The sequence below is a fragment of the Flavobacterium sp. U410 genome, from assembly GCF_053570605.1.
Window position 1 is genome coordinate 115,344 of sequence record NZ_JBSEFI010000002.1, and the last position, 56,847, is coordinate 172,190.

Here is a 56,847-nt window from a genome sequence, read left to right on the forward strand (position 1 = left end):
GTCTTTAGACGTAATAGATTCAACTGAACCAGTTGCATCTTCTTTTTTAACGGTACCATAACCAATAACTACAATGTCTTGTAATTGTTGAAGATCTTCTGTCATGGATAAACTTACGTTGCTTTGACCTGTATAGGTAAAAGTGGTCTGCTTAAAACCAATGTAAGTAAGGACTAATACATCATTTTTCTTTAGATTGTTTAGGATAAAGTTTCCGTCAAAGTCTGTAGTTGTACCATTTGACGTTCCTTTTACTAAAATGTTTACACCGGGTAAAGGTTGTTGAGAACCACTATCCAAAACCACTCCTTTTAAAGTGTTTTGCGCAAACATACTTATAGGTAAAATAAGTAGTAAAAGTAGTAACTTTTTTTGCAATGTTTTCATACAAAAATATTAGGTTAAACGATTGTTTTTATTCGCTTATAATTCACTTCTAATGTTAAAATTATGTAAAAAAAACGTTTTCCAAAATGAAATTCGATTAACTACCTACCGAAAACGTTTTCGTGTTGAAAACTTTAATGAAATGCGTTATTTTTTGATGTAAAATTGTGATAGTGAAAAATATAGACTACATTTATTCAAAATTTATTATTTTTTGTTAAAATCATGAGACGAAAGGTAACCCTCAAACAAATTGCCAAAGAACTAGATGTTTCAGTTTCAACTGTTTCTAAATCACTTCGAAATAGCCCTGAAATAAGTGAAGATACACGATTAAAAGTGCAAGCTTTTGCTAAATTGTATAATTACAAACCTAATAATATTGCACTTAGTTTAAAGAATAAAAAAACGAAAACAATAGGTGTAGTAATTCCTGAAATTGTACATCATTTTTTTGCAACCGTAATTACAGGTATAGAGCAGGTGGCTAATGAGCAAGGATATAATGTAATTATCTGTATGTCAAATGAATCTTTTGATAAGGAAGTCATCAACTTAGAAATGTTGGCTAACGGAAGTACCGATGGTTTTATCATGTCGCTTTCTAAAGAAACGCAGCAAAAAGCAGATTATCATCACATCATAGAAGTAATGAATCAAGGGATGCCGGTTGTTATGTTTGACCGAGTTGCCAACGAAATTTTTACGGATAAAGTTATCATTGATGATTTTTCGGCAGCTTTTGATGCGGTTTCCTTTTTGATTGAAGGAGGTGCTAAAAAAGTGGCTTTGATTACCACAGTAGATTATGTAAGTGTCGGGAAATTAAGAACAGACGGATATGTGAAAGCTTTACAAACTCATGGAATTGAGGTGGAAGATAAATATATTGTAAAGATTGAAGATATTGATAATTGTGATGCTAAGATTCATTATTTATTAAATACAGAAAAAGTTGATGCTATTTTTGCCGTGAACGAATTGTTTGCAGTAGTAGCTATAAAGATTGCAAATAGTTTAGGAATTAAAATTCCTGAAGATTTAGAAGTAATTGCTTTTACAGATGGTATTATTTCTAAGTATTCTACACCAACAATCACAACTGTGAGCCAGAATGGAATAAAAATGGGAAGAAAAGCAGCTCAAATGCTTATCGAACGATTGGAAAATGAAGAAGATTATGATGAAAATGAAGAAACGGTAGAACAATATAAAACAGAACTAATTGAAACCAATTTGATTTTACGCGATTCTACGAAAACGAGATAGTTTTGTTTAATTTATTGATAATTAGATGTTTGTAATTAAAATAATGAGTTTCTAAAAAAAAAAAATCATTGCGAATTAAATAAAAAAATAAACAAAAAAATAAATTTGTGATATCAAAGCTTATACTTCACTTCTACAATTAAGTTTTGATAAGCATAATACGCTTATCGTATTAAACCAAAATAATTAAGCATTACGATAATGGAAAAGCGTAAGTTAAGTTTCTTGGAAATCTGGAACATGAGTTTTGGCTTCCTTGGAATTCAAATGGGTTTTGCGTTGCAAAATGCAAATGCCAGCAGAATACTTCAACTTTTTGGTGCCGATGTTCATGAATTGTCATGGTTTTGGATCATTGCTCCTTTAATGGGATTAATTGTTCAGCCTATTATTGGGCATTACAGCGATAATACGTGGAGTAAAAAACTGGGAAGACGAAAACCTTTCTTTTTTGTGGGAGCTATTCTAGCTTCAGTCGGATTAATATTAATGCCGCAAGCCGACATTTTTATTGCATTCCTTCCGGCGCTTTGGGTGGGAGCGGGAATGTTAATGATTATGGATGCGTCCTTTAATATTGCCATGGAGCCACTAAGAGCTTTGGTTGGGGATAATCTTAGATCAGACCAACACACTTTAGGTTTTAGTGTACAAACTGCATTGATTGGAATTGGTGCCGTAATCGGTTCTTGGTTGCCTTATGTGTTAACACATTGGTTTGGTGTTTCAAACGAAACGGTAGATGGTTCAGTTCCCTTAAACTTGATTTTATCATTTGTTATTGGAGCAGCAGTTCTTATCGGATCAATTTTGATTACCGTTCTTTCAACTAAAGAATATTCGCCGGAAGAAGTCGCTGCCTTTGAAAACGAAAGTTTTGATGAAGTCCAAATTGAAGAAAAAAAAGCAAGTTTGTTGGATATTTTCGAAGATTTTAGAAAAATGCCACAAACCATGCGTCAATTAAGTTGGGTGCAATTCTTCTCTTGGTTTGGTTTATTCGGAATGTGGGTTTTTTCAACACCGGCAATTGCACATCATATTTATCAATTGCCACTAGGCGACAGTTCTAGCAAAGCGTATCAAGATGCAGGCGATTGGGTTGGGATCCTTTTTGGAATTTACAATTTGGTTTCTGCCATTTTTGCTTTTGTATTGCCACAAATTGCTGCAACAGTAGGTCGTAAAAAAACACATACGATTTCATTAATCATCGGAGGTTTAGGATTGCTGTCAATCTATATCGCTTCCGAACCTAATCAGTTAATTTTTTCTATGATTGCCATCGGAATTGCTTGGGCAAGTATTTTGGCGATGCCTTACGCGATACTTGCAGGTGCTATTCCACCAAAAAAGATGGGTGTTTATATTGGGATTTTTAACTTCTTTATTGTAATTCCTCAAATTGTAAATGCTTTAATTGGCGGACCATTGGTAAAATATCTTTATCATGATAACGCCATTTATGCTTTGGTGACTAGCGGAGTGAGTTTCTTGATCGCCGCAGTTCTTATGATAAGAGTAAAAGATACAAATGATGCTAAATAAAGGGATGAAAAAAACATTCATTTTTGATTTAGATGGTGTTATAGTAGACACTGCTAAATATCACTTTGTGGCTTGGCAAAATTTAGCTAAAAGTATTGGAATCCAATTCACTCATGAAGATAACGAACAATTAAAAGGCGTTAGTCGTGTGCGTTCTTTAGAGTTGATTTTGGAATGGGGAAAGGTTCAGGCTACTCAAGAACAAAAAGAACTTTGGTTGATCCGAAAAAATGACGAATATCTTTCGTTTATTGAAAAAATGGATGCCACAGAAGTTCTGCCGGGGGTGGAAAAAGTATTGGAGTTTTTAAAACAAAATCAGCAAAATATTGTATTAGGATCAGCGAGTAAAAATGCTAAACCCATTTTAGAAAAAACCAACCTACTACACTATTTTGATGCTATTGTAGACGGAAACGATGTAACCAATGCTAAACCAGATCCGGAAGTGTTTTTGCAAGGTGCTAAAAAAGTTAATGCGGTTGCAACAAATTGTATCGTGTTTGAAGATTCAGTTGCCGGAATTCAAGCCGCAAATGTTGCGCAAATGACCAGCATAGGAATTGGAGAGGTAAATGTTTTGAAGGAAGCTCAATTCTGTTTTCAAGACTTTACACAGATAAGTGAAGATTTTTTACAAGAATTAATTAAAAAATAATGCTTTCGTTCTGAAAGTATCAATAATATGAATCAAGATTATATAGTGCCAAATAATTGGTCAATTATAGAAGAAGGATTTGAGCCGGCTCAGGTGCGTTCCTCTGAAAGTTTATTCAGTTTAGGGAACGGAGCCATGGGACAACGTGCTAATTTTGAAGAAGATTATTCAGGCAGTACTTTTCAAGGAAGTTATATTGCCGGAATATATTATCCTGATAAAACCAAAGTGGGTTGGTGGAAAAACGGTTATCCCGAATATTTTGCCAAAGTTTTAAACGCACCCAATTGGATTGGAATTCAAATTGAAATTGACGGTGTTAATTTTGATTTGAAAACCTGTAAATCAGTTGCCAATTTCCGTCGCGAATTGAATATGAAAGAAGGTTGGTACAAACGTTCTTTTCAAGCAGTTTTGCCAAATGACGTAGAAATTCAAGTGAATGTGTTGCGTTTCTTGTCTTTAGAATGGAATGAAGTGGGAGCAATTCGTTACCAAATTACACCATTGAACAAGTCGATAAATGTTACTTGGAAACCGTATGTTGATTCAGGAATCGAAAATAAAGACACTAACTGGGAAGAGAAATTCTGGAAAGTAGATGACATAAAACAACACGAAAACGCAGGATTTATCCAGTCACATACTTTAAAAACGAATTTTGAAATAGTGACTTTTATGGATAACCAAGTTTTCTTGGATGGTGAAAATCTGAATTTGAAACCGGCTACTGTAACTCAGGAAGAAGCGAAAGTACAATTGAGTTATAACGTTTCGGTGGCACAAAATCAAACAGTGGCTCTACAGAAATTCGGAGGGTATGTTACGTCAATGAATCATGCGGTTGAAAATTTATTCGCTGCGGCTCAAAATGCTATTGATAAAGCCAACGAATTAGGTTTTGAAACACTTTTGTCAACTCAAATTCAAGATTGGGATAAAATTTGGCAAATGAGCGATATCACCATTGAAGGTGATGTGAAAGCCCAACAAGGAATTCGTTTCAATATTTTTCATTTGAACCAAACCTATTCAGGTAAAGATTCGCGTTTGAATATTGGTCCAAAAGGATTTACCGGCGAAAAATACGGCGGTTCTACCTATTGGGATACGGAAGCCTATTGTATTCCGTTTTACATGGCAACCAAAGATCAAAACGTAGCCAGAAATTTATTGGCGTATCGTTACAACCAATTGGATAAAGCGATTGAAAATGCAGAGAAATTAGGTTTTTCAAACGGAGCAGCTTTGTATCCGATGGTAACTATGAACGGTGAAGAATGTCATAACGAATGGGAAATTACATTCGAAGAAATTCATAGAAACGGAGCCATAGCTTTTGCTATTTTCAATTACACGCGATATACCGAAGACGAATCGTATATTCCTGAAAAAGGTCTAGAAGTTTTAATCGGAATTGCACGTTTTTGGCATCAAAGAGCAACGTATTCTACCCATAAAAATAAGTATGTGATTTTGGGCGTAACCGGTCCAAATGAATACGAGAATAATGTGAACAATAACTGGTATACCAATTATATTGCGAAATGGTGTATTGATTACGCTGTGGAACAAATTGAAAATGTTGCTGATAAATTCGGAACCGATTATACCCGAATTATGAATAAGGCAAAATTGTCGCAAACTGAAATTTCAGAATGGAAACAAGTGGCCGACAATATGTATTTTCCTTATTCCAAAGAACACGGTGTGTTTTTACAACAAGATGGTTTCTTAGATAAAGAATTGGTCACTGTTGCTAATTTAGACAAAGTGCAACGGCCAATTAACCAAAAATGGTCTTGGGACAGGATTTTGCGTTCGCCTTACATCAAACAAGCCGATACGTTACAAGGTTTTTATTTCTTTGAAGATCATTTTACCAAAGATGAATTGAAAAAGCATTTCGATTTTTACGAACCATTTACTGTTCATGAAAGTTCACTTTCGCCTTGTGTGCACTCTATTCAGGCTGCTGTTTTGGACAGAATGGAACAAGCGTATACATTCTATTTACGAACGTCTCGTTTGGATTTAGATGATTACAACAAAGAAGTGCATGAAGGTTTACACATTACATCAATGGCGGGAACGTGGATGAGTATTGTAGAAGGTTTCGGAGGAATGCGTGTGAAAAACGGAACGCTCTCTTTTGAACCGAAAATTCCTTCGGAATGGCAATCGTATTCTTTTAAAGTTAACTTCAGAAATCGTATCTTTAAAGTTCAAGTGACGCAATCGGGAACCGAAATTTTTGTGGATGGAGACCAAAATGTTGCTATTCAATTAAACGGAAAATCTTTTGAGGCTAAATCTCTTTTAAATACTTAAAAAATGAAAAAAACAATTATTCTGTTATTCCTTTCTGTGGTTTCATTGGCTGTGAATGCACAAGAATTACAATCACCAAACGGAGCATTTAAAATGAATTTTTCACTTTCTAAAAGTGGAGAACCAACGTATGCTTTGTATTTGAAAGGAAAAGAAGTAATCAAGCCAAGTAAATTGGGTTTCTTTATAAAAGACGATAAAAAATCTTTAATAGATGATTTTGAATTAGTCAATGAAGCTAGAGGTGCACATAATGAAATATGGAATCCGGTTTGGGGTGAAGAATCAGTAATCAAAAATCATTACAATGAATTAGCGGTAACACTTAAACAAAAAGAAACCAATAGAAAATTAATCGTTCGTTTCCGTTTGTTCGATGAAGGTTTAGGCTTCCGTTATGAGTTTCCTGAGCAAAAAGAGTTGATCTATTTTATCATTAAAGAAGAACGTACAGAATTTGCAATGACTGGCGATCATACCGCTTTGTGGATTCCAGGCGATTATGATACACAAGAATACGATTATACCGAATCGAAATTATCAGAAATCAGATCGTTATTTAAATCGGCTTTGACGTCAAATGCTTCGCAAACGCAATTTTCTGAAACAGGCGTGCAAACATCATTAATGATGAAATCGGCTGACGGATTGTACATCAACTTACACGAAGCAGCGTTAATCAATTATTCGTTAATGAATTTGGATTTAGACGATAAAAACATGGTGTTCAAATCGCACTTAACTCCTGATGCTCGTGGCGATAAAGGTCACATGCAAGCTCCGTTTACTTCACCTTGGAGAACTATTATTGCAAGTTATGATGCGCGTGATATTTTAGCTTCTCGTATGACGTTGAACTTAAATGATCCTTGTAAACTTGAAGATACGTCTTGGATTAAACCGGTAAAATATGTTGGTGTTTGGTGGGAAATGATTACCGGAAAAAGCTCTTGGGCTTATACCGATGATGTTCCTTCTGTACAATTAGGAATTACGGATTATGCTAAAACGAAACCAAACGGAAAACACGGAGCCACAACTAAACATGTAAAAGAGTTAATCGATTTTGCAGCGCTTCACGGTTTTGATGGCGTTTTAGTAGAAGGTTGGAACCAAGGTTGGGAAGATTGGTTTGGTCACGAAAAAGATTATGTTTTCGATTTCGTAACGCCTTATCCTGATTTTAATGTCGTGGAAATTGAAAATTACGCCAAATCAAAAGGTGTAAAAATGATTATGCATCACGAAACTTCGGGTTCAACCAGAAATTATGAGCGTCATTTAGATAAAGCATTTCAATTCATGAATGACCATGGTTACGAGGCTGTTAAATCGGGTTATGTGGGTAATATTTTACCATTAGGAGAGCATCATTATTCGCAATCAATTATCAATCACTATCAATATGTAATTGAAAAAGCGGCTGAGTATAAAATTATGATTAATGCACACGAAGCGGTTCGTCCAACAGGTATTTACAGAACGTATCCAAACATGATTGGAAACGAATCGGCTCGTGGAACAGAGTTCCAAGCGTTTGGTGGTTCAAAAGCAAATCATACTACGATTTTACCTTTCACAAGATTAATTGGTGGACCAATGGATTACACTCCGGGAGTTTTCGAAATGGATATTGCTAAGATAAATCCGGATAATAATTCTCATGTAAATGCTACAATTGCGAATCAATTAGGATTGTATGTTACTATGTATAGTCCGTTGCAAATGGCTGCCGATTTACCGGAAAATTATAATCGTTTCTTAGATGCGTTCCAATTCATTAAAGATGTTCCGGTTGATTGGTCAACAACAAAATATTTAGAAGCAGAACCAGGTTACTATTTAACCATTGCTAGAAAAGATAAAAATTCAAACAATTGGTTTGTGGGTAACACTAACGGATATAATAAAAGAAGCGCAACAATTAGCTTAGATTTCTTGGAAAAAGGAAAAAAATATGAAGCAACAATTTATGCTGATGCAAATGATGCTGATTATAAAACAAATCCTCAAGCTTATGTAATTTCGAAACAAAAAGTTACCAATAAAACAAAACTAAAAATGACTTCAGCTGCTGGCGGTGGTTATGCAGTTAGCATTGTAGAGGTAAAATAATTATGAATTTCTCCTTTTGTCATGCTGAACTTGTTTCAGTATCTAATAAATATGCCACAAAGAAATTATCATAATTATTGGTGTTACAAGAGGTGTTGATGATAGGATGGAAAGGCATACGAGTGGAGACGGAATTGTTTTTACTTCTAAATATAAACTTTTCAAATTGGTTTATTTTGAAGAGTTTCAATACATTGATGATGCAATTAAAAGAGAAAAACAATTGAAAAATTGGCATCGTCAATGGAAAATTAATTTGATTGAAGAAAACAATCCAAATTGGGAAGATTTATGGAAAAATAGAAGCTGAAACAAGTTCAGCTTGACAAAATAAAGTCAAAATGAAAAAACTACTATACATACTTACAACACTATTTACAATTTCAATTTCTGCCCAAATCGATAAAATGGAACCGCCATTTTGGTTTGAAGGAATGAATAAAAGCGAAATTCAAATTCTGTTTTACGGAAAAAATATAGCGCAAAATTCAGTTTCAGTTTCTAATAATGTTGTGATTACGAATGTCACTAAAACTGAAAATCCTAATTATCTTTTTGTAACGATTGATACTAAAAATGTTGCCGCTCAAACCTTGAAATTTCAATTTAAAAACGGTAAAAAATCTTTTTCAAAAGATTTCGAAATCCAAAAGAGAAAAGAAAATTCAGCTAATAGAAAAAGCTTTGATACTTCCGATGTAATCTATTTGTTAATGCCAGATCGTTTTGCAAATGGTAACGAAAGCAACGATTCTTCTCCAAAATTACAAGAAAAAGGAAACAGAAGTTTATCAGGCGGAAGACACGGTGGCGACATTCAAGGAATCATCGATCATTTAGATTATATCCAAGAATTAGGTGCAACGGCAATTTGGTCAACACCACTTTGCGAAGACAACGATAAAGGCTATTCGTATCACACGTACGGACAATCGGATGTATATCAAATCGATGCTCGTTACGGAACCAATGAAGATTACAAACGTTTAGCTGCTGAAATGCACAAACGCGACCTGAAATTGATTAAAGATTATGTTACCAATCATTGGGGCGCTGAACATTGGATGTTTAAAGATATGCCAACATACGATTGGTTTCATCAATTTCCGGGTTATGCCCAAAGTAATTATCGCATGACAACACAATTCGACCCAAATGCTTCAGTGCGCGATGCGAAATATTGCATGGACGGATGGTTTGTGCCAAGTATGCCCGATTTGAATCAGTCAAATCCATTAGTGTTGAATTACTTAATTCAAAATGCCATTTGGTGGATTGAATATGCCGATTTAGATGGTTATAGAGTAGATACGTATTCGTATAACGATAAAGACGGAATTGCAAAATGGACAAAAGCGATTACTGACGAATATCCCTATTTTAATATCGTTGGTGAAGTTTGGATGCACGACCAAGCGCAAATGTCGTATTGGCAAAAAGATAGCCCAATTGCTAAAATCCAAAGTTATAATTCGTATTTACCAAGTGTAATGGATTTTACGTTGCACGATGCTTTTGGGAATGTTTTTAATGAAGATAAAGCAGGTTGGAATGATGGTGTAATCAAATTCTACGACAATTTCACTAATGATTTCTTATACGCAAATCCAAATAACTTATTGATATTTTTAGAGAATCACGATACGGGTCGTTTCAATCAAAACTATCAAAACGACATTAAGAAATACCAATTAGGAATTACGTTGTTGGCAACAACTCGCGGAATTCCGCAATTATATTACGGTTCCGAAATAGGAATGGCTGGTGATAAAGGAAAAGGGGATGCTGATATTCGTCAAGATTTTCCTGGCGGTTGGAAAGGTGATTCAAATAATGCGTTTACCAATTCTGGACGAACTGAAATGCAAAAGCAATTTTTTGATTTCACCAAAAAACTATTGAATTGGAGAAAAAATAAAGAAGTCATTCATTCGGGGAAATTAACGCATTACATTCCGGAAAATAATGTGTATGTGTATTTCCGTCACAACGATACAGAAAGCGTGATGGTAGTTTTGAATAATTCGTTAGACAATCAAAAAATAAAATTGAATCGATTTCAAGAAAATTTAAAAGGATTTACGTCTGGAAATGATATTCTTTCAGGAAAAACTATCGGTTTAAAAGAGGAATTATCAATTGAAGGAAAATCAAGTTTAATTTTAGAATTAAAATAATGATACATTGTCATTTCGAGTGTTAGCAAGAAACGCAAGTTCAGCGTAGCTAAATCTCATAAAGCATATTTTTTAAAATAACTAAAGCACAATGAAGAAAATAATTGTATCAGTTTTAACCATTCTGATTTTGTTTAGCTGTAAAAAAGAACAGACAACAGAAATTCAACCCGAAGAACCGAAATTAGAAGCCATAAACGAAACAACAGCAGATAACGCTGTGATATATGAAGCTAATATTCGTCAATATTCACCAGAAGGAACGTTTAATGCGTTTACCAAAGACATTCCGCAGTTAAAAGAATTGGGCGTGAAAATTATTTGGGTAATGCCTATTTTTCCAATTTCTCAAACGAAAAGAAAAGCGACCGGTGGCGATGATAGCAAATTTGCGTCTGAAATGCCGGAAGCCGAACAACACAAATATTTAGGAAGTTATTATGCCGTTACTGATTTCGAAAAAGTAAACCCGGAGTTTGGAACTATTGAAGATTTTAGAAATTTAGTCAAAACAGCTCATGAAAACGGGATGTATGTAATTTTGGATTGGGTACCAAATCACACCGGTTGGGATCATGTTTGGATAAAAGAACATCCGGAATTTTATACGCAAAATGAAAAAGGCGAAATCATAGATCCTATTAATCCGGAAACAGGAAAATCTTGGGGCTGGACAGATGTTGCTGATTTGAATTATGACAATAAAGAATTGCGAAAAGAAATGACTTCCGATATGCTGCATTGGATTAAAAACGAAAATATTGATGGTTTCCGTTGCGATGTGGCAAGTAATGTTCCAACCGATTTTTGGCAAGAAGCCATTCCGCAATTGAGAAAAGAGAAAAACATCTTCATGTTAGCGGAAGCTTGGCAGCCAGAGTTATTGAAAAAGGACTTGTTCGATATGTGTTATGTTTGGGATGGTCATCATTTAATGAATGATATTGCAAAAGGGAAAAAGGCGGTTGCAGATTGGGATAACTACATGGAAAAGGTTTCCAAAGATTATGAAGCCAATGACATATTAATGAACTTTGTAGATAATCATGATGAAAATTCGTGGAATGGAACCATAAACTCAAGATTAGGTGAAGCTAGAGAAGCAATGGTAGTGCTGTCTTATGTGACTCCGGGAATGCCTTTAATTTATAGTGGAGATGAATATGGATTGGATCATAGTTTGAAATTTTTTGAAAAAGATTCCATTCCAAAAACTAAAGGAAAAGAATGGGATTTGTTAGTGAAATTAGGAGAATTAAAAAATAATAATTCGGCTTTAGCAGGAGGGAAACAAAAAGCTTCGTACAAAAAGATTCCAACTTCCGATGATAATTCGGTTTTGGTTTTTGAAAGAGAAAAAGAAGGAAAAAAAGTTGTTTTTGTGGCCAATTTGACAAAAGATGAACAAAACGTGACTTTTGAATTAGATCAAAAATATACCGATTACAATACCGGAAAACCATTTGAATTCCAAAAAGAAGAAGGATTGAAATTGCAACCTTGGCAATATTATATTTTGGTCAATTAATGGTTAAAAAGAATATTTTTTTAAGGCAATCAAAACATGATTGTCTTTATTTTTTTGTAATCATCTTGAAAATTAAAGATTTAAGATTTGGATTATAAAAAATAATTTTTACCTTTGCATCCCCTAAAATAGGGTAGTTAAATCAAGTATTAATTTATTAGTAATTATGCCAACAATTCAACAATTAGTAAGAACTGGAAGAGCCAAAATAACTAAGAAGAGTAAATCGGCTGCTTTAGATTCTTGTCCTCAAAGAAGAGGGGTTTGTACGCGTGTTTACACTACAACGCCAAAAAAACCAAACTCAGCAATGCGTAAAGTTGCGCGTGTGCGTTTGACAAATGGTAATGAAGTGAATGCTTACATCCCAGGTGAAGGACATAATCTACAAGAGCACTCGATAGTATTAGTTAGAGGTGGAAGGGTAAAAGATTTACCAGGAGTTAGATACCACATCGTACGTGGTGCTTTGGATACAGCCGGAGTTAACGGTCGTTTACAAAGAAGATCTAAATATGGTGCTAAACGCCCTAAAGACAAAAAGTAATTTTAAAAACTTTTAAAGAAAAGACATGAGAAAAAGACAGGCCAAAAAAAGACCTCTTTTACCGGATCCGAAGTTTAACGATCAATTAGTGACTCGTTTTGTAAACAACTTAATGTGGGATGGTAAGAAATCAGTTGCTTTTAAAGTGTTTTATGATGCTTTAGACATCGTTGAAACTAAAAAGCAAGACGCAGAGAAAACGTCATTAGAGATTTGGAAAGACGCTTTAACAAATGTTATGCCTCACGTAGAAGTTCGTTCTCGTCGTGTAGGTGGAGCATCATTCCAGATTCCGATGCAAATTCGTCCGGATAGAAAAATTTCTATGGCGATGAAATGGATGATTCTTTATGCAAGAAGAAGAAATGAGAAATCAATGGCTGCACGTTTAGCTTCTGAAATTTTAGCTGCTGCTAAAGAAGAAGGTGCTGCAGTTAAGAAAAGAATGGATACTCACAAAATGGCTGAGGCTAACAAAGCATTCTCTCACTTTAGATTTTAATTCATAAAGAACACAACAAAATGGCAAGAGATTTAAAATATACAAGAAATATCGGTATTGCTGCTCATATTGATGCTGGTAAAACAACAACAACTGAGCGTATTTTATTCTATACCGGTAAATCACACAAGATTGGTGAGGTTCACGAAGGTGCTGCAACCATGGACTGGATGGAGCAAGAAGCGGAAAGAGGTATTACTATTACTTCTGCTGCTACTACTTGTGAGTGGAACTTCCCAACTGAGCAAGGTAAAGCTGTTGCAGATACTCATGGGTACCACTTTAATATTATCGATACTCCGGGTCACGTTGACTTTACAGTAGAGGTAAACCGTTCATTACGTGTATTAGACGGATTGGTGTTCTTGTTTTCTGCTGTTGACGGTGTTGAGCCTCAGTCAGAAACTAACTGGAGATTAGCTGATAACTACAAAGTGCCTCGTATGGGGTTTGTTAACAAGATGGACCGTCAAGGGTCTAACTTCTTAGCAGTTTGTCAGCAAGTTAAAGATATGTTGAAATCTAACGCTGTGCCTTTAGTTTTGCCTATCGGTGAAGAGATGGATTTCAAAGGAGTGGTTGACTTAATTAAAAACCAAGCAATTGTTTGGCATGATGATACTCAAGGAGCTACTTTTGATGTTATTCCGGTTCCTGAAGACTTAGTAGAAGACACTAAAAAATACAGACAACAATTAATCGAAGAGGTTGCTGCATATGATGAAAACTTATTAGAGAAATTCATGGAAGATGAAGATTCTTTAACTGAGGAAGAAATCAACAATGCATTAAGAAGAGCTACTATCGATATGGCTATTATTCCAATGTTATGTGGATCTTCATTCAAAAACAAAGGAGTTCAGTTCATGTTAGATGCAGTTTGTAAATTCTTACCTTCTCCATTAGATAAAGAAGCTATTGAAGGAACTGATCCTGATACTGAAGAGCCGGTTTCTAGAAAGCCTTCAGTTACTGAGCCATTTTCTGCTTTAGCGTTCAAAATTGCTACTGACCCTTATGTAGGTCGTTTGGCTTTCTTCCGTGCTTATTCAGGAAGATTAGATGCAGGATCTTATGTTTTCAATTCTCGTTCAGGGAATAAAGAGCGTATTTCTCGTATCTACCAAATGCATGCTAACAAACAAAATCCAATCGAATATATTGAGGCTGGAGATATTGGAGCTGCTGTAGGATTTAAAGATATCAAAACTGGAGATACATTATGTGATGAAAAACATCCGATTGTATTAGAGTCTATGGTATTCCCTGATCCGGTAATTGGTATTGCAGTTGAGCCTAAAACAAAAGCTGACGTTGATAAGATGGGTATGGCTTTAGCTAAATTAGCTGAAGAGGATCCTACTTTCACAGTAAGAACTGACCATGCTTCAGGGCAAACTATCATCTCTGGTATGGGTGAGCTTCACTTAGATATCATTGTTGACCGTATGAGACGTGAGTTTAAAGTTGAGGTTAATCAAGGTGAACCACAAGTAGAGTATAAAGAAGCTTTCACTAGACAAGCTGATCACAGAGAGGTTTATAAAAAACAATCTGGAGGTCGTGGTAAATTTGGTGATATCGTCTTCAAAATTGGACCTGCTGATGAAGTTGATGGAAAAGTTCCAATGGGATTACAATTTGTTAACGAGGTTAAAGGTGGTAACATTCCGAAAGAATATATTCCAGCTGTAGAAAAAGGTTTCAAAGAGGCTATGAAGTCAGGTCCTTTAGCAGGATATGAGGTAGATAGTTTAAAAGTTACTTTATTAGACGGTTCTTTCCACCCTGTTGACTCGGATGCGCTTTCATTCGAATTGGCTGCTAAATTAGGTTATAAAGAATCTGCTAAAGCTGCAGGTGCTGTTATCCTTGAGCCAATCATGAAGTTAGAGGTGTTAACTCCGGAAGAAAACATGGGGGATATTGTAGGTGACTTAAATAGAAGAAGAGGTCAAGTAAATAACATGGATGATAGAGCAGGTTCAAAAGTAATTAAAGCTTCTGTACCTTTATCAGAGATGTTTGGTTATGTAACTACTTTAAGAACTTTATCTTCTGGTAGAGCTACATCAACAATGGAATTCTCTCACTATGCTGAAACACCTTCTAATATTTCAGAAGAAGTTATTAAGAAAGCAAAAGGTAACGCTTAATTTTTAAGAAAATGAGTCAAAAAATCAGAATAAAATTAAAATCATACGATCATAACTTAGTAGATAAATCTGCTGAGAAAATCGTTAAGACTGTAAAAAGTACAGGTGCGGTGGTAACTGGTCCTATTCCATTACCTACCAATAAAAAGATTTTTACTGTATTACGTTCTCCACACGTAAACAAAAAATCTAGAGAGCAATTTGAGTTAAGCTCTTACAAAAGATTGTTAGATATCTATTCTTCTTCATCAAAAACTATTGATGCTTTAATGAAATTAGAGTTGCCAAGTGGTGTTGAAGTTGAAATCAAAGTGTGATAGAATAACTTTGTAAAATTCACATAAAGAACCGTCTGGACTACGTTCAGCGGTTTTTTTTATGTTTTGATTTATGTGTTATTAGTAAGTTTTTTCGTCATTAAAAATACTTAACTAATTAAATTTGCGTGAATTAAAATAAAATTATATATTTGCACCCTCAAAAAGAAGGAGTATGTCTTTTTGTGAACGAAATTTAAAGAATTGTAAATTAATAAATTGTTAAATATGTCTGGGTTAATCGGAAGAAAAATTGGCATGACTAGCATTTTTGATGAAAATGGAAAAAACATTCCATGTACAGTAATCGAAGCTGGTCCATGTGTAGTTACCCAAGTCAGAACCAATGAGGTTGACGGGTATGAGGCTCTTCAACTTGGTTTCGATGACAAGACTGAAAAACACGCTATTCAAGCGGAAGTAGGTCACTTCAAAAAAGCAGGAACTGCTGCTAAGAAGAAAGTTGTTGAATTCAAGTATTTTGAAGAAAAACACAATCTAGGAGATGTGTTGACTGTTGATTTGTTCAACGAAGGAGAATTTGTAGACGTACAAGGTGTGTCTAAAGGTAAAGGTTTCCAAGGGGTTGTTAAACGTCATGGTTTCGGTGGTGTAGGTCAAGCTACTCATGGTCAGCATAACCGTTTAAGAGCGCCGGGTTCTGTGGGTGCATCGTCTTATCCTTCAAGAGTATTCAAAGGAATGCGTATGGCGGGTAGGACAGGAGGAGAAAATGTAACAGTTCAAAACCTTAGAGTTTTAAAAGTTGTAGCTGAGAAAAACCTTTTAGTAATTAAAGGTTGTGTTCCTGGTCACAAAAACTCTTACGTAATCATTCAGAAGTAATGGAAGTAAAAGTATTAGATATCAACGGAAAAGATACAGGTCGTAAAGTACAACTTGCTGACTCTGTATTCGCAATTGAGCCTAATAAGAATGCTGTTTACCTTGATGTTAAGCAATATTTAGCTAATCAAAGACAAGGTACGCATAAATCTAAAGAGAGAGCGGAAATTGCTGGAAGTACTCGCAAAATTAAAAAGCAAAAGGGTACAGGTACTGCACGTGCAGGTAGTGTTAAATCTCCTGTATTTGTTGGTGGTGGTAGAATATTCGGACCAAAACCAAGAAACTATTCTTTCAAATTGAATAAAAACTTAAAAAGATTAGCTCGTAAATCAGCTTTATCTTTAAAAGCACAAGAGTCAAATTTGGTAGTAGTTGAAGATTTCGGATTTGAAGCGCCAAGCACTAAAAATTTCATTAACGTATTGAAAGCTTTAGGGTTAGATAATAAAAAATCATTATTTGTGTTGGGTGATGCTAATAAAAATGTATATTTGTCGTCACGCAATTTACAATCAACTTCTGTTATAACTTCTTCAGAATTAAATACTTATGTTGTTTTAAAAGCAAAAAGTTTAGTATTGACTGAAGGTTCAGTTAGCGGAATTGAAGCTAATTTAAGTAAATAATTAAGGTTATGAGTATCATTATTAAGCCAATTATTACTGAAAAAATAACCAAAGAAGGTGAAACTTTTAACCGTTTTGGTTTTGTAGTTGAAAAAACTGCTAACAAAATTCAAATCAAAAATGCTGTTGAGGCTGCTTATGGAGTGAATGTTGTAGCTGTTAATACAATGAACTATAGAGCTGATAGAAGTGTTAAGTATACCAAAAATGGTTTGATCAGTGGAAAAACAAATGCTTACAAAAAAGCAGTTGTTCAAGTACAAGAAGGAGAAACAATAGATTTTTATACTAATATCTAATAGAAAATGTCAGTTAGAAAATTAAAGCCTATTACCCCGGGTCAGCGTTTTAGAGTTGTAAATAGCTTTGACACTATTACAACTGATAAGCCGGTTAAGTCATTATTGGCGCCGAAAAAAAACTCTGGAGGTAGAAATAGTCAAGGAAAAATGACCATGCGCTATACAGGTGGTGGTCATAAACAAAAATATCGTATCGTAGATTTTAAAAGAACTAAAGCTGGAGTTCCTGCTGTAGTTAAAACTATCGAGTACGATCCAAACCGTTCAGCTTTCATTTCTTTGATCGCTTATGCTGATGGAGCTAAAACTTACATCATTGCTCAAAACGGTTTACAAGTTGGACAAACTGTAGTGTCTGGTGAAAATGCAGCTCCGGAAATTGGAAATGCAATGCCTTTAAGTAAAATTCCTCTAGGTACAGTTATTTCTTGTATCGAGTTAAGACCGGGACAAGGTGCTGTGATTGCTCGTTCTGCAGGAACTTTTGCTCAATTGATGGCAAGAGATGGTAAATATGCTACAATTAAAATGCCTTCTGGTGAAACAAGATTAATCTTGTTAACATGTATGGCTACAATTGGAGCTGTATCTAACTCTGACCACCAATTAGTAGTATCAGGTAAAGCCGGTAGATCAAGATGGTTAGGTAGAAGACCAAGAACTAGACCAGTAGCAATGAACCCAGTTGATCACCCAATGGGTGGTGGTGAAGGACGTTCTTCGGGAGGTCACCCACGTTCAAGAAAAGGTTTACCTGCTAAAGGTTATAGAACTCGTTCTAAGGTTAACCCGAGTAATAAGTATATTGTAGAACGTAGAAAGAAATAATTAGATAGACATGGCACGTTCATTAAAAAAAGGACCTTACGTACATTATAAATTAGAGAAGAAAGTTTTAGAAAACGTTGAGAAAGGTAATAAAGCAGTGATCAAAACTTGGTCAAGAGCTTCTATGATTACGCCTGACTTCGTTGGACAAACTATCGCAGTACATAATGGTCGTCAATTTGTTCCGGTTTATGTAACTGAGAACATGGTAGGTCATAAATTAGGAGAATTTTCGCCAACTAGATCATTCCGTGGTCATGCTGGTGCAAAAAATAAAGGTAAAAAATAATAAGAAGCTATGGGAGTTCGTAAAAAAGAAAGAGCAGAGCAGATTAAAGAAGCTAAAGCACAAGTTGCTTTTGCTAAATTAAACAACTGCCCTACTTCGCCAAGAAAAATGCGTTTAGTAGCTGATTTGGTTAGAGGTAAGAAAGTTGAATTAGCTCTTAACATATTGAGATTTAGTCAAAAAGAAGCTTCTAGAAAATTAGAGAAACTTTTGTTATCGGCAATTGCTAACTGGCAGGCTAAAAATGCTGAAGGAAGTTTAGAAGAAGCTGGCTTATTCGTAAAAGAGATCCGTGTTGATGGTGGTATGATGTTGAAAAGACTTCGTCCAGCTCCACAAGGTCGTGCACACAGAATTAGAAAACGTTCTAACCACGTAACTATCGTGTTAGGAGAGAATAATAACACACAAAGTAATTAATAAACAGTATGGGACAAAAGACAAATCCAATCGGAAATAGACTTGGTATCATCAGAGGATGGGACTCAAACTGGTACGGTGGAAATGATTATGGAGATAAAATCGCTGAAGATTATAAAATCCGTAAATATATCCATGCTCGTTTAGCAAAAGCTAGTGTTTCTAAGATAATTATCGAAAGAACTTTGAAACTTGTAACCGTTACTATCACTACGGCTCGTCCAGGTATCATCATTGGTAAAGGCGGTCAAGAGGTAGACAAGTTAAAAGAAGAACTTAAGAAAATTACTGACAAAGAAGTTCAAATCAACATCTTTGAAATTAAAAGACCTGAGTTAGACGCTTATTTAGTAGCTAACAGCATTGCTCGTCAAATTGAAAGCAGAATCTCTTACAGAAGAGCTATCAAAATGGCTATTGCGGCTGCAATGAGAATGAATGCTGAAGGTATTAAAGTTCAAATTTCTGGTCGTTTGAATGGTGCTGAAATGGCACGTTCTGAAAACTTCAAAGAAGGTAGAATTCCATTGTCAACTTTCAGAGCTGACATTGACTATGCTTTAGGTGAAGCTCATACTACTTACGGTAGAATGGGAATCAAAGTATGGATTATGAAAGGTGAGGTTTACGGAAAAAGAGATCTTTCTCCGTTAGTAGGTATGGATAAACAGAAATCTAAATCTACAGGATCTGCTTCTACAGGAAAAGGTAAACCAAACGGACGCAAAAGAAAGTAATTATTTTAAATTAAAGAAAAATGTTACAGCCTAAAAGAACAAAATACCGTAAGGTACAGAAGGGTAGAATGAAAGGTGTGTCTCAAAGAGGGCACGAGCTTTCAAATGGTATGTTTGGAATTAAATCTGTTCATGAAACAGGGATGTTCATTACATCACGTCAAATTGAGGCAGCTCGTATCGCAGCTACTCGTTTCATGAAAAGAGAGGGTCAGTTGTGGATCAAAATTTTCCCAGATAAACCTATTACTAAGAAGCCTCTTGAAGTACGTATGGGTAAAGGTAAAGGTGCAGTTGAATATTGGGCTGCAGTTGTGAAACCAGGAAAAATCATGTTTGAAGTAGGTGGTGTGCCACTTGCTGTAGCAAAAGAGGCTTTACGTCTTGCTGCTCAAAAACTTCCTGTAAAAACTAAGTTTGTTGTTGCTAGAGATTTCGAAGCATAATTAAAAGATCATTATGAAACAATCAGAAATAAAAAATCTATCTGCAGCTGAGTTACAAGAGAAACTTAGTGAATTGAAAAGAACTTATGCCGACCTAAAAACGGCTCACACAATTTCTCCAGTCGAAAACCCATTACAACTAAGAAATGTAAGAAGAGCGGTAGCGAGAGTTGAGACTGAGTTAACTAAAAGAGAGTTACAATAATTGTATTCTGCTGAAAGATGGAAAAAAGAAATTTAAGAAAAGAAAGAGTTGGTGTTGTTACTAGCAACAAAATGGAGAAATCTATTGTTGTTTCTGAAACAAGAAGAGTAAAACACCCTTTATATGGTAAGTTCGTGTTGAAAACTAAAAAATATGTTGCTCACGACGAAACAAACGATTGTAACATTGGAGATACTGTAAGAATTATGGAGACTCGTCCATTAAGTAAATCTAAATGTTGGAGATTAGTTGAAATCATTGAAAGAGCGAAATAATTATGGTACAACAAGAATCAAGATTAAAAGTAGCAGATAACACGGGAGCTAAAGAAGTTTTAACTATCCGTGTTTTAGGAGGAACGAAACGTCGTTATGCCTCTGTTGGTGATAAAATTGTAGTTTCTATTAAAGATGCTACTCCTAACGGTAACGTAAAAAAAGGAGCTGTATCAACTGCAGTTGTTGTACGTACTAAAAAAGAAGTGAGAAGAGCTGATGGATCTTACATCCGTTTTGACGATAACGCATGTGTATTGTTAAACGCTGCAGGTGAAATGAGAGGTACTCGTGTTTTTGGTCCGGTAGCCAGAGAACTTCGTGAAAAACAATTCATGAAAATTGTATCATTAGCACCTGAGGTGCTTTAATTCTTAAAATGATGGCAAAGCTAAAAATTAAATCTGGAGACGTAGTAAAGGTTATCGCTGGTGACCACAAAGGTGCTGAAGGTACAGTTTTACGCGTTATCCGTGAAGCAAATAAAGCGGTAGTTGAAGGTGTAAACATGGTTTCAAAACATACAAAACCAAGTGCTAAAAACCCTCAAGGTGGTATCGTTAAGAAGGAAGCTCCTATTCATATTTCTAACCTATCTTTAATTGACCCAAAATCAAAGTCAGTTACTAAAGTAGGTTTTAAAGTTGAAGGAGACAAGAAAGTGAGATTTTCAAAAAAATCTAATCAAGTATTATAGTTATGTCTTATATACCTAGATTAAAAGAAGAATATAAGAGCAGAGTAATTGCTGCTCTTACAGAGGAATTCGGTTACAAAAATATCATGCAAGTTCCTAAACTTGAGAAAATTGTTGTAAGCCGTGGAGTTGGTGCAGCTGTATCTGATAAAAAATTAGTAGATTACGCTGTTGAAGAAATTACTAAAATTACTGGTCAAAAAGCAGTATCTACAATCTCTAAGAAAGACGTTGCGTCTTTCAAATTGAGAAAAGGTATGCCAATTGGTGCTAAAGTGACTTTACGTGGAGATAGAATGTATGAATTTTTAGACAGATTGATTACTTCTTCTTTGCCACGTGTAAGAGACTTTGGTGGAATCAAATCGACTGGTTTTGATGGTAGAGGTAACTATAACTTAGGGGTTTTAGAACAAATTATCTTCCCTGAGATTGATATCGATAAAGTAAACAAAATCGCTGGTTTTGACATTACATTTGTTACTTCTGCGGAAACTGACAAAGAGGCAAAATCATTATTAGCAGAATTAGGATTACCTTTTAAAAAGAATTAAGACATGGCTAAAGAATCTATGAAAGCCCGTGAGGCTAAAAGAGAAGCATTAGTAGCTAAATATGCTGAAAAAAGAAAAGCTTTGAAAGAGGCTGGTGATTATGAAGCTTTGCAAAAATTACCAAAAAATGCATCTCCTGTACGTGTACACAACCGTTGTAAATTAACAGGAAGACCAAGAGGCTACATGCGTCAATTCGGAATTTCACGTGTAACATTCCGTGAAATGGCAAACCAAGGATTAATTCCAGGTGTTAAAAAATCTAGCTGGTAATTAAAATTTGTTTAAAAAATAAAAAAGTGTATATTTGCACACTTTTTATTGAAAAAAAAAGATTTTTATAAGTCGCAAAAGTACAACTTAGTGTGTGCTGTTGCGGCTTATAGGAGTTAATTAGAATTTTGAATTTAATTGGTTTTAGGTTCAAGGAGTGGGTTGCCTCTTGAAAACCGAAACCGCAAATTTTTTTATATGTATACAGATCCAATTGCAGATTTCCTTACAAGAGTTAGAAACGCTGTGAGAGCTAACCACAAAGTGGTTGAGATTCCTGCCTCTAATTTGAAAAAAGAAATCACAAAAATTTTGTTTGACCAAGGATATATCTTGAGTTACAAATTTGAAAATAATACCGTTCAAGGTACTATTAAAATCGCTCTTAAGTATGATAAAGAAACTAAAGAGTCTGTGATTAGAGATATTCAAAGAATTAGTAAACCAGGTTTACGTAAATATGCTAGCTCTGCAGATTTGCCTAGAATTTTAAACGGTTTAGGTGTAGCTATCGTTTCTACATCTAAAGGTGTTATGACAGGTAAACAAGCTAAACAGTTAAATGTTGGTGGAGAGGTAATTTGTTACGTATATTAATTAAAAGACGAAAGCATGTCAAGAATAGGTAAAAGTCCGATTGCAATTCCAGCGGGAGTAACTGTAGAAGTGAAAGATGCTGTAGTTACAGTAAAAGGAAAATTAGGCGAGCTTTCTCAAGAGTTCTCTGATGTAACTGTAAAAGTTGAAGACAACACTGTAGTTGTTGAGCGTTCATCAGATAACAAAAATGAGAGAGCGAAACATGGATTATATCGTGCTCTAATCAATAATATGATTTTAGGAGTTTCAGAAGGTTTTACTAAACAATTAGAATTAGTAGGTGTTGGTTACCGTGCTTCAAATCAAGGTCAAAAACTTGATTTAGCTTTAGGTTATTCACACAACATCGTTTTAGAAGTAGTTCCTGAAGTTACAGTTGAAACAATCTCTGAAAAAGGTAAAAATCCAATAGTGAAATTATCATCATTTGACAAACAATTATTAGGCCAAGTATCTGCTAAAATCAGATCTTTCCGTAAACCTGAGCCTTACAAAGGAAAAGGTATTAAGTTTGTAGGTGAAGTATTAAGAAGAAAAGCAGGTAAATCAGCTTAAAAATTAAGGCTATGTCATTAACAAAAACTGAAAGAAGACAAAGAATTAAATTCAGAATTAGAAAGATTGTTAGCGGTACTGCTGCACAACCTAGACTTTCTGTATTTAGATCTAATAAAGAAATCTATGCACAAATCATAGATGACGTGAATGGTACTACATTAGTTTCTGCATCTTCTCGTGATAAAGAAGTTGCAAATGGTACAAAAACTGAAATTGCAAATGCAGTAGGTAAATTAGTAGCTGAAAGAGCTCTTAATGCAGGTATTTCTACTATCTCTTTTGATAGAGGTGGTTATTTATACCATGGACGTGTTAAATCATTGGCTGAAGGAGCTAGAGAAGCTGGACTAAAATTCTAAGAAGTTATGTATCAAAATTATAAAAATGTAGAACTGGTAAAACCAAGTGGTCTTGAGTTAAAAGATCGTTTGGTTAGTGTAAATCGTGTTACCAAAGTAACTAAAGGAGGTAGAGCATTCGGTTTCTCTGCAATCGTAGTTGTTGGTGATGAAAACGGTGTTGTAGGACACGGATTAGGGAAATCTAAAGATGTTTCTGAAGCAATTGCTAAAGCAGTAGAAGATGCTAAGAAAAATTTAGTAAGAGTTCCTTTAAGCGGTGTTACTGTTCCTCATGAGCAGAAAGGTAAGTTTGGTGGAGCTAGAGTATTCTTAATGCCTGCTTCTCACGGTACTGGAGTTATTGCTGGTGGTGCTGTGCGTGCGGTATTAGAGTCGGTTGGGATTCATGATGTATTGTCAAAATCTCAAGGTTCTTCTAATCCTCATAACGTTGTTAAAGCTACTTTTGATGCTTTATTACAAATGAGAAGTGCTGCAACTGTTGCTAAACAAAGAGGCGTATCTCTTGATAAAGTATTTAAAGGATAAAAATTCAAGGAAAATGGGAAAAATTTTAGTAAAACAAGTTAAAAGTAGAATCAACTGTCCTGAGACTCAAAAAAGAACTTTAGATTCTTTAGGGTTAAGAAAATTAGGTCAAGTTGTTGAGCATGACGCAAGTCCTGCTATCCTTGGAATGGTAAATAAAGTTAAACACTTGGTTTCTGTTGAAGAAACTAAATAATAGTTTTCGTTATGAATTTAAGTAACTTACAGCCTGCTGAAGGTTCAGTTCACAACCAAAATAAGAGAGTAGGTAGAGGACAAGGTTCTGGTAAAGGTGGTACTTCAACAAGAGGTCACAAAGGAGCTAAGTCACGTTCTGGTTATTCTAAGAAAATTGGTTTCGAAGGAGGTCAAATGCCACTTCAAAGACGTGTACCTAAGTTTGGATTTAAAAATATTAACAGAGTTGAATATCAAGGTGTAAACTTAGATACAATTCAATCTTTAGTAGATAATGGTGTTATCACTGATACAATTGATTTTGATGTATTAGTAGAAAATCGTTTAGCTACAAAAAATAGCTTGGTAAAGATTTTAGGAAGAGGTGAGCTAAAAGCTAAACTTAAAGTAAGTGCTCACAAATTTACTGCGTCTGCAAAAGCGGCTATCGAGGCTGCTGGTGGAGAAGCTGTAACTTTATAATCCTTTTAGTAACATGAAGAAATTTATAGATTCTTTTATCAATGTTTGGAAAATTGAAGAGTTAAAAAATAGAATTTTATTAACTCTAGGTTTGTTGTTGGTGTATCGTTTTGGTGCGCAAGTAACACTTCCAGGTATTGATGCTACTAAATTAGGAAATCTTACTAACCAAACAAACGAAGGTATTGGTTGGTTAATCAATGTATTTACAGGAGGTGCGTTTTCGCAAGCTTCTGTATTTGCATTAGGTATTATGCCATACATCTCGGCTTCAATTGTAGTCCAATTAATGGGAATTGCTATTCCTTATTTGCAGAAATTACAAAGTGATGGAGAAAGTGGTCGTAAAACGATTAACCAAATCACAAGATGGCTAACAATAATTATCACTTTGGTACAAGGTCCAGGTTATATCTATAATCTTTACAGAACTTTACCTGCTGATGCATTTTTGTTAGGGGTGAGTTCATTCTCATTCTTGTTCTCTTCTGTGTTAATTATGGTAACAGGAACTATTTTCGCTATGTGGTTAGGTGAGAAGATCACTGATAAAGGTATTGGAAACGGTATTTCTTTATTAATTATGGTTGGTATCATAGCTAGAATGCCACAAGCATTTATTCAAGAATTTATGTCACGAACTTCTCAAGAGTCAAGCGGTAGTGTTATGATGATTGTGATAGAAGTGATTTTATGGTTCTTGGTGATCATTGCTAGTATCTTATTAGTAATGGCAGTTAGAAAAATTCCTGTGCAGTATGCTAGAAGAACAGTTGCGGGAGAGTTTGAAGAAGATATGATGGGGTCAAGACAATTTATTCCTTTGAAGTTAAATGCTTCTGGAGTAATGCCTATTATCTTTGCTCAGGCAATTATGTTTATTCCAGCTGCAATTTCCGGATTAGCAAAAGAATCTGATACGGCACAATCAGTAGCTACTATGTTTAAAGATCCTTTCGGATTAGTGTATAATTTAGTATTTGCTTTGTTAATTATAATTTTTACGTATTTTTACACCGCAATTACTGTACCTACAAACAAAATGGCTGATGATTTAAAGAGAAGTGGTGGTTTCATACCGGGTATTAGACCAGGTGTTGAAACTAGTGATTATCTTGATAAGATTATGTCGTTGATAACTTTTCCAGGTTCAATTTTCTTAGCATTGATTGCAATTTTACCAGCTATTGTGGTAAGCTTGTTACATGTTCAAGGAGCTTGGGGTTATTTTTATGGAGGTACGTCTTTGCTAATTATGGTGGGTGTTGCGATTGATACCATTCAACAAATCAATACGTATTTGTTGAACAGACACTATGATGGATTGATGAAAAGTGGTAAAAATAGAAAAGCAGTAGCTTAATATATTTATGGCAAAACAATCAGCAATAGAACAAGACGGAACAATTGTAGAGGCGTTGTCAAATGCAATGTTTCGAGTTGAATTAGAAAACGGACACGTTGTAATCGCTCATATTTCAGGAAAAATGCGTATGCATTACATTAAATTGTTACCTGGTGACAAAGTAAAACTTGAAATGAGCCCTTACGACTTAACAAAAGCAAGAATTACATATAGATACTAAAGGCTATTAAAATGAAAGTAAGAGCATCAGTAAAAAAGAGAAGTGCCGAGTGCATTATTGTGCGTAGAAAAGGAAGATTATACGTGATTAATAAAAAGAATCCTAGATTTAAACAAAGACAAGGATAATTATGGCAAGAATTGCAGGGGTAGATGTACCTAAACAAAAAAGAGGAATTATTGCTTTAACATACATCTTCGGTGTTGGTAAAAGCAGAGCTAAAGATATCTTAGCAAAAGCTCAAGTGAGCGAAGACAAGAAAGTTCAAGATTGGAATGATGATGAAATCAGCGCTATTCGTGAGGCTGTTTCTTATTACAAAATTGAAGGAGAATTGCGTTCTGAAATTCAATTAAACATCAAACGTTTAATGGATATTGGATGTCAAAGAGGTATTCGTCATAGAGCTGGACTTCCATTAAGAGGTCAAAGAACTAAGAATAATTCTAGAACTAGAAAAGGTAAGAGAAAAACTGTTGCTAACAAGAAAAAAGCAACTAAATAATAAGTAAGTAATATGGCTAAGACAACAGCAAAAAAACGTAAAGTTATCGTTGAATCTTCTGGAGAAGCACATATTAATGCTACTTTTAATAACATCATCATTTCGTTAACAAACAAAAAAGGTGAAGTTATCTCTTGGTCTTCAGCTGGTAAAATGGGCTTCAGAGGTTCTAAAAAGAACACTCCATATGCAGCTCAAATGGCAGCAGAAGATTGTGCAAAAGTAGCACTAGAGGCTGGATTGAAAAAAGTAAAAGTTTACGTTAAAGGTCCAGGTAACGGTAGAGAATCAGCTATTCGTTCTATCCACAATGGTGGTATCGAAGTAACTGAAATTATCGACGTTACTCCAATTCCTCACAATGGATGTCGTCCTCCTAAGAGAAGAAGAGTTTAATTAACTATTAGTATAACCAAGGTAGGTTTACGATTATCGAAGGATAAATTTAGACCTGAATTCATAATCCCTACCTTAATTTATTTTTTAAAATGGCAAGATATACTGGTCCTAAAACAAAAATCGCTCGTAAGTTTGGCGAGGCTATCTTCGGAGATGATAAAGCCTTCGAAAAAAGAAATTACCCTCCAGGGCAACACGGTTTAGCTCGTAAAAGAGGTAAAAAATCTGAATATGCTGTTCAGTTAATGGAAAAGCAAAAAGCTAAATATACTTATGGTATTTTAGAAAAACAATTCAGAAACTTATATGAAAAAGCATCTGCTGCATCTGGGGTAACAGGTGAAATCTTATTACAATTATGTGAGGCACGTTTAGATAACGTTGTTTATCGTATGGGTATTGCTCCATCTCGTAGAGCAGCTCGTCAGATTGTATCTCACCGTCATATTACTGTAAATGGAGAGGTTGTTAACATTCCTTCTTACCATTTAAAACCTGGTGATAAAGTAGCTATCCGTGAGAAATCTAAATCTCTTGAAGCTATTGATCGTTCTTTATCTAATTCTGCTCACGTTTACGAGTGGATTACTTGGAACAACGATACTAAAGAAGGTACTTTTGTAGCTGTTCCACAAAGATTACAAATCCCAGAAAATATCAAAGAACAACTAATCGTTGAGTTGTATAACAAATAATAATTGACTTTAGTCGAGATATGGCATTATTTAATTTTCAAAAGCCCGATAAAGTTATCATGATCGATTCAACCGATTTTGAAGGTAAATTTGAATTTAGACCTTTAGAACCTGGATATGGATTGACTGTTGGTAATGCATTAAGAAGAGTTTTACTTTCTTCACTAGAAGGTTACGCAATTACATCTGTTAGAATTGAAGGAGTTGAGCATGAGTTCTCAACAATTTCTGGTGTAGTTGAAGACGTTACAGAAATTATCTTAAGCTTAAAACAAGTTCGCTTCAAAAGACAAATTGAAGATGTAGATAATGAATCTGTTTCGATTTCACTTTCTGGTAAAGAGCAAATTACTGCCGGTGATTTTCAAAAATTCATCTCTGGTTTTCAAGTATTGAATCCGGATTTAGTAATCTGTACTTTAGATAGTAAAACAACTATCAACATGGAGCTTACTATCGAAAAGGGTAGAGGTTATGTTCCTGCTGAAGAAAACAAAAAAGCAAACGCGCCTATTGGAACTATTTTTACAGACTCAATTTACACTCCTGTAAAGAATGTAAAATATTCAATTGAAAACTATCGTGTTGAACAAAAAACTGATTATGAAAAATTAGTTTTTGAAATCAAAACTGATGGTTCAATACACCCAAAAGACGCTTTAACTGAAGCAGCTAAAACGTTGATTCACCACTTTATGTTGTTTTCTGATGAGAGAATTACATTGGAGGCTGATGAAATTGCTCAAACTGAATCTTATGATGAAGAATCTTTACACATGCGTCAGCTGTTAAAGACTAAACTAGTAGATATGGATTTATCTGTTAGAGCATTAAATTGTTTAAAAGCGGCTGAAGTAGATACATTAGGAGACTTAGTTTCTTTTAATAAAAACGACTTAATGAAGTTCCGTAACTTTGGTAAAAAATCTTTAACTGAGCTAGATGAATTAGTAGCTTCTAAAGGTTTAAACTTCGGTATGGATTTAAGTAAATATAAATTAGATAAAGAATAAATTACTTCATATTTTGCGCTCCACAAAGGATCGATGCAAGATGAAGGTTAAATTAGTAAGGTCATGAGACACGGAAAAAAAGTAAATCACTTAAGTAGACAAACAGGTCATAGAAAAGCAATGTTAGCTAATATGGCATGTTCGTTAATTGAGCACAAAAGAATTAACACTACAGTTGCTAAAGCTAAAGCTTTAAAACAATTCGTAGAGCCGTTAGTTACTAAATCTAAAGAAGATACTACACATAACAGACGTATTGTTTTCTCTTATTTAAGAAATAAATATGCTGTAACTGAATTATTCAGAGAAGTAGCTGCTAAAGTTGGAGATCGTCCGGGAGGTTATACTCGTATCATTAAGTTAGGAAACCGTTTAGGAGATAACGCTGATATGGCAATGATCGAATTAGTAGATTTCAACGAAATCTATAACGGAGGTAAAAAAGAAGTTAAAAAATCTACACGTCGTGGTAGATCTAAAAAAGCTGAGGCTGCTGCACCTGAAGCACCTGCTGCTGAGACTTCTGAAAATACTGAAGCAACTGAATAATCATGAAAGAATGATTTATAAAAAAAGGATAAGCTATTTTAGTTTATCCTTTTTTTTATGTTTTAATTTTAAAATAGGTCGAATAGATTTAACTTTGCAAAAAAAACAACACAATAAAGAATGAAATATACAAATCGAAAACAAGCTGTACTCTTATTAAAAGATGGAACTGTTTTTTACGGAAAATCAATTGGAATTGAAGGAAAAACTTTTGGAGAAGTTGCTTTTAATACAGGAACAACAGGTTATCAAGAAATTTTTACCGATCCATCCTACTTTGGACAAATTATGGTTACAGCTAATGCCCATATTGGAAATTATGGAGTGAGTGAAGAAGATGTTGAATCAAATGGAGTAAAAATTGCTGGTTTAGTTTGTAAAAACTTCAGTTTTAATTATTCAAGACCAGGCGCTAGTGAAAGTTTGTTTGATTATTTTGAAAAGCAAAATTTAGTTGTGATTTCTGATGTCGATACTAGGGCTTTAGTTAGTTATATTAGAGATAATGGGGCAATGAACGCTGTAATTTGTACAGATGGTACTCCAATTGAGGAATTGAAAACTTTATTAGCGGATGTTCCGGATATGAACGGATTAGAATTAGCGTCTGTGGTTTCTACAAAAGAACCTTATTTCTTTGGAGATGAAAATGCTGCCTATAAAATATCTGCATTAGATTTGGGAATAAAAACTAACATTTTAAGAAACCTAGCAACAAGAGATTGTTATATTAAAGTGTTTCCTTATGATGCAACGTATACTGATTTAAAATCCTTTAATCCTGACGGTTATTTCCTTTCAAACGGTCCTGGAGATCCAGAACCTTTAGTATCTGCACAACAAGTGGCTCGCGATATTTTAAATGAAAACCAACCTTTGTTCGGAATTTGTTTAGGACATCAAGTAATTGCTTTAGCAAACGGAATTTCGACTTATAAAATGTTTAATGGACATAGAGGGATTAATCATCCGGTAAAGAATTTAATCACTGGTAAAGGGGAAATCACTTCTCAAAACCACGGTTTTGCAGTTTCAAAAGAAGAATTAGAGAAAAATTCAGATTTTGAGTTGACTCATGTTCACTTAAATGACGGAACGGTAGCAGGTATGCGAATGAAGTCTAAAAACTGTTTCTCAGTACAATATCACCCTGAAGCTAGTCCGGGACCACACGATTCTGCGTATCTTTTCGATCAGTTTATTGAGAACATTAAAGCGTCAAAGAACTAAATCGTTATCGTTTATAAGTTTTTTTAGAAATGTGTATTATTAATTTTAATAGTTATATTTTTGTTTAATACACAAAATAACAAACCAAAAATTAGATAAAAATGAGCATTATTGTAAAAGTACATGCGAGACAAATTTTGGATTCAAGAGGAAATCCTACAGTTGAAGTTGATGTAATTACTGAAAACGGAGTTTTAGGTAGAGCAGCAGTTCCAAGTGGAGCTTCAACAGGTGAGCACGAGGCTGTAGAATTACGCGATGGCGGAAAAGATTATATGGGTAAAGGTGTTTTAAAAGCAGTAGAGAATGTAAATACAACAATTGCCTCTGAAGTAATTGGTATATCTGTTTTTGAACAAAATGCTATCGATAAAGCCATGATTGAATTAGATGGTACAGCTAATAAATCAAATTTAGGAGCTAATGCTATTCTAGGTGTTTCTTTGGCTGTGGCTAAAGCTGCGGCTAATGAATTAGGAATGCCTTTATATCGTTACGTTGGTGGAGTTTCTGCTAATACGTTACCGGTTCCAATGATGAATATCATCAACGGAGGTTCTCATTCAGATGCGCCTATCGCTTTCCAAGAGTTTATGATTATGCCGGTTAAGGCTAAAAACTTTACGCATGCGATGCAAATGGGAACTGAAATTTTCCACAACTTGAAAAAAGTATTGCACGACAGAAATCTTTCTACTGCAGTAGGAGACGAAGGTGGTTTTGCTCCAAATTTAGCTGGTGGTACAGAAGATGCTTTAGATTCAATTAAAATTGCAGTTGAAAAAGCGGGTTATACTTTCGGTGAGGATGTTAAAGTTGCCTTAGACTGTGCTGCTTCTGAATTTTATGTTGACGGAAAATACGATTATACAAAATTTGAAGGTGATAAAGGAAAAGTAAGAACTTCTGCTGAACAAGCGGAATACTTAGCTGAATTAGCAGCTAAATATCCTATCATTTCAATTGAGGATGGTATGTATGAAGATGATTGGGCTGGTTGGAAATTATTAACTGAAAAAATTGGAGATAAAGTTCAATTAGTAGGTGATGATTTGTATGTAACCAATGTAGAGCGCTTGTCAAGAGGTATTGCTGAAGGAATTGCGAATTCAATTTTGATTAAAGTAAACCAAATTGGTACGTTAACTGAAACTATTGCTGCAGTAAATATGGCACACAACGCTGGTTATACTTCAGTAATGAGCCACCGTTCAGGAGAAACTGAAGATAATACTATCGCTGATTTAGCAGTAGCATTAAATTGTGGTCAAATCAAAACAGGTTCGGCTTCTCGTTCAGATCGTATGGCGAAATACAATCAATTATTACGTATCGAAGAAGAATTAGCAGATATCGCTTATTTTCCACAAGAAAAAGCTTTTAAACAAAAATAAATTATATTGATTCAATCTTCTCTCAATCTTTTTCAGAAATGAAAAAGAAGAAGTTTTAAAAATAATATCAATATCTTTCTTAAATCCGACTCATTTGAGTCGGATTTTTTATTTTCATCAAATTCTCATTCAAAAAGGGTAAATCCTCATTTTATGTTATTTTGAATAAACTAAACTTTATTTTTGTTTATCAATAAGTTATGAAATGAGACTAAATAGTATTCAAATTGTTTTTACTTTTCTATTTATTACGATAGGTTTTTCTCAAAATAAACACGATAGTTTACTTCATGTTTTAAAAGGAACCAGAAATGATATTGATAGAGTAAATGTTTTAAACGAAATATCCAATGGCTACAAAACTTCTGATGTAAAGCAAATGAACTATTATGCAGAAGAGGCTTATTCGTTATCCCAAAAAATAGATTTTAATAAAGGAAAAGGAAATGCACTTCGTAATTTAGGTACCGCAGCTATTATTTCAGGAGATTATAAAAAAGCACTTGACTGTTTTCAGAAAGCTGCTCAACTGTTTGAAGATGAAATACAGTTTGGAAAAAGTGATCAGCATATAGAACAGGGATTAGCAAAAATATATGGAAGTATAGGAATCGTATTTGCGGAGCAGAGCAACTATTCTAAAGCGCTACAATATTATTTAAAATCAGCAAAATTGTTTGAAAAATTAAAAGATGAAGCTAATAGCGCCATATTATATAATAACATTGGCGTAGTGTATTTATCGCAATCTTCAAATTTTAAAGCATTAGAATATTTTACTAAAGCACAAAAAATTCAGGAAAAGAACGCCGATGAAGGAGCCGGAATAACACACACAAATATTGCAAATATTTATAGACAAACAAAAGATTATAGCAGTGCCTTAGAGCATTATAATGAAGCCAAGAAAATTTTAAACAAGACTAAAGATTTTAGGGCTTTAGGAGAATGGTATAATAATATCGGATTATATTATCACGAAATAGGAGATACTTCAAATGCGATAAAGAATTGGGAGGAAGCTATACAATCATTTGAAACTATAGGCGATAAATTTGGTCAGGCGGATACCTATATTCATTTAGGACAAATGTATTTAGATCAAAATCAGTTCTCTCAAGCAATTCAAATGGTGCAAAAAGCAATAGGATATACTAAAGAAACAGATGTTTTGGAACAAAAGGTTCTAGGGGAGAAATTATTAAGTGATATCTACACCAAACAAGGAAAACCAGATTTAGCATTACAACATTTCATCAATTACGATAAGCTGAAAGATAGTTTAATAAATGAACAGCAGATTAGGAAAAGTGTTGAGCTTGAAATGAATTATGAATTCGAGAAGCATCAATTGGAAATGGATAAAAAAGAATTGTTGTATAAAGAAGAAGCAAAATTGCATAAAACACAGTTAATATTTGTGCTACTGTTAGCATTTTTATTGTTAAGTATTGGGCTCTTAGTTTACAATCGAATTCAATTAAAAAAAACATTCTTGTTGCAAAAAGAATTAGCTGAATATGAACAAAAAGCACTTCATTTACAGATGAACCCTCATTTCGTTTTTAATTGTTTGGGATCAATTTCAAGTTTCATCGTGCAAAATAGTACAGATGAGGCCATTAAATATCTGTCAAAGTTTTCTAAACTGATGCGGCTTACATTAGAATATTCAAAAGAAAACCTCATACCTATTGATAAAGAGATAGAAAGTTTACAAAATTATCTGGAATTAGAGCAACTACGATTTAATTATAAATTTGATTTTTCAATACTTAAAAGTAAAGAATTAGAAGACGATATGGCCTTACCGCCTTTGCTTTTACAACCTTTTGTAGAAAATGCTATTATTCATGGTTTAGTTCCTAAGAATGAAAAAGGGAACATAACGATAAGATTCGAACTTGAAAAGGATAATTTGGTTTGTACTATTATTGATGATGGAATAGGGTTTAACCAGTCTCAGTTATTAAAAGAAAATTTAGTAGCAGTCCATAAATCAATGGCATTAGATATTACTAAAAAACGCCTTGAAATGATGGAAGCTTATACAGATAAGAAAACCAAAGTTGAAATTCAAGAGTTAAAAAGCAATGAAAATATAGTAGGTACACAAGTGATTTTATGTTTACCGGTTCAATATAAAGAGACAAAATTATGATAACAGCGATTTTAATAGACGATGATGCTAATTTGCGAAATGGAATGCGTAGCCTTTTATCGCGCTATGCAACTGATATAGAGATAATCGGGGAAGCTGAAAGTGTAAAAACCGGAGTGGAAATTATGACAAAGCTTCAGCCCCAAGTTGTATTTCTCGACATTCAAATGAATGACGGAACAGGATTCGATATTTTAGAACAGCTGGTTCAAAAAAATGGAAGATCAACTTCCCATATCGTTTTTATAACTGCTTTTGAGCAATATGCCATTAAAGCTTTTCGATTCAGTGCATTAGATTTTTTATTGAAGCCTGTGGATCCTGATGAGTTAAAAAAAGTGATTGTGAAAATTAAGGAAGTAGTAATGCGTAAAGATAATTATGCGCATATCGATCTATTACTTGAGAATATAAGAAAGAAAGTGGATAACTTTAAACGTATAGCTCTTTCTACTTCCGAGGGAATTCATCTGTTTGAAATAAATGATATTATTCGTTGCGAAAGTGAAGATAATTATACCAAATTTTATATTAAAAATAGTAAGCCTATTTTAATATCAAAAACGCTTAAAGAATATGAAGAGTTATTGGTTGAACATGGTTTTGAACGTATTCATCAAAGTCACTTGATCAATTTACAGTATTTGAAATCATATATTAAAAAGGATGGTGGCTATGTAGTAATGGCAGATGGAAATCATCTGCCTATTTCGCAACGTAAAAAAGAACGTTTACAAGAGCTATTGAAAACAATTTAATCAAATTCTAAATCAAAATAGCAATATGCTCAATTGCTAAAAATAATAAAAGAACAGGTTTTAATTTTATCCAGTGAAATAAAAAAACAAGAACATGAAAGCAATAAAAATAATACAAAGAATAGGTGTGATTTTTTTGTTAGCGACAGGAATATTACAAGCTCAGAATTTATATATTCCTGATGCTAATTTAAAAAATGCATTATTAAACTATATCCCGGCAATTGATACAAATAGCGATGGCGAGATTTCGGTATTTGAAGCACAAGTTCCGACTCAATTGAACTTAAACTATATGAGTATTGCTGATATGACAGGAATTGAATCGTTTATTAGTCTAACTAAATTGTGGTGTAATAACAACCAAATCACAACAGGATTAAATCTTACGCAGATGTCTCAATTACAGGAAATAGATTGCTATAATAATGTTATCCCTTTTTTAAATATAGCCGGACTTACTAATTTACAAAGGATATATTGCGGGAATAATCAAATTACCGAACTCGATTTGAGTACAGCAACAGGTATACAATCTATAAGTGCATCAAATAATCAAATTAATAGTTTACTACTACCATTGTCAACTTCATCATTAACAAGTATAGCAATAAATAATAACCAGCTTTCGGGTGATTTAGATTTTACAGGACATGCTGCATTACAGTTGTTGTGGTTAGGAGTAAATGCAGGAATTACAAGTGTAGATGCTTCAGGATTGGTTAATTTAACTTCGTTAACATTTGGAAATAATACTTCATTGCAAACGGTTGATGCCTCAAATTGTCCGGCTCTTTCTGAACTTTCTTTTGGTTCTTCTTGTCCTGCATTAAGTTCCCTTAATGTACAAGGCAATACAAGTTTAGGCTGGCTAGATTGTAAAGGAGGAAGTTTAACTACGCTAGATGTGTCTAACCTACCTGCTTTGTATCATTTAGATTGTAGAGAAAATGATCTGACATTTTTAGATGTTACTAATCTTCCTGCGTTAGAGTTGGTGTATTGCAGAAATAACCAAATCGCGAATATAATGGATTATTCAGGTTCGCCTTTACTCGAAACTTTATTAGCCGACTATAATGACTTTCCTTCAATCGATTTGTCAAATCACACGGCTTTGACATCCTTAAACTGTAGTAATAACCCTGTTTTGCATACTTATAATGTGCAAAATTGTACAGGCTTGATTTATTTAGGAGCTGATTATTGTCCGATGTTGACGACCATAAATATACAAGGCTGTACTGCAGCACAGGGAATTTCGTTTAGTAATGACACTAGCTTAACAAATCTAACAGTAAGCGCAACAGATCATCCGAATTTAGTATCATTAAGTACAGACTATAGTTCTAGTTTAAATTCTCTTGTTTTTTCTGGGACTATGAGTATTCAACAATTGCAAACACGTCAATGTAATCTTTCTGTCTTAGATTTGACTAATTTACCGAATTTATCATATCTAAGTTGTCAATCAAATAATCTTACTACACTTGATATTTCGCAAAATCCGGCTTTGACAACAATATGGTGTAATAACAACCGACTTACTACACTTGACGCATCACAGAATATAGCTTTGAATAATTTACAATGTTATAGTAATAATTTAGAAACACTATTTATTAAAAATGGCACAGATGAGGCTATATTAAACTTTGTTAGCAATCCAAGTTTAGCATACATTTGTGCTGATGAATCTCAGGTAGTAGCAGTACAAGCACAAGCATCAGCATCAACAGTTGTAAACTCATATTGTTCGTTTACACCGGGAGGCAACTATAATACAATAACAGGAACAGTTATTTTTGATTTAGATAATGATGGATGTGATAGTGAAGACAGTATAAACCCGTATGTGAAAGTAACGATTACAGATGGAACAACAACAAGTAGTACATTTACCAATGACCAGGCTGTTTATACAAATTATGTTGGAATAGGAACTTATACAATTACTCCGGATTTAGAAAATATAGGATTTTTTCAAGTTACTCCTCTAAATAGTGCAGTAACATTCCCGGATATTAATAATAATATATTCCAACAAGATTTTTGTGTGACAGCAAATGGTGTTCATCCTGATTTGGAAATAGTAATAGAACCTTATTTACCAGTTATTCCTGGTTTTATGGCAATGTATAATATTGTATATAAAAACAAAGGAAATCAGGTTTTGTCACAAGCTAATGGAATTAGTTTTGCTTTTGATGATAATTATTTAGAATTTTCTTCAGCATCAGAAGCTCCTTCTGTACAAAATTTTGGAGAACTAAACTGGGATTTTACTGATTTAAAGCCATTTGAAAGTCGAAATATTATGGTGTCATTTATGGTAAATCCTCCTACAGATCCTGATTATCCTGTAAATGGAGGCGATATATTTACATTCACAGCCAATATTTTACCAGTTTTAGGAGATGAAATTCCGGAAGACAATACCTTTGTCTATAATGAAACAGCAGTTAATGCGTATGACCCTAATAATATTGTTTGTATTCAGGGAGATATTGTGCCTCCTAGTTATATAAATGAGTATTTACATTACGTGGTAAATTTTGAGAACACAGGAACTAGTGAAGCGCAAAATGTAGTAGTGAGAATTGAAATAGACGAAACAGAGTTTGATATTAGTACATTGCAAATATTAGATAGTTCACATGGAGTAACAGCTCGAGTGATGGATAATATACTTGAGTTTATTTTTCAGTCAATTAATTTGGATACAGGAGGGCATGGGAATATTTTGTTTAAGATGAGAACCAAAGAAAGTTTAAATGTCAATGATTTTGTCTCAAATGAGGCCGGAATTTACTTTGATTATAATTTTCCTATAGAAACTAATGAGGCAAATACTGTTTTCCAGTCACTAAGCAATAGCTCGTTTGAAAATAATATATCCTTGGTATTTCCTAATCCTGCAGAGAATATCATAAATATTGAAGCTTCAGAAGCGATTAAAAAAGTAGAATTTTATGATATTCAGGGACGTTTAGTATTAGTGAAAATTACAGATAAACAGCAGCTTTCCCTTGAAGTATCGAACCTAGCGCGTGGATCATACATACTTAAAATCAGAACAGATAAAGGAACTGAGTTTAAAAAGATAATATTAAAATAGGAAAAATACCACACAAAAAAGAAGCTGCCTTTAATCTAAAGGCAGCTTCTTTTTTGTGTATAATAAATAAACATAAATTATTTTTAAATTCTTTATAGTTCGAAGATAATTCGTTAAATTCGCATAATTCTTAAATTTTTACATTAAAAAAACTATATACACAATGTCAAAAACTGCAATATTAGAGTTTGATGGCAGTAAATATGAGTTTCCTGTTATTGTGGGGACTGAAAATGAAGCTGCTATCGATATAGAGAAGTTGCGTGCCGCAACTGGTGCTATTACTATCGATCCTGGATATAAAAATACAGGTTCTTGTAAAAGCGAGATTACGTTCTTAGATGGTGAAGAGGGAATCTTGCGTTACAGAGGATATGCTATTGAAGATTTAGCTGAAAAAGCTTCTTTCCTAGAAGTATCCTACTTATTAATTTTTGGAGAGTTGCCAACTGCTGCGCAGCTTGAAAAATTTGAAAATGACATTAGAAAATATACTTTAGTTAGTGAAGAAATGAAAAGCATCATTGATGGTTTTCCAAGAACAGCTCACCCAATGGGCGTTTTGTCTTCATTGACTAGTGCGTTAACAGCATTTAATCCGAAATCGGTTAATGTTGAAAGCGAAAAAGAACTATACAATGCAGTTTGTAAAACAATCGGTAAATTTTTAGTAATTGCTACTTGGACATTCAGAAAAAGAATGGGGTATCCTTTAAATTATTATGATAACACCAAAGGATATGTAGAAAACTTTATGCGTTTAATGTTCGAATTGCCAACTGGTCCATATAAAGCAGATCAAAAAGTAATTACAGCTTTAGATAAATTGTTTATTCTACATGCTGATCACGAACAAAACTGTTCTACTTCAACAGTAAGAATCGTTGGTTCTTCTCATGCAGGCTTGTTTGCGTCAATTTCTGCAGGTGTTTCTGCGTTATGGGGACCATTACACGGTGGTGCTAACCAAGCAGTATTAGAAATGCTTCAGGAAATCCACGATAATGGTGGTGATGTTGCTAAATTCGTGTTGAAAGCAAAAGATAAAAATGATCCTTTCCGTTTAATGGGATTCGGGCATAGAGTATATAAAAACTTTGATCCTAGAGCAACCATTATCAAAAAAGCAGCTGATGATGTATTAGGAGCTTTGGGAGTTGATGATCCGTTATTAGATATTGCTAAACAATTAGAAAAAGTAGCTTTAGAAGACGAATATTTCAAATCAAGAAATTTATATCCGAACGTAGATTTCTATTCAGGAATTATTTACCGTGCTATGGGAATTCCGGTAGAAATGTTCACAGTATTATTTGCTATTGGTCGTCTACCGGGTTGGATTGCACAATGGAAAGAAATGCGTTTGAACAAAGAACCGATCGGGCGTCCACGTCAGGTGTATACAGGTTCACCACTTAGAGCTTTTAAAGAAGTAAAAGATAGATAATCATAAAAATCCCGAGCAATCGGGATTTTTTATTTTTAACCGTTTTTCGGTACAAAGGTCTTTTTTCTATATTTGTGCAAACCAAACAAACTATGCTAAAACTAAATGTAAAAAACGAAACTTCTCGTCTGAGGACCGTTATTTTGGGGACTGCTCAAAGTAATGGAGCTACACCTACAGTAGAAGAAGCGTACGATCCAAAATCATTAGAACATATCTTAGCAGGAACTTATCCTGTAGAGGAAGATATGATTAAAGAAATAGAAGCTTTTAACCAAGTTTTTCAAAAATATGACGTACAAGTTTTTCGCCCTGAAATAATTGAAAATTATAACCAAATTTTTTCTCGCGATATCGGTTTTGTAATTGATGATTATTTTATTAAAGCTAATATCTTACCTGATAGAGAACGTGAATTAGATGCTATTCAATATGTGATTGACCAAATGGATCCTGCAAAAGTAGTTCGTCCGCCGGAAGAAGTTCATATTGAAGGAGGAGATGTAATGCCTTGGAATGACTACATTTTTATCGGAACTTATAAAGGAAGTGATTATAAAGATTACATTACCGCAAGAACGAATACACAGGGTGTCAATTTTATCAAAGAAATGTTTCCCAATAAGATTGTAAAAGAGTTCGATTTGGTGAAGTCAAGAATTGAACCTCGCGATAATGCTTTGCATTTAGATTGTTGTTTTCAACCTGTGGGAATCAATAAAGGAATCATCTACAAAAGCGGTTTCCGAGAAGAAGCAGATTATCTATTCTTGGTAAACCTTTTTGGAAAAGAGAATTTATTTCACATCGAAAGAGAAGAAATGTATCACATGAATTCAAACGTTTTTTCAATTGCTCCCGATGTAGTGGTTTCTGAAAAAAACTTTACCCGTTTGAATACTTGGTTACGTGAAAACGGATTTACAGTTGAAGAGATTCCGTATGCTGAAATTTCAAAGCAGGAAGGATTGTTAAGATGTTCCACTTTACCTTTAATTAGAGATTAAATATGAACCAGACAACTAATACAATAGTAATGATTCGTCCTGTGGCTTTTCGCATGAACGAACAAACCGCTGTGAATAATTATTACCAAAAAGTTTTGGATAATTTATTGCCGGCAACTGTGAATGCTAAAGCACAAGAAGAATTTGATGCTTATGTGGAAAAATTAAGAGAAATAGGGGTTAATGTCATTGTAGTTGATGATACGGTTAATCCCGATACTCCGGATAGTATTTTCCCAAACAACTGGATTTCATTCCACGAAAATGGAGACGTTGTTCTGTATCCAATGTTTGCTGAAAATCGTCGTTTAGAACGTCGCGAAGATATTTTAGATTTGTTGGAAGAAAAAGGTTTTGTAATCAATGATATTATGGATTACACTTCAGCAGAAGAAGATAATATCTTTTTAGAAGGAACCGGAAGTATTATTTTAGACAGAGCAAACGAAATAGCGTATTGTGCTTTATCGCCAAGAGCAGATGAAGAGTTATTTATTGAGTTCTGTGAAGATTTTGAATATACACCAATAATATTTGAAGCTTTTCAAAATGTAGATGGAGAAAGAAGACATATTTATCACACTAATGTGATGATGTGTATTGCGGAAACTTTTGCTGTTATCTGTGCTGATTGTATTGATGATAAAACAGAGCGTAAAATGGTTTTGGAAGCCTTGAAAAAATCAGGAAAAGAAGTTATCTTTATCACAGAAGATCAAGTTAATAATTTTGCCGGAAATATGCTGCAGGTACGTGGTACTAATGATGAACGTTTCTTAGTGATGAGTAATGCCGCTTATCAATCTTTAACAAAAGATCAAATTGCTAAAATTGAAAAACATTGCCAAATTGTACATGCAAGTTTAGATATTATTGAGGCTTGTGGAGGAGGAAGTGCTCGTTGTATGATGGCAGAAGTTTTTTTACCAACAGAATAATATGTTATCAAGAAAAACAAAATACGGTTTAAAAGCGCTGATTTATATTGCAAAGCAAGATAAATCAGCACCCGTATTAATTTCTGAAATAGCCGAAAAAGAACGCATTTCAAAGAAATTCCTAGAAACTATTTTACTCGATTTGAAAAAGTTTGGGATTTTAGGTTCTAAGATGGGAAAAGGCGGAGGCTATTATTTGCTTAAAAATCCAAAAGAGATTAAAGTAGCAAGTGTTATTCGGGTTTTAGATGGACCTATTGCTTTGTTGCCTTGCGTGAGTCTTAATTTTTATGAAAAATGTGACGATTGTCCGAGTGAAGAAACCTGTGCTTTAAATAAGCTAATGATTCAAGTTAGAGATAATGCGTTGTCTATTTTAGAGAAGCAATCGCTTTATGATTTGGCAAACTTTTAAAAAAAAAATTAACTCATTAATCCATTAGTTCTATAGATTAATTGTATCTTTGAAACCAAATTTTTTGAGTTATGCTAATTGATTTATTACGGTCTGGGAGAACAGGTGAGGTAGTGAGTCGTCACACTAAAATTTCAGCGTGTAAAGCTGTAACGTGGCGATTATTAGGTACTTTAGATACGATGATTATTTCATTTTTTATGACTGGAGATATAAAAATCGCCTTTTCAATAGGAAGTTTTGAAGTGTTTACCAAAATGGTATTGTATTTTATTCACGAAAAAGTTTGGGATAAATGGACAAAATAACAAAGGAAAATATAGCGCAGTGGAATCAATCTTTAAACGAATTGTCGTTGGAAGAAACTATTCAGCTAGTGCTAAATCATGCAAAAGGTAAAGTAGTTTTTTCAACTTCTTTCGGAATCGAAGATCAGTTGTTGACCCATTATGTAAACCCTTTTTCTGATAAGGTTGAAGTTTTTACTTTAGACACAGGACGCCAATTCAATGAAACCTATGAAGTGTTGCAAAAAACACAAAGTAAATATCCTAATTTAGCTATTAAAGCCTATTTTCCTGAAGAAGCAGATATTCAAGCGTATTATCAAAAATCGGGGGTTAACGGTTTTTATAATAGTGTAGAAGAACGCAAGCAGTGCTGTTTTATTCGTAAAGTAAAACCTTTGAATAGAGCTTTGCAAGGCGCTTCAGTTTGGATTACAGGTTTGCGTGCCGAACAATCGCCAAATAGGGAAAGTATGCAGTTTTTAGAATGGGACGAAGAGCATCAATTGGTAAAATTTAATCCGCTTTTGCATTATTCGTTGCAGGGAGTTGAAAACGAAGTCAATCAAAATAATATTCCCATTAACAGTTTGTATAAAAAGGGATTCTTGAGTATCGGTTGTGCGCCTTGTACAAGAGCTTTAGAGCCGGGCGAAGATTTTAGAGCCGGTCGTTGGTGGTGGGAAAATGGTAAAAAAGAATGTGGATTGCATATTCACATCGATCAAAATAATTAATGAAGTTGAAGAATGAGTAAACATTTAAAAGATTTAGAAAACGAAAGTATTTATATTCTTCGTGAAGTAGCGGCTCAGTTTCAAAAGCCCGCTTTGTTGTTTTCTGGAGGTAAAGATTCTATTACGGTAGCTCGATTAGCTCAGAAAGCCTTTTATCCGGCGAAAATTCCGTTTCCGTTTGTGCATATTGATACCGGACATAATTTCCCGGAAACCATCGAATTTAGAGATTGGTTAGTTAACAAATTAGGAGTGGAACTTATTGTGCGTTACGTTCAAGATAGTATCGACCAAAAGAAAGTTCAGGAAGAAACCGGTAAATATGCCAGTAGAAATGCTTTGCAAACGGTTACATTGTTAGACACTATCGAAGAATTTGGGTTTGATGCTTGTATTGGCGGAGCCCGTAGAGACGAAGAAAAATCACGTGCCAAAGAGCGTATATTCTCTGTTCGTGACGATTTTGGTCAATGGGATTCCAAAAAACAACGCCCTGAAATGTTTAAAATTCTGAATGGTAAAATTAATTTCGGCGAAAATGTGCGTGCGTTTCCAATTAGTAACTGGACGGAAGAAGATGTTTGGCAATACATTAAACAAGAAGAGTTGAAGTTGCCAACAATTTATTTTTCGCACGAAAGAAAATTGGTAAAACGCGACGGTGCTTTATTGGCACATTCTGATTATTTGAATTTAGTAGAAACGGATGAAATTATAAATGATATTGTTCGTTTTAGAACAGTTGGCGACATGACGTGTACAGCGGCTTTGTTGTCTACTGCCGATTCAGTTGACTCAATTTTATATGAAAACAAATCCTCTAAATCTTCTGAAAGAGGTGCAAGAATAGATGATAAACGTTCTGAAGCGGCTTTAGAACAAAGAAAGAAAGGAGGATATTTCTAAAAATGGAATTAGTAAGAATTAATACAGCAGGAAGTGTTGATGACGGAAAAAGTACATTAATCGGACGATTTTTGCACGATCACAATGCTTTAACAATAGAACAAGAAGATTTGGTTCGTAGAAAAACCAAAGAAAAAGGATTGCAAGATTTAGATTTTTCGGTAATTACCGACGGTTTAATAGCAGAAAGAGAGCAAGGAATTACAATAGATGTAGCGCATATTTACTTTTCTTCGCAAAGCAGAAAATTTATTATCGCTGATAGTCCAGGTCATGTGGAATATACTAGAAACATGGTTACCGGAGCATCAAACTCGGAACTTTCAGTGATTTTAATTGATGCCCGAAAAGGACTTTTGGAACAAACACACCGTCATTATTTCATCAGTCGTTTGTTGAAATTAGACGCTGTTGTTTTTTGTATTAACAAAATGGATTTGGTGGATTATAGTGAAGATGTTTTCTTAGGAATAGCTTCAAATATCAATAAAATGGTTGGCGAATTGCCGGAAATTGAACAAGATATTTTTATAGTTCCTATTAGTTCTTTAAAAGGAGATAATGTGGTGTTTTCGTCAGAAAGTACACCTTGGTACACAGGAAAAACACTTTCTGATATTTTACACGAATTTAAGCCTAAAAAACATTTGTCTAGCGATTTTAGATTAGATGTTCAGCAGGTTTTTCACGTGCAAAATGACGAATTTGTAGATTATAGAGCCTACGCGGGAAGCGTAATTTCTGGTGAAGTTAAAGTAGGTGATGTGCTAACCGTTTTGCCAACTAACAAACAATCGGAAGTGGTTGAAATTCGTTCGTTTATGGATTCGTTGCCAAGTGCTTCACAAGGCGATGCCGTTCAAATTAGATTGAAAGACGAAATTGACATTAGCCGAGGAAATATTTTTGTAAACCAAACAAGCGAACATCTTTTTGAGAGAAGCTTGAAAGCAAAAGTGGTTTGGTTAGATGAAAACGGAGCTAATTTAGCAACGAAATATATTTTACAAGCCGGAACAAGAAATTCGATATGTAAAATTCAACAAGTCGATTATTTAATTGATCCTGTTGAGCCATTGAGCCACAAACAAGCTTCGGAAATTAAATTAAATGAAATTGCAAGTGTACAGTTGAAATTAGCAAATCCGGTGTATTTGGACGCTTATGAAACGAATAAAACCAATGGATCTTTTATTTTAATTGATCCGCAAACGAATAACACGGTTGCCGTTGGTTTTGTAGAATAAAATATTAGGTTTGAATTTAAAAATCTGAAAAGTGAGTACTCAAAAGAGACTCCTTTTCAGATTTTTTGTTTTTATATACTTTTAGTAATATTAATAATGGCACCAATGATGTATTGAATACCGATAGCAATTACAATAAACCCAATGATTCTGGAAATAGCCACAATACCGGAAGCACCTAAGATTTTAGATAAATAATTAGCGCTTCTCAAAATTAGGAAGATCACTAATGCAACCATAATTACGGCAGCGCAACAAATTATTTTATCGTTTACAGTAACGTGTTCTTGGTAAAAAGCAATTAATAAGGAAATAGAACCCGGACCGGCAAGCATTGGCATAGCCAAAGGAGTTAATGCAATGTCGTTTCGCTTCATGGCGTCATTCGTTACTTTTTTGTTAACGCCTCTTTTTTTGCTGAAATTTCCGTTTAATAAAGAAAATCCAGAAGTTAAAATTAAGATTCCGCCGGCAATGCGCAAGGCGTCAATGCTAATGCCGAAAAACTTCAGAACATATTCTCCTGCAAAATAGGAAATGAATAATATAATAGCAACATTAATGGCTGCCCAAAGGGATATTCTGGAACGCTCTTGTTTGGAATCATCCTGTGTTAACCCTACGAAAATAGGAATGGCTCCCAGCGGATTTAATACAGAAAAAAGAGCAGCAAAAATGTAAATAAATTGTTCCATGTTTTTTTGGCAAAAATAAAGCGGTTTGTATCGTTTTCTATTTAAAATAAGGTTATCTCAAAGTTATAATTAAAATTTTATTTTGCTAACTTTATCAAAAATAATTGTAATGAAAACATTAGTAATTGGAGCAACAACAAATAAAGAGCGTTATGCTTACAAGGCTATCAATAGCTTAATTGATAAAAGTCATCAAGTAGTAGCCATTGGTGCTAAACCCGGAATGGCGCTTGATGTTGCTATAGAAACCGAAAAAGTTGCGTTTAAAGGAATTGATACCGTGACGCTTTATGTAAATCCAATGATTCAAGAATCGTATTATGAATATATAGTTTCACTAAAACCTAGACGAGTTATTTTTAATCCGGGAACTGAAAATTCTGAGTTTTTCACCATATTAAAGAAAAATGGAATTCAAAGTGAAATTGCTTGTACATTAGTTTTATTGGCAACCAATCAATTTTAAAAAACGGTGTTTTTATCAGCAGGTTTGCTGATTAAAAGTAAACCTAACAAGGTGATGAAGCCGTTAAGAATGATGCTTTCGAAAGAAAAAACATAGCCATTAAACCATTCTGCAGAATGACTGTTGATATAATAAGTTGCCAAAGGCGCTGCAATACAAACTAATGGAACCCATTTTTCGTGAACGGTTTTAGATTTGATAAACAATCCGAAACAATAAAGTCCGAGTAAAGGACCATACGTATAAGTAGCGACCGTGAAAATCATAGTAACAACCGATTTGTCGTTAAGCGAATTAAACACTAAAATCACCAAAAACATTAAAAAAGAAAAGGCTAGGTGAATGCCGTGGCGCAATCGGATGGTCCTCGGATCGTTCTGATTTTCTTTTTTACCCATTCCTAAAAAATCAACACAAAAAGAAGTGGTTAAAGCAGTCAAAGCACTATCGGTTGTGGCGAAAGTAGCGGCTGTTAATCCTAATAAAAAAATAACCGAAGGGACTAGGCTCAAATGATGAAAAGCAATTTCGGGAAAAAGATAATCCGTTCTTGGAACATCGTTAATCATGGGAACAGCAATTCCGTTTTTTTCGGCATACATATACAGTAAAGCACCAACGCCAAGGAAAAAAAGGTTAATAATGACGAAAATTCCGGTGAAGGAAAACATGTTTTTTTGGGCTTCGCCAATGGTAGCGCAGCTTAAATTTTTTTGCATTAGATCTTGATCCAAACCAACCATAGCAATAGTAACAAAAATTCCGCCTAAAATTTGTTTGATGAAATAATTCGGTTTCAAATAATCTTCGTAAAAGAAAATTTTAGAATATTGACTGTCTTTAACGGTTTCGAAAGCTTCAAAAAAACTGAAATTTAAACTTTGGCAAATGAAAATAATCGTTAAAAAAACGGAAGTCACTAAAAAGAAAGTTTGTAAAGTATCGGTAATGATAATTGTTTTTAAACCGCCTCGGTAAGTATACGCAAAAATCAAGGCCAGTGAAATTAAAACCGTGGCAGCAAACGGAATTCCGAAAGCATCAAAGACATAATATTGCAATACGATAACGACTAAATACAATCGGAAAGCAGAGCCAATAGTTCGACTAATCAGGAAAATAGAAGCAGCCGTTTTATAGCTAATGGTTCCCAATCGTTGTTCAATGTATCCGTAAATAGACGTTAAGTTCATTCGGTAATACAGAGGTAGAAGAACCTTGGCTATGATGATAAAACCAATGGCGTTACCAATGATAAACTGAAAATATTTGAATTGTAAATCAGGATTTCCAACTTCGCCCGGTACCGAAATAAAAGTCACGCCCGAAAGTGCCGTTCCAATCATTCCAAAGGCTACCAAATACCATTTTGCATTTTTATTGGCTTTAAAAAAAGTATCGTTGCTTCCGTCTTTTTTACTGACTACTTTTGAAATGATAATTAAAACACTGAAATAGATAATGATAATCGATAAAATAGCAATTGGAGTCATAAATGTGTTTTTGAAAGCGAAAAATACGTAAAATAATTAAGGAAACTTCAAAATTGATTAAATTTGCTCTTATGGATTTACCTTCAAAATTACTAGAAAATGCCGTTTCTGAAATTTCTCAGTTACCGGGAATTGGCAAGCGAACAGCACTTCGATTGGTTTTACATTTATTACGTCAGCCGGTTGAACAATCTAAAAATTTAGCGAATGCCATTTTAAAAGCTCGGGAAGAAATTCGGTATTGTGCAAGTTGTCATAATATTTCCGATGAAGAATTGTGTCAAATTTGTGAAAATCCGTCAAGAGATCATAGTTTGATTTGTGTGGTAGAAGATGTTCGTGATGTAATGGCTATCGAAAATACAGGAACATTTAAAGGAGTCTATCATGTGCTTGGCGGAAAAATTAACCCGATAGAAGGAATAGGGCCAAATCAGCTGAATATTGTGTCGTTGATAAATAAAGTAAAATCAGGAGAAGTAAAAGAAGTGATTTTTGCTTTGAGTTCCACAATGGAAGGAGATACAACTATATTCTATATTTACAAACAAATAAAAGAGGAAAACATAGTAACTTCTACAATTGCTAGAGGAATAGCCGTAGGGGATGAATTGGAATATGCTGATGAGGTGACTTTGGGAAGAAGTTTGCAACACAGAATTCCTTATGAACAAACAATGAATAATTTATAGTTTTTTCAATAAAATAATGATTTAATATTAGATATTTTAATAGTAAAAACTATATTTGTTTCCACAAAAATAAAATGATGAAGGGTAAGTATTTTTTACAATTAATATTTGTATTGTCCTTTTTTACATCTTGCATTTCAAATAAACAATTGGTGTATCTTCAAGATGACGGAGAATCGGAAGGGACTGTTGAAGTTAAGGCAACACAATCAAAACCTTACAGAGTTCAAACGAATGATATATTAAGCATTAATATTAAAGCGTTGGATCAAAAACTGGTTGAGATGTTTAATCCTTCAGCTAATGTTAATAATAATCAACAACAATATACTCCTCAAAATCTTTATTTTAATGGTTTTACGGTTGATGATCATGGAAATATAAGAATGCCTGTTTTGGGTGAAGTTAATGTTTTGGGATATACATTAGATGAAATAAGAGAAAATATTGAAAAGCGATTGTTAGATGAGTACTTTAAAAGCCAATCAAGGTTGTTTGTAAATGTTAAATTGGCAGGGTTACGATACACGGTAAATGGGGAAATTACAACTCCTGGTGTTAATGTACTATATCAGGACAAAGCTACAATTCTTGAAGCAATTGCTAATTCTGGAGACATAACGATGACGGGGGATAGAAAAAATGTACAGGTAATACGAAAATATCCTTATGGTTTCCAAACGTATTACATTGATTTGACTAATTCAAAAGCAGTTGATTCTCCTGTATTTTATTTACAGCCCAATGATTATATTTATGTAAAGCCTCTAAAGCAAAAATCTTGGGGGACAGGAACTACAGGGATGCAAACGGTTAGTACTATAATAACGGCTTTATCTCTTGTAACAACAACTATTTTATTAACCAGAAATCTTTAAATATGTTAGATACAAAGGATTTTACTTTTTTGGATTCCCAAAATAGCTTTGATTTTAAAGGTTTTTTTATTCGAGTTATAGGATATTGGAAATGGTTTGTTTTTAGTTTGATTATTACTTTCTTAATAGCATATAACATCAATATAAGAAAAGAAAAGATATATGGATTAGAATCAATGATTGTTATAAAAGATGAAAATAATTCTTTTTTTACATCTAACACCAGTTTGGTTTTTAATTGGGGGGGAGTTTCGGAGAAAGTACAGACAATTATAACAACATTAAAATCGAGATCCCACAATGAAATAGTAGTGGACAAATTACAATACTATGTCCAATATTTAAGAAAAGGTAAATATTACTTTGAAGATGTATACGGTAAAACTCCATTTGGAGTAGTTGTAGATAAGAATAAAGGACAAGTTTTGAATGTGCCAATCGGAATCAAATTTGTTAGTCCGAATGAGTTTGAATTGTCAGTAGACTTTAAAGAAAATGAATCCAGAAAATTGATTTATTACAGTGATAAAACGAAAGGGACTTTTTCATTTGCAGAAGGTGTGTTTACCAAAAGATTTAAGATTGGAGATATAGTTAGTCTTCCTTTTTTAAATATTAAGGTTTTTATTCTTCCGGAAGCACAAGATTATGTAAATCAAGAATACTTCATACAATTTGACGATTTTAATAGTACTGTAGGTAATTATAAAAATATAGATGTTTCTGCGGACAGTAAAGCACAGTCGGTAGTGGCTCTAAAATTACAAGGTACAAACAAGTACAGACTGGTTGAGTATTTGAATGAGACTGTAAATATATTGCGTAAAAATCAATTAGAAAGTAAAAATAAATTCGCTACAAATACAATTAATTTCATTGATAGTACATTGACTTTAATGGAAAGCCAAATTAAAGATGCTGAAAATGAATTAAAGGATTTTAGAAAAGGGAAAAATGTTTTCGAATTAGAGTCAGGAGGAGAAAGGTTGACAGAAAAATTATCTCAATTAGACTTTCAAAAAGATGAAGTAGATAGAAAAATTAAGTATTTAGATCATTTAAGAACATATTTAGATAGAAATAATGATTTTTCAAAACTGCCTGCCCCTTCAGTTGCAGGTATTGACGATCCGAACATTTTATCTGGAGTAGCAAAGTTGATAGAGCTTTCAGCAGAAAGAGAACGAATGGGATATGCTGTAAAAAGCAACAAGATTTTTTCTGAATTTGATGTAGAAATGGGAGCACTGAAAAAAGTTTTATTAGAAAATATTTCAAGTGCTAAATCAGCATTAATGATTGATATGCAGATTGTCAATAGAAATATGGCAATAGCGGAGGGAGAAGTGAGTAAATTGCCAGAATTGAAACAAGAGCATATTAAAATTACCCGAAAATATGATCTTAAGGATAATATTTACAATACTTTTCTGCAAAAAAGAACAGAAGCAGAAATTGTTAGGGCAGCTAATACTTCAGATGTTGAATTTATAGATCCGGCAAAAGATGTAGGGGGAGGTTTTAAAGGTCCTAAAACAAGTATTAATTATGTGTTAGCCTCTTTTTTCGGGATATTGATTCCACTATTGGTAATATTAGCATTAACATTGCTTGATAGTAATATAAATTTAGTTGAAGATATTGAAAAACAAACCAAAATACCGGTAATAGGCGTAGTAGGGAAAAAGAATACGGAAAATAATTTATCTGTATTTGAAAAACCGAAGTCACCTCTTGCTGAATCTTTCAGAGCAATACGTTCATCACTGCAATTCTTGTATAAAAAACAAAGTTCAGAAGGAACCAAGATTCTTATGCTTACATCTTCTGTTAGTGGTGAAGGAAAAACATTCTGTTCTATCAATCTGGCAACAGTTTTTGCATTAAGCGAAAAGAAAACGGTGATCGTCGGTTTAGATCTTAGAAAGCCAAAGATTTTTGGTGATTTTAATATAGATAATATCACAGGAGTAGTCAATTACTTAATTGGTCAAAAAACAATTGACGAAGTAATTCAAAAAACACATATTCCTCATTTAGATTTAATCACATCAGGACCTATTCCTCCTAATCCGGCTGAGTTATTAATGGGAGACTCCATAAAAGAGATGATAGAAGAACTTAAGGATAGATATGATTATATTATTCTTGATACGCCTCCTGTAGGATTAGTTTCAGACGCACTCGAATTAGCTCATTTCTGTGACGCAACGCTTTACGTAACTCGTCAAGGATATACCAAAAAAGGAATGTTGGGCGTAGTAAATGAAAAACATAGAAGAGGTGAGCTACAAAATATAAGTATACTATTGAATGGTTTTGAAAATAGAGCAAAATACGGTTATGGCTATGGTTATGGCTATGGTTATGGATCTTATGGTGATGCTTATATGGAAAGAGATGTAGAAACAAAAACATGGAAAAAGAATATCCAAAAATGGTTGAAAAAGATAAAATTCTAATTACCGGAGGTGCTGGTTTTATAGGTTCTAATCTTTGTGAATATTTTTTAGCAAAAGAATATCAGGTAATTTGTTTAGATAATTTCAGTACAGGAAAAAGAGAGAATCTTGAAACGATTCAAAAGAATCCTGATTTTAGCTTGATAGAAGGTGATATAAGAGATTTAAACACCTGTCATAAAGCAGTACAAGGAGTAAAATATGTTCTACATCAGGCGGCATTAGGAAGTGTTCCGCGTTCAATAAAAGATCCGATAACAACAAACGAAGTTAATGTTTCCGGTTTTTTAAACATGTTAGTAGCATCAAGAGATGCAGGTGTTAAACGATTTGTTTATGCCGCAAGTTCTTCTACTTACGGAGATTCCGAATCTTTGCCGAAGATAGAAGAAAAAATAGGAAAACCTTTGTCACCTTATGCTGTTACCAAATACGTTAATGAATTATATGCTGATGTATTTGCCAAAACCTACGAAATGGAAACAATTGGGCTTCGCTATTTTAATGTTTTCGGAAGAAAACAAGATCCAAATGGAGCTTATGCCGCTGTAATACCAAAGTTTGTTATACAATTGATGAACTATCAATCACCAGTTATTAATGGAGATGGTACATATTCACGTGATTTTACATATATAGACAATGTAATTCAAATGAATGAGTTGGCAATGTTAACGGAAAACCCACAAGCACTAAATACGGTTTACAATACAGCTTTTGGAGAAAGAACAACTCTTAACGATTTGGTAGTAACATTAAAAGAAGAATTAGCTAAATTTGATGCCCAAATAGCGAAGGTGGAAATCGCTCATGGACCTAATCGTTTGGGAGATATTCCGCATTCTCTAGCTAGTATAGAAAAAGCAAAAAAAGATTTGAATTATAATCCTCAATTTTCCATGAAATCGGGTTTAAAAGAAGCGGTTAAATGGTATTGGGAGAACTTAAAAAGTACAAATTAAAATGACTATATCTAAAATTTGTTGTATAGGAGCAGGTTACGTCGGAGGGCCTACAATGGCGGTAATTGCTCAAAAATGCCCTCATATTCAAGTGACAGTTGTAGATTTAAACGAAGCAAGAATAGCAGCATGGAATGGCGAAGATTTATCTAAATTACCAGTTTACGAACCGGGATTAGATAAAGTTGTAGCTGAAGCTAGAGGACGAAACTTATTCTTTTCTACTGATGTAGATAAAGCTATTGATGAAGCAGAAATGATTTTTATATCCGTAAATACGCCTACTAAGACATACGGAATTGGTAAAGGAATGGCTGCTGATTTAAAATATATTGAGCTATGTGCGCGTCAAATTGCTCGTGTAGCAAAAAACAATAAAATTGTAGTTGAAAAGTCAACGTTGCCGGTAAGAACAGCTAGTGCCATTAAAAGTATTTTAGATCATACCGGAAACGGAGTTCAGTTTCAAATTTTATCAAATCCTGAATTTTTAGCAGAAGGGACAGCTATAGAAGATTTATTTGCGCCCGATAGAGTTTTGATTGGTGGTGAAACATCTACTGAAGAAGGAAGGAAAGCAGTTGACGCCCTAGTTGAAGTGTATTCAAATTGGGTTCCTGAAGCTAATATCTTGACAACAAATGTCTGGTCTTCAGAACTTTCAAAGTTAACAGCAAATGCCTTTTTAGCGCAACGTGTTTCATCAATTAATTCGATTAGTGAGTTGTGTGAAAAAACAGAAGCAAACGTTAGTGAAGTAGCAAAAGCAATAGGGTTAGATTCGCGTATCGGTTCTAAGTTCTTAAAAGCTTCTGTAGGATTTGGAGGGTCATGTTTCCAAAAAGATATTTTAAACTTAGTGTATATTGCTAAAAGTTATGGTTTAAATGAAGTAGCAGATTATTGGGAACAGGTTATTATTATGAATGACCATCAAAAAAGAAGATTTGCTAAAAACATTATTTCTACTTTATACAATACCGTTTCAGGTAAAAAGATTACGTTCTTAGGATGGGCTTTCAAAAAAGACACAAATGATACGCGTGAATCTGCAGCTATTTATGTGGCAGATTATTTGTTGAACGAACAGGCAAAAATAGCTGTTTTTGACCCTAAAGTAGAAGAACAACAAATCTTAACGGATTTAGATTATTTAGATACTCGAACTTCAGAAGAAAATAGAAAAGGAATAGAAGTTACAGGAGATTCTTATGAAGCATGTAAAGATTCTCATGCGATTGCAATATTAACCGAATGGGACGAGTTTAAAACATACGATTGGCAAAAAATATATGATAATATGTTAAAGCCTGCATTTGTATTTGACGGAAGAAACATTTTGGATAAAGAACAGTTAGAGAAGATAGGTTTCATTTATCAAGCTATCGGATCTTAAAAAATATTAAAAATGAATAGTAAAATAGCTATAATCGGCTTAGGTTATGTTGGACTGCCTTTGGCAAGACTTTTTGCTACAAAATATCCTGTGGTAGGATTTGATATCAACCAAAATAGAATTAATGAATTAAATGAAGGAAAAGATTCTACTTTGGAAGTATCTGATGATGAACTGAAAGTAGTTCTGAAACCGACTAATTCTAAAGAAATTGGTTTGTTCTGTTCAAATAAGTTAGAAGATATTGCAGATTGTAATTATTACATCGTAACAGTACCAACGCCAGTTGACAAGCATAATCGCCCTGATTTGACCCCTTTATATAAAGCCAGTGAAACGGTTGGTAAAGTCTTGAAAAAAGGAGATATAGCTATTTATGAATCTACTGTTTATCCGGGAGTTACAGAAGAAGAATGTATTCCTGTTTTAGAAAAAGTATCAGGATTAAAATTCAACGTAGATTTCTTTGCCGGATATTCTCCGGAGCGTATTAATCCGGGAGATAAAGAGCATACCGTAGAGAAAATTTTAAAAGTAACTTCAGGTTCAACTCAGGAAGTAGGAGAAAAAGTAAATGATCTTTATAAAAGTGTAATTACTGCCGGAACGCATTTGGCTCCAACTATTAAAGTGGCAGAAGCTGCAAAAGTTATTGAGAATTCACAACGAGATATTAATATAGCTTTTGTGAATGAATTAGCCAAAATTTTTAATCTTTTGGATATTGATACACATGCTGTTTTAGCAGCAGCCGGAACAAAATGGAATTTTCTTCCTTTCAAACCTGGATTAGTTGGTGGTCATTGCATTGGTGTTGATCCTTATTATTTAGCACAAAAAGCCCAAGAAAAAGGGTATCATCCTGAAATTATTTTAGCAGGAAGAAGGCTTAATGATAGTATGGGAGAATATGTGGCTTCACAAATTGTGAAACACATGATTAAAAAAGGAATCAATGTAAATAATGCTTCCGTATTACTTTTAGGAATTACATTTAAAGAGAATTGTCCGGATGTGCGCAATACAAAAATTGTAGATGTCATTCATTCTTTAGAAGAATACGGAATGAAAGTCACTACTTTTGATCCATGGGCTGATCCCAAAGAAGTACAACATGAATATGGAATTTCATGTGTAAAAAATATACCGGAAGAACAATTTGATGCAGTGGTATTAGGGGTGGCACATAAAGAGTTTTTAGATTTAAACTATGCCGATCTACAAAAAGAGACTTCAGTGCTTTATGATGTTAAAGGTATTTTGAAAGAGAATATCGACGGAAGACTTTAATAATTCAAAAGATGTAGATGTCTGAGAATAAGACTATAGCAAAAAATACCTTTTTTCTATATTTTAGAATGTTGATGACAATGGGGGTTGGGCTATTTTCTTCAAGAATAGTGCTCAATGCCCTTGGTGTGGTTGATTACGGTATCTATAGTCTGGTAGGAGGAGTTGTCGCTGTTTTTTCTTTCTTCAATGCTGCAATGACTTCGGCAACACAACGGTATTTAGCTTTCGATATAGGAAAAGGGGATTTTGAGAACCTCAAAAAAACGTTCAATGCTACTGTAAATATACATTTTATAATTGCAGTAGTTATTCTGCTTTTATCGGAAACTTTAGGATTATGGTTTGTGAATAGCAGATTAAATTTTCCGGAAAGTAGAGCCACTGCAGTTCAGTGGTGTTACCAATTTTCAGTTTTCACGCTATTGTTAGGAGTTGTACAAATTCCTTATACTGCCATTTTAACAGCCAGAGAACACATGAAAGTTTATGCCTACATGAGTATCTTGGAGACTGTTTTAAAATTACTGATTATATACTTACTGCTGATAATTAATGATACAGACAAATTAATTTTATATTCTTTTCTTGTCTTTACCGTATCTTTTATTATCAGAATGCTCTATCGTATTTATTGCAAAAAGAAATTTGAAGAAACAAAATATTCCTTTTATTACGATTCTTCTTTTTACAAAGAACTGGCATATTACTCAGGTTGGAATTTATTTGGAAACATTGCATCAGTAGCAAGGATACAAGGAAATAATATTATACTAAATCTATTCTTCGGTCCTATAGTGAATGCCGCTTATGGTATTACATCAACTTTACAAGGGGTTTTAGTTAGTTTTGTTGGAAATTTTCAAATGGCAGTAAACCCGCAGATTGTAAAAAGTTATGCCGCAGGAAATCCGGAAAGAACCATAGAGCTTGTTAATAAAGGGGCAAAATTTTCTTTTTTTGCAATGCTTTTAATCACCTCTCCGATTTTATATGACGTAGAATTTTGGCTTAAATTTTGGCTAGGAAATGTGCCGGACTATACTTTGAGTTTTGTGTTTTTATGCTTGTGTAATACTTTACTAGATACAATATCCAATCCCATAATGATGGGAATACAAGCTACAGGTAAAATAAGACAATATCAAATTGTCGTAGGGATTCTGGTTTTTCTGAATTTGCCGGTTTCATATATTATGTTGCTTTTAACAAACAATGCTGATATTGTATTTTGGGTAAGTATTATAATATCTTGTATTGCATTATATTTTAGATTATATTTTTTAAAGAAAATTATCAAATTTAATATTGCGCATTTTGTAAAAGATGTTTTATTGAAAATTATAGGAGTAGTAGTATTGATTTTGGTCATTTTAT

Annotated in this window: 64 protein-coding genes (2 of these 64 running past the window's edge); 61 read left to right on the forward strand and 3 right to left on the reverse strand. The window is 33.9% G+C overall.

Annotation, left to right across the window (positions count from 1 at the left end; translation table 11 throughout):
- A protein-coding gene (locus ACUSJC_RS02095; RefSeq protein ID WP_449267898.1) for a SusC/RagA family TonB-linked outer membrane protein crosses the window boundary here: on the reverse strand, positions 1 to 387 show its start. The gene continues 2,670 nt to the left of window position 1, outside the view; 387 of the gene's 3,057 nt are visible here — the first part of the coding sequence; the start codon lies at positions 385 to 387; the stop codon falls past the left edge of the window.
- A gap of 225 nt (positions 388 to 612) precedes the next feature.
- Between ACUSJC_RS02095 and ACUSJC_RS02100 the strand changes: the two genes are divergently transcribed.
- From ACUSJC_RS02100 to ACUSJC_RS02360, 53 genes are all read left to right on the forward strand, one after another.
- The gene (locus tag ACUSJC_RS02100) at positions 613 to 1,656 is read left to right on the forward strand and encodes a LacI family DNA-binding transcriptional regulator (RefSeq protein ID WP_449267899.1); all 1,044 of its coding nucleotides are present in this window, start codon (positions 613 to 615) and stop codon (positions 1,654 to 1,656) included.
- A 201-nt stretch (positions 1,657 to 1,857) separates the two neighbouring features.
- The gene (locus tag ACUSJC_RS02105; RefSeq protein WP_449267900.1) at positions 1,858 to 3,204 is read left to right on the forward strand and encodes an MFS transporter; all 1,347 of its coding nucleotides are present in this window, start codon (positions 1,858 to 1,860) and stop codon (positions 3,202 to 3,204) included.
- A gap of 4 nt (positions 3,205 to 3,208) precedes the next feature.
- A complete protein-coding gene (gene pgmB, locus ACUSJC_RS02110; RefSeq protein ID WP_449267901.1) occupies positions 3,209 to 3,862 on the forward strand; it encodes a beta-phosphoglucomutase in 654 nt (217 codons plus the stop codon).
- Positions 3,863 to 3,889: 27 nt separating this feature from the next.
- Positions 3,890 to 6,193 (forward strand): glycoside hydrolase family 65 protein, encoded by a 2,304-nt coding sequence (locus ACUSJC_RS02115; protein ID WP_449267902.1) that lies wholly within the window; start codon positions 3,890 to 3,892, stop codon positions 6,191 to 6,193.
- Between the two features lie 3 nt (positions 6,194 to 6,196).
- Positions 6,197 to 8,308 carry a glycoside hydrolase family 97 protein gene (locus ACUSJC_RS02120; RefSeq protein WP_449267903.1) on the forward strand — a complete coding sequence of 704 codons (2,112 nt, stop codon included), beginning with the start codon at positions 6,197 to 6,199 and terminating at the stop codon, positions 8,306 to 8,308.
- A gap of 76 nt (positions 8,309 to 8,384) precedes the next feature.
- Positions 8,385 to 8,618: a GIY-YIG nuclease family protein gene (locus ACUSJC_RS02125; protein ID WP_449268038.1), complete on the forward strand. Its 234-nt coding sequence runs from the start codon at positions 8,385 to 8,387 to the stop codon at positions 8,616 to 8,618.
- A 31-nt stretch (positions 8,619 to 8,649) separates the two neighbouring features.
- Entirely contained in the window at positions 8,650 to 10,485 is a 1,836-nt protein-coding gene (locus ACUSJC_RS02130) for a glycoside hydrolase family 13 protein (RefSeq protein ID WP_449267904.1), read from the forward strand.
- Positions 10,486 to 10,576: 91 nt separating this feature from the next.
- On the forward strand, positions 10,577 to 12,013 hold the full coding sequence (locus ACUSJC_RS02135) for an alpha-amylase family glycosyl hydrolase (protein ID WP_449267905.1): 1,437 nt from the start codon (positions 10,577 to 10,579) through the stop codon (positions 12,011 to 12,013).
- 166 nt (positions 12,014 to 12,179) lie between these two features.
- The gene (gene rpsL, locus ACUSJC_RS02140) at positions 12,180 to 12,560 is read left to right on the forward strand and encodes a 30S ribosomal protein S12 (protein WP_072781281.1); all 381 of its coding nucleotides are present in this window, start codon (positions 12,180 to 12,182) and stop codon (positions 12,558 to 12,560) included.
- A gap of 25 nt (positions 12,561 to 12,585) precedes the next feature.
- Positions 12,586 to 13,062 (forward strand): 30S ribosomal protein S7, encoded by a 477-nt coding sequence (gene rpsG, locus ACUSJC_RS02145; RefSeq protein WP_449267906.1) that lies wholly within the window; start codon positions 12,586 to 12,588, stop codon positions 13,060 to 13,062.
- Positions 13,063 to 13,082: 20 nt separating this feature from the next.
- Positions 13,083 to 15,218: an elongation factor G gene (gene fusA / locus ACUSJC_RS02150; protein ID WP_449267907.1), complete on the forward strand. Its 2,136-nt coding sequence runs from the start codon at positions 13,083 to 13,085 to the stop codon at positions 15,216 to 15,218.
- Between the two features lie 11 nt (positions 15,219 to 15,229).
- Complete coding sequence (gene rpsJ / locus ACUSJC_RS02155; RefSeq protein ID WP_045968439.1) at positions 15,230 to 15,535, forward strand: 30S ribosomal protein S10; 306 nt, start codon at positions 15,230 to 15,232, stop codon at positions 15,533 to 15,535.
- A gap of 228 nt (positions 15,536 to 15,763) precedes the next feature.
- Entirely contained in the window at positions 15,764 to 16,381 is a 618-nt protein-coding gene (rplC, locus tag ACUSJC_RS02160; protein ID WP_449267908.1) for a 50S ribosomal protein L3, read from the forward strand.
- Positions 16,381 to 17,010, forward strand: a complete 630-nt coding sequence (gene rplD, locus ACUSJC_RS02165; protein ID WP_449267909.1) for a 50S ribosomal protein L4 — start codon at positions 16,381 to 16,383, stop codon at positions 17,008 to 17,010. The genes rplC and rplD overlap by 1 nt, the downstream gene beginning before the upstream one ends.
- Positions 17,011 to 17,018: 8 nt before the next feature.
- Complete coding sequence (gene rplW, locus ACUSJC_RS02170; protein WP_449267910.1) at positions 17,019 to 17,309, forward strand: 50S ribosomal protein L23; 291 nt, start codon at positions 17,019 to 17,021, stop codon at positions 17,307 to 17,309.
- 6 nt (positions 17,310 to 17,315) lie between these two features.
- Complete coding sequence (gene rplB, locus ACUSJC_RS02175; protein ID WP_449267911.1) at positions 17,316 to 18,140, forward strand: 50S ribosomal protein L2; 825 nt, start codon at positions 17,316 to 17,318, stop codon at positions 18,138 to 18,140.
- A gap of 10 nt (positions 18,141 to 18,150) precedes the next feature.
- Complete coding sequence (gene rpsS / locus ACUSJC_RS02180; RefSeq protein ID WP_109568508.1) at positions 18,151 to 18,429, forward strand: 30S ribosomal protein S19; 279 nt, start codon at positions 18,151 to 18,153, stop codon at positions 18,427 to 18,429.
- Positions 18,430 to 18,438: 9 nt separating this feature from the next.
- Positions 18,439 to 18,849 (forward strand): 50S ribosomal protein L22, encoded by a 411-nt coding sequence (gene rplV, locus ACUSJC_RS02185; protein WP_449267912.1) that lies wholly within the window; start codon positions 18,439 to 18,441, stop codon positions 18,847 to 18,849.
- A gap of 8 nt (positions 18,850 to 18,857) precedes the next feature.
- Positions 18,858 to 19,586: a 30S ribosomal protein S3 gene (gene rpsC, locus ACUSJC_RS02190; protein WP_449267913.1), complete on the forward strand. Its 729-nt coding sequence runs from the start codon at positions 18,858 to 18,860 to the stop codon at positions 19,584 to 19,586.
- A 20-nt stretch (positions 19,587 to 19,606) separates the two neighbouring features.
- Positions 19,607 to 20,032 carry a 50S ribosomal protein L16 gene (gene rplP, locus ACUSJC_RS02195; RefSeq protein WP_449267914.1) on the forward strand — a complete coding sequence of 142 codons (426 nt, stop codon included), beginning with the start codon at positions 19,607 to 19,609 and terminating at the stop codon, positions 20,030 to 20,032.
- A 13-nt stretch (positions 20,033 to 20,045) separates the two neighbouring features.
- Complete coding sequence (gene rpmC / locus ACUSJC_RS02200; protein ID WP_449267915.1) at positions 20,046 to 20,237, forward strand: 50S ribosomal protein L29; 192 nt, start codon at positions 20,046 to 20,048, stop codon at positions 20,235 to 20,237.
- Positions 20,238 to 20,254: 17 nt separating this feature from the next.
- On the forward strand, positions 20,255 to 20,512 hold the full coding sequence (gene rpsQ / locus ACUSJC_RS02205; protein ID WP_449267916.1) for a 30S ribosomal protein S17: 258 nt from the start codon (positions 20,255 to 20,257) through the stop codon (positions 20,510 to 20,512).
- A gap of 2 nt (positions 20,513 to 20,514) precedes the next feature.
- On the forward strand, positions 20,515 to 20,883 hold the full coding sequence (rplN, locus tag ACUSJC_RS02210) for a 50S ribosomal protein L14 (RefSeq protein WP_007803649.1): 369 nt from the start codon (positions 20,515 to 20,517) through the stop codon (positions 20,881 to 20,883).
- Between the two features lie 11 nt (positions 20,884 to 20,894).
- Entirely contained in the window at positions 20,895 to 21,209 is a 315-nt protein-coding gene (rplX, locus tag ACUSJC_RS02215) for a 50S ribosomal protein L24 (RefSeq protein WP_449267917.1), read from the forward strand.
- Between the two features lie 2 nt (positions 21,210 to 21,211).
- Positions 21,212 to 21,763 (forward strand): 50S ribosomal protein L5, encoded by a 552-nt coding sequence (rplE, locus tag ACUSJC_RS02220; protein WP_449267918.1) that lies wholly within the window; start codon positions 21,212 to 21,214, stop codon positions 21,761 to 21,763.
- Positions 21,764 to 21,766: 3 nt separating this feature from the next.
- Positions 21,767 to 22,036 (forward strand): 30S ribosomal protein S14, encoded by a 270-nt coding sequence (gene rpsN, locus ACUSJC_RS02225; protein WP_449267919.1) that lies wholly within the window; start codon positions 21,767 to 21,769, stop codon positions 22,034 to 22,036.
- Positions 22,037 to 22,234: 198 nt separating this feature from the next.
- Positions 22,235 to 22,633, forward strand: a complete 399-nt coding sequence (gene rpsH, locus ACUSJC_RS02230) for a 30S ribosomal protein S8 (protein ID WP_449267920.1) — start codon at positions 22,235 to 22,237, stop codon at positions 22,631 to 22,633.
- Positions 22,634 to 22,648: 15 nt separating this feature from the next.
- Positions 22,649 to 23,191, forward strand: a complete 543-nt coding sequence (gene rplF, locus ACUSJC_RS02235) for a 50S ribosomal protein L6 (RefSeq protein WP_449267921.1) — start codon at positions 22,649 to 22,651, stop codon at positions 23,189 to 23,191.
- 11 nt (positions 23,192 to 23,202) lie between these two features.
- The gene (rplR, locus tag ACUSJC_RS02240) at positions 23,203 to 23,553 is read left to right on the forward strand and encodes a 50S ribosomal protein L18 (protein WP_449267922.1); all 351 of its coding nucleotides are present in this window, start codon (positions 23,203 to 23,205) and stop codon (positions 23,551 to 23,553) included.
- A 6-nt stretch (positions 23,554 to 23,559) separates the two neighbouring features.
- On the forward strand, positions 23,560 to 24,084 hold the full coding sequence (gene rpsE / locus ACUSJC_RS02245) for a 30S ribosomal protein S5 (RefSeq protein WP_449267923.1): 525 nt from the start codon (positions 23,560 to 23,562) through the stop codon (positions 24,082 to 24,084).
- Between the two features lie 13 nt (positions 24,085 to 24,097).
- A complete protein-coding gene (rpmD, locus tag ACUSJC_RS02250) occupies positions 24,098 to 24,280 on the forward strand; it encodes a 50S ribosomal protein L30 (protein ID WP_449267924.1) in 183 nt (60 codons plus the stop codon).
- A gap of 11 nt (positions 24,281 to 24,291) precedes the next feature.
- On the forward strand, positions 24,292 to 24,744 hold the full coding sequence (gene rplO / locus ACUSJC_RS02255; RefSeq protein ID WP_449267925.1) for a 50S ribosomal protein L15: 453 nt from the start codon (positions 24,292 to 24,294) through the stop codon (positions 24,742 to 24,744).
- Between the two features lie 13 nt (positions 24,745 to 24,757).
- A complete protein-coding gene (gene secY / locus ACUSJC_RS02260) occupies positions 24,758 to 26,107 on the forward strand; it encodes a preprotein translocase subunit SecY (RefSeq protein ID WP_449267926.1) in 1,350 nt (449 codons plus the stop codon).
- Positions 26,108 to 26,114: 7 nt separating this feature from the next.
- A complete protein-coding gene (gene infA / locus ACUSJC_RS02265; protein ID WP_045968400.1) occupies positions 26,115 to 26,330 on the forward strand; it encodes a translation initiation factor IF-1 in 216 nt (71 codons plus the stop codon).
- An 11-nt stretch (positions 26,331 to 26,341) separates the two neighbouring features.
- Positions 26,342 to 26,458 (forward strand): type B 50S ribosomal protein L36, encoded by a 117-nt coding sequence (ykgO, locus tag ACUSJC_RS02270; RefSeq protein WP_002987490.1) that lies wholly within the window; start codon positions 26,342 to 26,344, stop codon positions 26,456 to 26,458.
- A 2-nt stretch (positions 26,459 to 26,460) separates the two neighbouring features.
- Positions 26,461 to 26,835, forward strand: a complete 375-nt coding sequence (gene rpsM / locus ACUSJC_RS02275) for a 30S ribosomal protein S13 (RefSeq protein ID WP_109568493.1) — start codon at positions 26,461 to 26,463, stop codon at positions 26,833 to 26,835.
- Positions 26,836 to 26,847: 12 nt separating this feature from the next.
- Positions 26,848 to 27,231 carry a 30S ribosomal protein S11 gene (gene rpsK / locus ACUSJC_RS02280; RefSeq protein WP_072781218.1) on the forward strand — a complete coding sequence of 128 codons (384 nt, stop codon included), beginning with the start codon at positions 26,848 to 26,850 and terminating at the stop codon, positions 27,229 to 27,231.
- 92 nt (positions 27,232 to 27,323) lie between these two features.
- A complete protein-coding gene (gene rpsD / locus ACUSJC_RS02285; RefSeq protein ID WP_449267927.1) occupies positions 27,324 to 27,929 on the forward strand; it encodes a 30S ribosomal protein S4 in 606 nt (201 codons plus the stop codon).
- A 20-nt stretch (positions 27,930 to 27,949) separates the two neighbouring features.
- Entirely contained in the window at positions 27,950 to 28,942 is a 993-nt protein-coding gene (locus tag ACUSJC_RS02290; protein ID WP_449267928.1) for a DNA-directed RNA polymerase subunit alpha, read from the forward strand.
- A 63-nt stretch (positions 28,943 to 29,005) separates the two neighbouring features.
- Positions 29,006 to 29,491: a 50S ribosomal protein L17 gene (gene rplQ / locus ACUSJC_RS02295; protein WP_449267929.1), complete on the forward strand. Its 486-nt coding sequence runs from the start codon at positions 29,006 to 29,008 to the stop codon at positions 29,489 to 29,491.
- A 120-nt stretch (positions 29,492 to 29,611) separates the two neighbouring features.
- Positions 29,612 to 30,721 (forward strand): glutamine-hydrolyzing carbamoyl-phosphate synthase small subunit, encoded by a 1,110-nt coding sequence (carA, locus tag ACUSJC_RS02300; protein ID WP_449267930.1) that lies wholly within the window; start codon positions 29,612 to 29,614, stop codon positions 30,719 to 30,721.
- A gap of 101 nt (positions 30,722 to 30,822) precedes the next feature.
- Positions 30,823 to 32,115 carry a phosphopyruvate hydratase gene (gene eno, locus ACUSJC_RS02305; protein ID WP_449267931.1) on the forward strand — a complete coding sequence of 431 codons (1,293 nt, stop codon included), beginning with the start codon at positions 30,823 to 30,825 and terminating at the stop codon, positions 32,113 to 32,115.
- Between the two features lie 205 nt (positions 32,116 to 32,320).
- Complete coding sequence (locus ACUSJC_RS02310; protein ID WP_449267932.1) at positions 32,321 to 34,276, forward strand: tetratricopeptide repeat-containing sensor histidine kinase; 1,956 nt, start codon at positions 32,321 to 32,323, stop codon at positions 34,274 to 34,276.
- Positions 34,273 to 35,034: a LytR/AlgR family response regulator transcription factor gene (locus ACUSJC_RS02315; protein ID WP_449267933.1), complete on the forward strand. Its 762-nt coding sequence runs from the start codon at positions 34,273 to 34,275 to the stop codon at positions 35,032 to 35,034. The genes ACUSJC_RS02310 and ACUSJC_RS02315 overlap by 4 nt, the downstream gene beginning before the upstream one ends.
- 94 nt (positions 35,035 to 35,128) lie before the next feature.
- Positions 35,129 to 38,152, forward strand: coding sequence for a T9SS type A sorting domain-containing protein (locus ACUSJC_RS02320; RefSeq protein ID WP_449267934.1), 3,024 nt, complete (start codon positions 35,129 to 35,131; stop codon positions 38,150 to 38,152).
- A gap of 163 nt (positions 38,153 to 38,315) precedes the next feature.
- Positions 38,316 to 39,599: a citrate synthase gene (locus ACUSJC_RS02325; RefSeq protein WP_449267935.1), complete on the forward strand. Its 1,284-nt coding sequence runs from the start codon at positions 38,316 to 38,318 to the stop codon at positions 39,597 to 39,599.
- Between the two features lie 92 nt (positions 39,600 to 39,691).
- Positions 39,692 to 40,606: a dimethylarginine dimethylaminohydrolase family protein gene (locus ACUSJC_RS02330; protein ID WP_449267936.1), complete on the forward strand. Its 915-nt coding sequence runs from the start codon at positions 39,692 to 39,694 to the stop codon at positions 40,604 to 40,606.
- 2 nt (positions 40,607 to 40,608) lie between these two features.
- A complete protein-coding gene (gene ctlX, locus ACUSJC_RS02335) occupies positions 40,609 to 41,544 on the forward strand; it encodes a citrulline utilization hydrolase CtlX (protein ID WP_449267937.1) in 936 nt (311 codons plus the stop codon).
- 1 nt (position 41,545) lies between these two features.
- The gene (locus ACUSJC_RS02340; RefSeq protein WP_449267938.1) at positions 41,546 to 41,959 is read left to right on the forward strand and encodes an RrF2 family transcriptional regulator; all 414 of its coding nucleotides are present in this window, start codon (positions 41,546 to 41,548) and stop codon (positions 41,957 to 41,959) included.
- Positions 41,960 to 42,030: 71 nt separating this feature from the next.
- Positions 42,031 to 42,267: a DUF2061 domain-containing protein gene (locus ACUSJC_RS02345; protein WP_449267939.1), complete on the forward strand. Its 237-nt coding sequence runs from the start codon at positions 42,031 to 42,033 to the stop codon at positions 42,265 to 42,267.
- Entirely contained in the window at positions 42,255 to 42,983 is a 729-nt protein-coding gene (locus tag ACUSJC_RS02350; RefSeq protein ID WP_449267940.1) for a phosphoadenylyl-sulfate reductase, read from the forward strand. The genes ACUSJC_RS02345 and ACUSJC_RS02350 overlap by 13 nt, the downstream gene beginning before the upstream one ends.
- 12 nt (positions 42,984 to 42,995) lie before the next feature.
- Entirely contained in the window at positions 42,996 to 43,889 is an 894-nt protein-coding gene (gene cysD / locus ACUSJC_RS02355) for a sulfate adenylyltransferase subunit CysD (RefSeq protein WP_449267941.1), read from the forward strand.
- A 2-nt stretch (positions 43,890 to 43,891) separates the two neighbouring features.
- Complete coding sequence (locus ACUSJC_RS02360; protein ID WP_449267942.1) at positions 43,892 to 45,136, forward strand: sulfate adenylyltransferase subunit 1; 1,245 nt, start codon at positions 43,892 to 43,894, stop codon at positions 45,134 to 45,136.
- A 71-nt stretch (positions 45,137 to 45,207) separates the two neighbouring features.
- On the opposite strand, the gene ACUSJC_RS02365 is transcribed toward ACUSJC_RS02360, so the two are convergent.
- On the reverse strand, positions 45,208 to 45,831 hold the full coding sequence (locus ACUSJC_RS02365; RefSeq protein ID WP_449267943.1) for a MarC family NAAT transporter: 624 nt from the start codon (positions 45,829 to 45,831) through the stop codon (positions 45,208 to 45,210).
- Between the two features lie 109 nt (positions 45,832 to 45,940).
- Between ACUSJC_RS02365 and ACUSJC_RS02370 the strand changes: the two genes are divergently transcribed.
- Complete coding sequence (locus ACUSJC_RS02370; RefSeq protein ID WP_449267944.1) at positions 45,941 to 46,297, forward strand: CoA-binding protein; 357 nt, start codon at positions 45,941 to 45,943, stop codon at positions 46,295 to 46,297.
- Here the strand turns inward: ACUSJC_RS02370 and ACUSJC_RS02375 are convergent.
- Positions 46,294 to 47,790, reverse strand: a complete 1,497-nt coding sequence (locus ACUSJC_RS02375; protein ID WP_449267945.1) for a sodium:solute symporter — start codon at positions 47,788 to 47,790, stop codon at positions 46,294 to 46,296. The genes ACUSJC_RS02370 and ACUSJC_RS02375 overlap by 4 nt on opposite strands.
- A gap of 71 nt (positions 47,791 to 47,861) precedes the next feature.
- On the opposite strand from ACUSJC_RS02375, the gene recR reads away from it, so the two are divergent.
- The 7 genes from recR to ACUSJC_RS02410 form a co-directional block, all read left to right on the forward strand.
- Entirely contained in the window at positions 47,862 to 48,482 is a 621-nt protein-coding gene (gene recR / locus ACUSJC_RS02380; RefSeq protein WP_449267946.1) for a recombination mediator RecR, read from the forward strand.
- A 77-nt stretch (positions 48,483 to 48,559) separates the two neighbouring features.
- Entirely contained in the window at positions 48,560 to 49,360 is an 801-nt protein-coding gene (locus tag ACUSJC_RS02385; protein ID WP_449267947.1) for a polysaccharide biosynthesis/export family protein, read from the forward strand.
- A gap of 2 nt (positions 49,361 to 49,362) precedes the next feature.
- Entirely contained in the window at positions 49,363 to 51,822 is a 2,460-nt protein-coding gene (locus tag ACUSJC_RS02390) for a polysaccharide biosynthesis tyrosine autokinase (protein ID WP_449267948.1), read from the forward strand.
- Positions 51,777 to 52,784, forward strand: coding sequence for an SDR family oxidoreductase (locus ACUSJC_RS02395; RefSeq protein WP_449267949.1), 1,008 nt, complete (start codon positions 51,777 to 51,779; stop codon positions 52,782 to 52,784). The genes ACUSJC_RS02390 and ACUSJC_RS02395 overlap by 46 nt, the downstream gene beginning before the upstream one ends.
- 1 nt (position 52,785) lies before the next feature.
- The gene (locus tag ACUSJC_RS02400; protein ID WP_449267950.1) at positions 52,786 to 54,180 is read left to right on the forward strand and encodes a UDP-glucose 6-dehydrogenase; all 1,395 of its coding nucleotides are present in this window, start codon (positions 52,786 to 52,788) and stop codon (positions 54,178 to 54,180) included.
- A gap of 12 nt (positions 54,181 to 54,192) precedes the next feature.
- On the forward strand, positions 54,193 to 55,470 hold the full coding sequence (locus tag ACUSJC_RS02405; RefSeq protein ID WP_449267951.1) for a nucleotide sugar dehydrogenase: 1,278 nt from the start codon (positions 54,193 to 54,195) through the stop codon (positions 55,468 to 55,470).
- Between the two features lie 17 nt (positions 55,471 to 55,487).
- On the forward strand, positions 55,488 to 56,847 hold the 5' portion of the coding sequence (locus ACUSJC_RS02410) for a lipopolysaccharide biosynthesis protein (RefSeq protein WP_449267952.1). 167 nt of this gene lie beyond the right edge of the window; 1,360 of the gene's 1,527 nt are visible here — the first part of the coding sequence; its start codon is at positions 55,488 to 55,490; its stop codon lies beyond the right edge, outside the window.

What these genes read in the sequence shown, in the direction of transcription:
- ACUSJC_RS02100 (WP_449267899.1), top strand. Translation starts at nt 613, where the DNA reads ATGAGACGAAAGGTAACCCTCAAACAAATTGCCAAAGAACTAGATGTT.
- ACUSJC_RS02105 (WP_449267900.1), top strand. Translation starts at nt 1,858, where the DNA reads ATGGAAAAGCGTAAGTTAAGTTTCTTGGAAATCTGGAACATGAGTTTT.
- pgmB (WP_449267901.1), top strand. Translation starts at nt 3,209, where the DNA reads ATGAAAAAAACATTCATTTTTGATTTAGATGGTGTTATAGTAGACACT.
- ACUSJC_RS02115 (WP_449267902.1), top strand. Translation starts at nt 3,890, where the DNA reads ATGAATCAAGATTATATAGTGCCAAATAATTGGTCAATTATAGAAGAA.
- ACUSJC_RS02120 (WP_449267903.1), top strand. Translation starts at nt 6,197, where the DNA reads ATGAAAAAAACAATTATTCTGTTATTCCTTTCTGTGGTTTCATTGGCT.
- ACUSJC_RS02130 (WP_449267904.1), top strand. Translation starts at nt 8,650, where the DNA reads ATGAAAAAACTACTATACATACTTACAACACTATTTACAATTTCAATT.
- ACUSJC_RS02135 (WP_449267905.1), top strand. Translation starts at nt 10,577, where the DNA reads ATGAAGAAAATAATTGTATCAGTTTTAACCATTCTGATTTTGTTTAGC.
- rpsL (WP_072781281.1), top strand. Translation starts at nt 12,180, where the DNA reads ATGCCAACAATTCAACAATTAGTAAGAACTGGAAGAGCCAAAATAACT.
- rpsG (WP_449267906.1), top strand. Translation starts at nt 12,586, where the DNA reads ATGAGAAAAAGACAGGCCAAAAAAAGACCTCTTTTACCGGATCCGAAG.
- fusA (WP_449267907.1), top strand. Translation starts at nt 13,083, where the DNA reads ATGGCAAGAGATTTAAAATATACAAGAAATATCGGTATTGCTGCTCAT.
- rpsJ (WP_045968439.1), top strand. Translation starts at nt 15,230, where the DNA reads ATGAGTCAAAAAATCAGAATAAAATTAAAATCATACGATCATAACTTA.
- rplC (WP_449267908.1), top strand. Translation starts at nt 15,764, where the DNA reads ATGTCTGGGTTAATCGGAAGAAAAATTGGCATGACTAGCATTTTTGAT.
- rplD (WP_449267909.1), top strand. Translation starts at nt 16,381, where the DNA reads ATGGAAGTAAAAGTATTAGATATCAACGGAAAAGATACAGGTCGTAAA.
- rplW (WP_449267910.1), top strand. Translation starts at nt 17,019, where the DNA reads ATGAGTATCATTATTAAGCCAATTATTACTGAAAAAATAACCAAAGAA.
- rplB (WP_449267911.1), top strand. Translation starts at nt 17,316, where the DNA reads ATGTCAGTTAGAAAATTAAAGCCTATTACCCCGGGTCAGCGTTTTAGA.
- rpsS (WP_109568508.1), top strand. Translation starts at nt 18,151, where the DNA reads ATGGCACGTTCATTAAAAAAAGGACCTTACGTACATTATAAATTAGAG.
- rplV (WP_449267912.1), top strand. Translation starts at nt 18,439, where the DNA reads ATGGGAGTTCGTAAAAAAGAAAGAGCAGAGCAGATTAAAGAAGCTAAA.
- rpsC (WP_449267913.1), top strand. Translation starts at nt 18,858, where the DNA reads ATGGGACAAAAGACAAATCCAATCGGAAATAGACTTGGTATCATCAGA.
- rplP (WP_449267914.1), top strand. Translation starts at nt 19,607, where the DNA reads ATGTTACAGCCTAAAAGAACAAAATACCGTAAGGTACAGAAGGGTAGA.
- rpmC (WP_449267915.1), top strand. Translation starts at nt 20,046, where the DNA reads ATGAAACAATCAGAAATAAAAAATCTATCTGCAGCTGAGTTACAAGAG.
- rpsQ (WP_449267916.1), top strand. Translation starts at nt 20,255, where the DNA reads ATGGAAAAAAGAAATTTAAGAAAAGAAAGAGTTGGTGTTGTTACTAGC.
- rplN (WP_007803649.1), top strand. Translation starts at nt 20,515, where the DNA reads ATGGTACAACAAGAATCAAGATTAAAAGTAGCAGATAACACGGGAGCT.
- rplX (WP_449267917.1), top strand. Translation starts at nt 20,895, where the DNA reads ATGGCAAAGCTAAAAATTAAATCTGGAGACGTAGTAAAGGTTATCGCT.
- rplE (WP_449267918.1), top strand. Translation starts at nt 21,212, where the DNA reads ATGTCTTATATACCTAGATTAAAAGAAGAATATAAGAGCAGAGTAATT.
- rpsN (WP_449267919.1), top strand. Translation starts at nt 21,767, where the DNA reads ATGGCTAAAGAATCTATGAAAGCCCGTGAGGCTAAAAGAGAAGCATTA.
- rpsH (WP_449267920.1), top strand. Translation starts at nt 22,235, where the DNA reads ATGTATACAGATCCAATTGCAGATTTCCTTACAAGAGTTAGAAACGCT.
- rplF (WP_449267921.1), top strand. Translation starts at nt 22,649, where the DNA reads ATGTCAAGAATAGGTAAAAGTCCGATTGCAATTCCAGCGGGAGTAACT.
- rplR (WP_449267922.1), top strand. Translation starts at nt 23,203, where the DNA reads ATGTCATTAACAAAAACTGAAAGAAGACAAAGAATTAAATTCAGAATT.
- rpsE (WP_449267923.1), top strand. Translation starts at nt 23,560, where the DNA reads ATGTATCAAAATTATAAAAATGTAGAACTGGTAAAACCAAGTGGTCTT.
- rpmD (WP_449267924.1), top strand. Translation starts at nt 24,098, where the DNA reads ATGGGAAAAATTTTAGTAAAACAAGTTAAAAGTAGAATCAACTGTCCT.
- rplO (WP_449267925.1), top strand. Translation starts at nt 24,292, where the DNA reads ATGAATTTAAGTAACTTACAGCCTGCTGAAGGTTCAGTTCACAACCAA.
- secY (WP_449267926.1), top strand. Translation starts at nt 24,758, where the DNA reads ATGAAGAAATTTATAGATTCTTTTATCAATGTTTGGAAAATTGAAGAG.
- infA (WP_045968400.1), top strand. Translation starts at nt 26,115, where the DNA reads ATGGCAAAACAATCAGCAATAGAACAAGACGGAACAATTGTAGAGGCG.
- ykgO (WP_002987490.1), top strand. Translation starts at nt 26,342, where the DNA reads ATGAAAGTAAGAGCATCAGTAAAAAAGAGAAGTGCCGAGTGCATTATT.
- rpsM (WP_109568493.1), top strand. Translation starts at nt 26,461, where the DNA reads ATGGCAAGAATTGCAGGGGTAGATGTACCTAAACAAAAAAGAGGAATT.
- rpsK (WP_072781218.1), top strand. Translation starts at nt 26,848, where the DNA reads ATGGCTAAGACAACAGCAAAAAAACGTAAAGTTATCGTTGAATCTTCT.
- rpsD (WP_449267927.1), top strand. Translation starts at nt 27,324, where the DNA reads ATGGCAAGATATACTGGTCCTAAAACAAAAATCGCTCGTAAGTTTGGC.
- ACUSJC_RS02290 (WP_449267928.1), top strand. Translation starts at nt 27,950, where the DNA reads ATGGCATTATTTAATTTTCAAAAGCCCGATAAAGTTATCATGATCGAT.
- rplQ (WP_449267929.1), top strand. Translation starts at nt 29,006, where the DNA reads ATGAGACACGGAAAAAAAGTAAATCACTTAAGTAGACAAACAGGTCAT.
- carA (WP_449267930.1), top strand. Translation starts at nt 29,612, where the DNA reads ATGAAATATACAAATCGAAAACAAGCTGTACTCTTATTAAAAGATGGA.
- eno (WP_449267931.1), top strand. Translation starts at nt 30,823, where the DNA reads ATGAGCATTATTGTAAAAGTACATGCGAGACAAATTTTGGATTCAAGA.
- ACUSJC_RS02310 (WP_449267932.1), top strand. Translation starts at nt 32,321, where the DNA reads ATGAGACTAAATAGTATTCAAATTGTTTTTACTTTTCTATTTATTACG.
- ACUSJC_RS02315 (WP_449267933.1), top strand. Translation starts at nt 34,273, where the DNA reads ATGATAACAGCGATTTTAATAGACGATGATGCTAATTTGCGAAATGGA.
- ACUSJC_RS02320 (WP_449267934.1), top strand. Translation starts at nt 35,129, where the DNA reads ATGAAAGCAATAAAAATAATACAAAGAATAGGTGTGATTTTTTTGTTA.
- ACUSJC_RS02325 (WP_449267935.1), top strand. Translation starts at nt 38,316, where the DNA reads ATGTCAAAAACTGCAATATTAGAGTTTGATGGCAGTAAATATGAGTTT.
- ACUSJC_RS02330 (WP_449267936.1), top strand. Translation starts at nt 39,692, where the DNA reads ATGCTAAAACTAAATGTAAAAAACGAAACTTCTCGTCTGAGGACCGTT.
- ctlX (WP_449267937.1), top strand. Translation starts at nt 40,609, where the DNA reads ATGAACCAGACAACTAATACAATAGTAATGATTCGTCCTGTGGCTTTT.
- ACUSJC_RS02340 (WP_449267938.1), top strand. Translation starts at nt 41,546, where the DNA reads ATGTTATCAAGAAAAACAAAATACGGTTTAAAAGCGCTGATTTATATT.
- ACUSJC_RS02345 (WP_449267939.1), top strand. Translation starts at nt 42,031, where the DNA reads ATGCTAATTGATTTATTACGGTCTGGGAGAACAGGTGAGGTAGTGAGT.
- ACUSJC_RS02350 (WP_449267940.1), top strand. Translation starts at nt 42,255, where the DNA reads ATGGACAAAATAACAAAGGAAAATATAGCGCAGTGGAATCAATCTTTA.
- cysD (WP_449267941.1), top strand. Translation starts at nt 42,996, where the DNA reads ATGAGTAAACATTTAAAAGATTTAGAAAACGAAAGTATTTATATTCTT.
- ACUSJC_RS02360 (WP_449267942.1), top strand. Translation starts at nt 43,892, where the DNA reads ATGGAATTAGTAAGAATTAATACAGCAGGAAGTGTTGATGACGGAAAA.
- ACUSJC_RS02365 (WP_449267943.1), bottom strand. Translation starts at nt 45,831, where the DNA reads ATGGAACAATTTATTTACATTTTTGCTGCTCTTTTTTCTGTATTAAAT.
- ACUSJC_RS02370 (WP_449267944.1), top strand. Translation starts at nt 45,941, where the DNA reads ATGAAAACATTAGTAATTGGAGCAACAACAAATAAAGAGCGTTATGCT.
- ACUSJC_RS02375 (WP_449267945.1), bottom strand. Translation starts at nt 47,790, where the DNA reads ATGACTCCAATTGCTATTTTATCGATTATCATTATCTATTTCAGTGTT.
- recR (WP_449267946.1), top strand. Translation starts at nt 47,862, where the DNA reads ATGGATTTACCTTCAAAATTACTAGAAAATGCCGTTTCTGAAATTTCT.
- ACUSJC_RS02385 (WP_449267947.1), top strand. Translation starts at nt 48,560, where the DNA reads ATGAAGGGTAAGTATTTTTTACAATTAATATTTGTATTGTCCTTTTTT.
- ACUSJC_RS02390 (WP_449267948.1), top strand. Translation starts at nt 49,363, where the DNA reads ATGTTAGATACAAAGGATTTTACTTTTTTGGATTCCCAAAATAGCTTT.
- ACUSJC_RS02395 (WP_449267949.1), top strand. Translation starts at nt 51,777, where the DNA reads ATGGAAAAAGAATATCCAAAAATGGTTGAAAAAGATAAAATTCTAATT.
- ACUSJC_RS02400 (WP_449267950.1), top strand. Translation starts at nt 52,786, where the DNA reads ATGACTATATCTAAAATTTGTTGTATAGGAGCAGGTTACGTCGGAGGG.
- ACUSJC_RS02405 (WP_449267951.1), top strand. Translation starts at nt 54,193, where the DNA reads ATGAATAGTAAAATAGCTATAATCGGCTTAGGTTATGTTGGACTGCCT.